General features: G+C 58.7%; 45 protein-coding genes and 1 tRNA gene (1 of these 46 running past the window's edge). 31 read left to right on the top strand and 15 right to left on the bottom strand.

The window, feature by feature from the left end:
• Positions 1 to 605, top strand: the 3' portion of a protein-coding gene (locus HMPREF2787_RS07010) for an Ltp family lipoprotein (RefSeq protein WP_083326671.1). The gene continues 94 nt to the left of window position 1, outside the view; only the last 605 of its 699 coding nucleotides appear in the window; its start codon lies beyond the left edge, outside the window; its stop codon occupies positions 603 to 605.
• Between the two features lie 716 nt (positions 606 to 1,321).
• Here HMPREF2787_RS07010 and HMPREF2787_RS07005 read toward each other — a convergent pair.
• The 3 genes from HMPREF2787_RS07005 to HMPREF2787_RS06995 all read right to left on the bottom strand — a co-directional run bounded on the left by HMPREF2787_RS07005 (position 1,322) and on the right by HMPREF2787_RS06995 (position 3,180).
• Positions 1,322 to 1,395: transfer RNA gene (locus HMPREF2787_RS07005), tRNA-Leu, on the bottom strand.
• A gap of 50 nt (positions 1,396 to 1,445) precedes the next feature.
• Positions 1,446 to 2,423, bottom strand: a complete 978-nt coding sequence (locus HMPREF2787_RS07000) for a DUF368 domain-containing protein (protein WP_070858874.1) — start codon at positions 2,421 to 2,423, stop codon at positions 1,446 to 1,448.
• 166 nt (positions 2,424 to 2,589) lie between these two features.
• Complete coding sequence (locus HMPREF2787_RS06995; protein ID WP_049170343.1) at positions 2,590 to 3,180, bottom strand: TetR/AcrR family transcriptional regulator; 591 nt, start codon at positions 3,178 to 3,180, stop codon at positions 2,590 to 2,592.
• A 446-nt stretch (positions 3,181 to 3,626) separates the two neighbouring features.
• Here HMPREF2787_RS06995 and polA point away from each other — a divergent pair, with 446 nt between their 5' ends.
• The 4 genes from polA (at position 3,627) to coaE (ending at position 10,166) form a co-directional block, all read left to right on the top strand.
• Positions 3,627 to 6,272: a DNA polymerase I gene (gene polA, locus HMPREF2787_RS06990; protein ID WP_070858873.1), complete on the top strand. Its 2,646-nt coding sequence runs from the start codon at positions 3,627 to 3,629 to the stop codon at positions 6,270 to 6,272.
• Positions 6,273 to 6,554: 282 nt separating this feature from the next.
• A complete protein-coding gene (gene rpsA, locus HMPREF2787_RS06985) occupies positions 6,555 to 8,018 on the top strand; it encodes a 30S ribosomal protein S1 (protein WP_070858872.1) in 1,464 nt (487 codons plus the stop codon).
• A gap of 378 nt (positions 8,019 to 8,396) precedes the next feature.
• The gene (locus tag HMPREF2787_RS06980; RefSeq protein WP_231367199.1) at positions 8,397 to 9,488 is read left to right on the top strand and encodes a glutathione S-transferase family protein; all 1,092 of its coding nucleotides are present in this window, start codon (positions 8,397 to 8,399) and stop codon (positions 9,486 to 9,488) included.
• 33 nt (positions 9,489 to 9,521) lie between these two features.
• Positions 9,522 to 10,166: a dephospho-CoA kinase gene (coaE, locus tag HMPREF2787_RS06975; RefSeq protein WP_070603151.1), complete on the top strand. Its 645-nt coding sequence runs from the start codon at positions 9,522 to 9,524 to the stop codon at positions 10,164 to 10,166.
• Here coaE and HMPREF2787_RS06970 read toward each other — a convergent pair.
• Entirely contained in the window at positions 10,096 to 11,310 is a 1,215-nt protein-coding gene (locus HMPREF2787_RS06970) for an aminotransferase class I/II-fold pyridoxal phosphate-dependent enzyme (RefSeq protein ID WP_070603154.1), read from the bottom strand. The two genes, coaE and HMPREF2787_RS06970, sit on opposite strands and share 71 nt — an antisense overlap.
• 193 nt (positions 11,311 to 11,503) lie before the next feature.
• Between HMPREF2787_RS06970 and HMPREF2787_RS06965 the strand changes: the two genes are divergently transcribed.
• Both HMPREF2787_RS06965 and mprF read left to right on the top strand, forming a co-directional pair.
• On the top strand, positions 11,504 to 12,889 hold the full coding sequence (locus HMPREF2787_RS06965) for an alpha/beta hydrolase (RefSeq protein WP_070858871.1): 1,386 nt from the start codon (positions 11,504 to 11,506) through the stop codon (positions 12,887 to 12,889).
• 92 nt (positions 12,890 to 12,981) lie between these two features.
• A complete protein-coding gene (gene mprF / locus HMPREF2787_RS06960; RefSeq protein WP_070603156.1) occupies positions 12,982 to 15,567 on the top strand; it encodes a bifunctional lysylphosphatidylglycerol flippase/synthetase MprF in 2,586 nt (861 codons plus the stop codon).
• Here the strand turns inward: mprF and HMPREF2787_RS06955 are convergent.
• From HMPREF2787_RS06955 to HMPREF2787_RS06930, 6 genes are all read right to left on the bottom strand, one after another.
• Positions 15,560 to 16,267, bottom strand: coding sequence for a hypothetical protein (locus HMPREF2787_RS06955; protein ID WP_016422918.1), 708 nt, complete (start codon positions 16,265 to 16,267; stop codon positions 15,560 to 15,562). The genes mprF and HMPREF2787_RS06955 overlap by 8 nt on opposite strands.
• An 80-nt stretch (positions 16,268 to 16,347) precedes the next feature.
• A complete protein-coding gene (locus HMPREF2787_RS06950; protein ID WP_048732178.1) occupies positions 16,348 to 16,944 on the bottom strand; it encodes a response regulator transcription factor in 597 nt (198 codons plus the stop codon).
• Positions 16,941 to 18,185: a sensor histidine kinase gene (locus HMPREF2787_RS06945; protein ID WP_070858870.1), complete on the bottom strand. Its 1,245-nt coding sequence runs from the start codon at positions 18,183 to 18,185 to the stop codon at positions 16,941 to 16,943. The genes HMPREF2787_RS06950 and HMPREF2787_RS06945 overlap by 4 nt, the downstream gene beginning before the upstream one ends.
• A 117-nt stretch (positions 18,186 to 18,302) precedes the next feature.
• Entirely contained in the window at positions 18,303 to 19,151 is an 849-nt protein-coding gene (locus HMPREF2787_RS06940; protein ID WP_048732182.1) for an ABC transporter permease, read from the bottom strand.
• Positions 19,152 to 19,175: 24 nt separating this feature from the next.
• On the bottom strand, positions 19,176 to 20,144 hold the full coding sequence (locus HMPREF2787_RS06935; RefSeq protein ID WP_005511996.1) for an ABC transporter ATP-binding protein: 969 nt from the start codon (positions 20,142 to 20,144) through the stop codon (positions 19,176 to 19,178).
• A gap of 69 nt (positions 20,145 to 20,213) precedes the next feature.
• Positions 20,214 to 21,095, bottom strand: coding sequence for a type IV toxin-antitoxin system AbiEi family antitoxin domain-containing protein (locus HMPREF2787_RS06930; protein WP_069359792.1), 882 nt, complete (start codon positions 21,093 to 21,095; stop codon positions 20,214 to 20,216).
• Between the two features lie 412 nt (positions 21,096 to 21,507).
• Here HMPREF2787_RS06930 and uvrB point away from each other — a divergent pair, with 412 nt between their 5' ends.
• Positions 21,508 to 23,640, top strand: coding sequence for an excinuclease ABC subunit UvrB (gene uvrB, locus HMPREF2787_RS06925; RefSeq protein WP_016422912.1), 2,133 nt, complete (start codon positions 21,508 to 21,510; stop codon positions 23,638 to 23,640).
• A gap of 132 nt (positions 23,641 to 23,772) precedes the next feature.
• Positions 23,773 to 24,213, top strand: a complete 441-nt coding sequence (locus HMPREF2787_RS06920) for a universal stress protein (RefSeq protein WP_005511992.1) — start codon at positions 23,773 to 23,775, stop codon at positions 24,211 to 24,213.
• Positions 24,214 to 24,280: 67 nt separating this feature from the next.
• On the opposite strand, the gene HMPREF2787_RS06915 is transcribed toward HMPREF2787_RS06920, so the two are convergent.
• From HMPREF2787_RS06915 to HMPREF2787_RS06900, 4 genes are all read right to left on the bottom strand, one after another.
• On the bottom strand, positions 24,281 to 25,375 hold the full coding sequence (locus tag HMPREF2787_RS06915) for a DNA glycosylase AlkZ-like family protein (protein WP_070603162.1): 1,095 nt from the start codon (positions 25,373 to 25,375) through the stop codon (positions 24,281 to 24,283).
• A 34-nt stretch (positions 25,376 to 25,409) separates the two neighbouring features.
• Positions 25,410 to 27,848 (bottom strand): HelD family protein, encoded by a 2,439-nt coding sequence (locus HMPREF2787_RS06910; protein ID WP_070858869.1) that lies wholly within the window; start codon positions 27,846 to 27,848, stop codon positions 25,410 to 25,412.
• A gap of 133 nt (positions 27,849 to 27,981) precedes the next feature.
• Complete coding sequence (locus HMPREF2787_RS06905) at positions 27,982 to 28,851, bottom strand: DoxX family protein (protein WP_070603166.1); 870 nt, start codon at positions 28,849 to 28,851, stop codon at positions 27,982 to 27,984.
• Between the two features lie 166 nt (positions 28,852 to 29,017).
• A complete protein-coding gene (locus HMPREF2787_RS06900) occupies positions 29,018 to 29,725 on the bottom strand; it encodes an MBL fold metallo-hydrolase (RefSeq protein WP_070858868.1) in 708 nt (235 codons plus the stop codon).
• A gap of 139 nt (positions 29,726 to 29,864) precedes the next feature.
• On the opposite strand from HMPREF2787_RS06900, the gene uvrA reads away from it, so the two are divergent.
• On the top strand, positions 29,865 to 32,717 hold the full coding sequence (gene uvrA / locus HMPREF2787_RS06895; RefSeq protein ID WP_070858867.1) for an excinuclease ABC subunit UvrA: 2,853 nt from the start codon (positions 29,865 to 29,867) through the stop codon (positions 32,715 to 32,717).
• Position 32,718: 1 nt separating this feature from the next.
• Here the strand turns inward: uvrA and HMPREF2787_RS06890 are convergent, their stop codons facing one another.
• Positions 32,719 to 35,169, bottom strand: coding sequence for a DUF2339 domain-containing protein (locus HMPREF2787_RS06890; RefSeq protein ID WP_070858866.1), 2,451 nt, complete (start codon positions 35,167 to 35,169; stop codon positions 32,719 to 32,721).
• A gap of 411 nt (positions 35,170 to 35,580) precedes the next feature.
• Between HMPREF2787_RS06890 and infC the strand changes: the two genes are divergently transcribed.
• The 21 genes from infC to tyrS all read left to right on the top strand — a co-directional run bounded on the left by infC (position 35,581) and on the right by tyrS (position 57,298).
• Positions 35,581 to 36,132 (top strand): translation initiation factor IF-3, encoded by a 552-nt coding sequence (gene infC / locus HMPREF2787_RS06885; RefSeq protein WP_005511730.1) that lies wholly within the window; start codon positions 35,581 to 35,583, stop codon positions 36,130 to 36,132.
• Positions 36,133 to 36,208: 76 nt separating this feature from the next.
• Entirely contained in the window at positions 36,209 to 36,403 is a 195-nt protein-coding gene (rpmI, locus tag HMPREF2787_RS06880; protein ID WP_005511726.1) for a 50S ribosomal protein L35, read from the top strand.
• A gap of 77 nt (positions 36,404 to 36,480) precedes the next feature.
• Positions 36,481 to 36,864 carry a 50S ribosomal protein L20 gene (gene rplT / locus HMPREF2787_RS06875; protein WP_070858865.1) on the top strand — a complete coding sequence of 128 codons (384 nt, stop codon included), beginning with the start codon at positions 36,481 to 36,483 and terminating at the stop codon, positions 36,862 to 36,864.
• Between the two features lie 184 nt (positions 36,865 to 37,048).
• The gene (locus tag HMPREF2787_RS06870; protein ID WP_070858864.1) at positions 37,049 to 37,879 is read left to right on the top strand and encodes a TrmH family RNA methyltransferase; all 831 of its coding nucleotides are present in this window, start codon (positions 37,049 to 37,051) and stop codon (positions 37,877 to 37,879) included.
• Positions 37,880 to 37,977: 98 nt separating this feature from the next.
• On the top strand, positions 37,978 to 39,027 hold the full coding sequence (pheS, locus tag HMPREF2787_RS06865) for a phenylalanine--tRNA ligase subunit alpha (RefSeq protein ID WP_070429629.1): 1,050 nt from the start codon (positions 37,978 to 37,980) through the stop codon (positions 39,025 to 39,027).
• A 33-nt stretch (positions 39,028 to 39,060) separates the two neighbouring features.
• Entirely contained in the window at positions 39,061 to 41,553 is a 2,493-nt protein-coding gene (gene pheT, locus HMPREF2787_RS06860) for a phenylalanine--tRNA ligase subunit beta (RefSeq protein WP_070603173.1), read from the top strand.
• Positions 41,554 to 41,580: 27 nt separating this feature from the next.
• Positions 41,581 to 42,417, top strand: a complete 837-nt coding sequence (locus HMPREF2787_RS06855) for a trypsin-like serine protease (RefSeq protein WP_070603176.1) — start codon at positions 41,581 to 41,583, stop codon at positions 42,415 to 42,417.
• Between the two features lie 180 nt (positions 42,418 to 42,597).
• Positions 42,598 to 43,638, top strand: a complete 1,041-nt coding sequence (argC, locus tag HMPREF2787_RS06850) for an N-acetyl-gamma-glutamyl-phosphate reductase (RefSeq protein WP_210401203.1) — start codon at positions 42,598 to 42,600, stop codon at positions 43,636 to 43,638.
• On the top strand, positions 43,635 to 44,843 hold the full coding sequence (gene argJ / locus HMPREF2787_RS06845) for a bifunctional glutamate N-acetyltransferase/amino-acid acetyltransferase ArgJ (protein ID WP_070858862.1): 1,209 nt from the start codon (positions 43,635 to 43,637) through the stop codon (positions 44,841 to 44,843). Before argC ends, argJ begins: the two co-directional genes overlap by 4 nt.
• 21 nt (positions 44,844 to 44,864) lie before the next feature.
• Positions 44,865 to 45,758, top strand: a complete 894-nt coding sequence (gene argB, locus HMPREF2787_RS06840; protein WP_016422897.1) for an acetylglutamate kinase — start codon at positions 44,865 to 44,867, stop codon at positions 45,756 to 45,758.
• 56 nt (positions 45,759 to 45,814) lie between these two features.
• Complete coding sequence (locus tag HMPREF2787_RS11165) at positions 45,815 to 47,020, top strand: acetylornithine transaminase (protein WP_070858861.1); 1,206 nt, start codon at positions 45,815 to 45,817, stop codon at positions 47,018 to 47,020.
• A 6-nt stretch (positions 47,021 to 47,026) separates the two neighbouring features.
• Positions 47,027 to 47,968: an ornithine carbamoyltransferase gene (gene argF / locus HMPREF2787_RS11160; RefSeq protein ID WP_070858860.1), complete on the top strand. Its 942-nt coding sequence runs from the start codon at positions 47,027 to 47,029 to the stop codon at positions 47,966 to 47,968.
• Between the two features lie 4 nt (positions 47,969 to 47,972).
• Complete coding sequence (locus HMPREF2787_RS06825) at positions 47,973 to 48,455, top strand: arginine repressor (RefSeq protein ID WP_005511719.1); 483 nt, start codon at positions 47,973 to 47,975, stop codon at positions 48,453 to 48,455.
• A 49-nt stretch (positions 48,456 to 48,504) separates the two neighbouring features.
• Complete coding sequence (locus HMPREF2787_RS06820; protein ID WP_070652652.1) at positions 48,505 to 49,704, top strand: argininosuccinate synthase; 1,200 nt, start codon at positions 48,505 to 48,507, stop codon at positions 49,702 to 49,704.
• Positions 49,705 to 49,749: 45 nt separating this feature from the next.
• Positions 49,750 to 51,189, top strand: coding sequence for an argininosuccinate lyase (argH, locus tag HMPREF2787_RS06815; RefSeq protein ID WP_049170381.1), 1,440 nt, complete (start codon positions 49,750 to 49,752; stop codon positions 51,187 to 51,189).
• A 527-nt stretch (positions 51,190 to 51,716) separates the two neighbouring features.
• Positions 51,717 to 52,868 (top strand): hypothetical protein, encoded by a 1,152-nt coding sequence (locus HMPREF2787_RS06810; RefSeq protein ID WP_070858859.1) that lies wholly within the window; start codon positions 51,717 to 51,719, stop codon positions 52,866 to 52,868.
• A 6-nt stretch (positions 52,869 to 52,874) separates the two neighbouring features.
• Entirely contained in the window at positions 52,875 to 54,521 is a 1,647-nt protein-coding gene (locus HMPREF2787_RS06805) for a VWA domain-containing protein (RefSeq protein WP_070858858.1), read from the top strand.
• Complete coding sequence (locus HMPREF2787_RS06800; protein WP_070858857.1) at positions 54,508 to 55,167, top strand: hypothetical protein; 660 nt, start codon at positions 54,508 to 54,510, stop codon at positions 55,165 to 55,167. Before HMPREF2787_RS06805 ends, HMPREF2787_RS06800 begins: the two co-directional genes overlap by 14 nt.
• The gene (locus HMPREF2787_RS06795; RefSeq protein WP_016422889.1) at positions 55,157 to 55,330 is read left to right on the top strand and encodes a Trm112 family protein; all 174 of its coding nucleotides are present in this window, start codon (positions 55,157 to 55,159) and stop codon (positions 55,328 to 55,330) included. Before HMPREF2787_RS06800 ends, HMPREF2787_RS06795 begins: the two co-directional genes overlap by 11 nt.
• The gene (locus HMPREF2787_RS06790; protein WP_070858856.1) at positions 55,331 to 55,981 is read left to right on the top strand and encodes a DNA-3-methyladenine glycosylase; all 651 of its coding nucleotides are present in this window, start codon (positions 55,331 to 55,333) and stop codon (positions 55,979 to 55,981) included.
• A gap of 48 nt (positions 55,982 to 56,029) precedes the next feature.
• Positions 56,030 to 57,298, top strand: a complete 1,269-nt coding sequence (tyrS, locus tag HMPREF2787_RS06785) for a tyrosine--tRNA ligase (protein ID WP_210401202.1) — start codon at positions 56,030 to 56,032, stop codon at positions 57,296 to 57,298.
• Positions 57,299 to 57,671 lie beyond the last annotated feature (373 nt).

The raw sequence follows: 57,671 nt of genomic DNA, 5'->3' as shown, positions 1-57,671 counted from the left end.
CGCAGAACCCGTCGGCAGCGGGGCAGGTGCCTCCGGCTCCGAAAGAAAAGAAGAAGGGTGGCTGCTTCAAATGGGGTGGTATCGCCGTGGGCGCTGTCGTGGTCCTAGCTGTGGCGGCCAGCTTGACTGGTGGCGGTGACACTGACTCGGATTCCGATTCTGAAGCTGCGTCTCTCTTTGGCTCGGAGACTGCCGATGCGGCTGATTCTGGGACTGTTGAAAATGCCGATTTCGCTGAGTCTCCCGAGGCTGGCTTGGGGGAACAGCAAAAGCAGGAGACGCAGGAAAAGCAGGATGAGAAGGTCTCGACCGAATACAAGAACGCTCTCCGTAAGGCAGAGATTTACGCGAATCGCATGCATATGTCGAAGGCTGGTATCTATGACCAGCTGACCTCGGAGTATGGCGAGAAGTTCTCACCGGAGGCAGCCCAGTATGCAATGGACAATATCGAAGCGGACTGGAATAAGAACGCACTGGAAAAGGCGAGAATCTACCAGGATTCGATGGCAATGTCCCCGGATGCGGTTTACGAGCAGCTGACGTCGGAATACGGCGAGCAGTTTACTCCGGAGGAAGCTCAGTACGCGGTGGATAACCTGTAGCAGCGGGCTTCGTTTGTTGATGACGCCAATTGGCCAGAGCCCCAGTTGGATGCATGCTGCAAAAGGACGGTTTCCGCTTCACCAGGATGCATTTGCTGCACACTGAACAGCTGCTGGTGAAGCGGAAACCGTCTTGGCTGTTTTAAGGCGTGACCTGGCAGTTGAGCGACTGTCGGCAGCAAAACTTCGGCGCGGTCCAGATCGTGGCGTTTTTTCAACCGTGCCCGCATCGGCGACCGCGGCGGCAAATCAAAAGTAACCGCGCCACTGCGCCGCTACCCAGACGCAGCCACCTATCTTGCAGAAGACATCGCTGAGTTTCGAGTCTCCATCACAGAAGAGCAGCGGCAAGTTTTGTTGAGTGGGATTACCGAGTACGCCGATGGCGATGAAGAAGTTTTCAGAGCGTATGCTCGCCTGTTGAAATCAACGGACTCGTAAGCCATGGAGTAGCCACATTCGCGGGGTGTGAGTCCCCGCCATGGCACGCCCCGTTCACTCAATCGGTGGTGGCGGGGTTTTTTATGCCCGAAAACAGATTCACCCAGGAGTTAACGCAGGACTCAGGGCGTAATACGTGGCTCACTTTTGGCTCATTTTTGGTGCAAAATACCCGTGAAAGTGCGTGAAAAAGAGTGAAAGATAGTGAATACTCAGACAAGCAAAAACCCGCCCCCACCGGGCTAAAAGCCAGGTGAAAGCGGATTTTAAAATCGTGCCCCCGGTGAGACTCGAACTCACACTGGACGGGTTTTGAATCCGTTGCCTCTGCCAATTGGGCTACAGGGGCGCAAAGCCGTCGATAAGCGAAAATGCTCTGTCGAAGCGACTTTTACTAGTTTAGTCCATCGACCCCGAATTAGAAAAACGGCGCTGCGCATAAGCGACGCAGCTGACAATTGCAGCGCCGAGAATGAAGAGTCCGAGGGCGAGTCCCCAGTCGGAGCCGATGCCCTGGAGCTCGTTGTTTTCGGTCTGCCACGGCCAGAGAGCGCGCAGCGAACCGAGCATGAGGCCGGACATGGCGACCAGCGTGAGTGCCTGGTGTGTACTCAGCAGCCATTCGAGGAGGCGGATGAACAGGACGATGCCGATTAGCGCGCCGACGAAGAAAGTGCCGATGTAGGCGAAGTCGCGGTCGTGAATTGCACCCATAGTCGGTGCGTAGAGACCGATGACCAACAGGAAGAAGGAACCGGAAACGCCCGGCAGAACCAGCGCGCACACGGCGATCGAGGCGGCGATGAGTACGAGCCACAGAGGCGGCTGCGTCGGTGCGGCCTGCGGCAGGGAAGTAAGCGCGAACAGGGCGATACTGAAGAACACGAAGACAGCAATGGCCTTGCCGCGCATGCCCGGCTGTCGCAGAGTGCCTGGTTGCAACTCATTCAGCGGCATGGTGATTGAGGCGGCGATCATGCCCATGAACAGGGCGCGGGAAGCGACCGGCTGATTGGTGACGAAATTCTCCATGACGCCAGCCATCGAGAAGACAACAGCAACCATGCCGATAGCCACCGGGATGAGCAGCCACCAGTCAATCCTGCGCAGGTTCTCCTTAAAGGAACCGTCCGAGATTGCCCGCGGTAGGTCTGTGATGCGCTTTGCCGATTCAATCAGGCGTCCGTAGATGCCCGTAATCAGCGCAAGGGTACCGCCGGAGACGCCCGGAATCGTCTCAGCGAGACCAATAAGGCCACCACGCACCGCGTTGGCGATAACGCCCAGCGGGGTCGGCTTCGGGATTTCAGAGTAGGGGCTCGTGGTCGGCAGCGTGGTCGACTCTGCGCCAGGAGCGCTCATATTTTCAGTAGACATCGCAGGCCATTGTATGTCTTCCAACTGAGAAGAAGCATATTATCCGCGTGTGTATAAGCGGCTTCTGACGGCGATTGAGAGCGCAGAATAAAAAGCAGCGCCTGGGTGGGCGCTACTAATTCAGTGAGTTATGCAGGAGTAGGCGGTGGGTGGTGAACCTGCTGCCTTAGCCGTGTTCGATGATCTGCTGCAGGCAGCTGCCCAGGGCCTCCACCGAAATCCTCGGCGCGTTGGCCTCATCGATTAGACCAGTATCAGACAGAACTAGGTATCCGACGCAGAGGGAAATAGCCATCTGGCTGCGGTGCACAGCAGCATCGTGGCTAACGTCTTCCGGTCCGTCCTCTTCGACGCGGCGAATCAAGTCATCTGCAACAGCTTCATTGAACCGCTCGGCGATGACTTTTGCAGTTTCTTCGGAGTCGAGCGATCCGACAATCAGCGGAATCATGGACTGTCCGGCCATTCCTTGACCAGTCAAAATAGCGCTGGCCATCCGCTGGCCAAGTTCATTGAAGGGGGCTCGGCTGAGTGTGCCCTTGAACTGGCTGAAGTTAATCAGTTCGGCCATGAGGCCTTCTTTGGAGCCGAAGTACTTGATGATGAGCGGCGCGCTAACGCCCGCATCGCTGGCAATTTCCTTCAGCGGCACGCTTCGCAAAGGTTTGCGCGCGAAGTGCCGAGCTGCAGCCGCGATAATGCGCTCGCGGGTGGACTGGGCGCTCCGTTGGAAATCGGTCGAATCGAACTCACTCATGCTGAAGAGTCTAAAGCCATGAAAGCGTAACTACGCCAATTGATTTCAGACGCATGCGCAGGACGTGGTGATATGTTTTCGCGGTCACCTCAAAGAGGGGGTAATTTCTAGGTATCTCATTTGAGGTAGGGGCCCATGCATGTTGCTGAATAATCGACGGAAAATATCGAAAAACTCCAGGAAAATAAGGCGAATATTAAAGTTGGATTACAGCATTTCGGAAACTGAAACCAAGTGCCAAGCGACGCTCGGGAGGATCACTCTTGCGAATCACTGTTTAGGTGGGCTAAGGGGGCTGCTGAACCCGTTTCAAAATACAGCCTGATTACCGTAATTATTGTTCACTTAAGCTGACCGGCCAACAGCTCATCCTCCGCAGCTCGCGATTCCCCAACGCTAATCTCAGTTTTCCTACGCTGTTCAATATTTTCCTACACTGGGATGTCATGAAGAAGACCCTCATGCTTATCGACGGTCATTCCATGGCCTTCCGCGCGTTCTTTGCCCTTCCGGTGGATAACTTCTCAACCACCGGTGGGCAGACGACGAATGCGGTGTATGGCTTCCTCTCCATGCTGTCCAATATTCTCAACGAGGAAAAGCCTACGCACGTGGCGGTTGCCTTCGATGTCGCCCGCGAGACCTTCCGCAACGAGATCTTCCCGGAGTATAAGGCCCAGCGTGAGAAGACTCCTGAGGAATTCCGTGGTCAGGTGCCGCTCATTCAGCAGGTGCTGAAAGAGATGGGCATCGTCACGCTGGAGAAGGACAACTACGAGGCCGACGACATTATCGCGACGTTGGCTACTCAGGCCAAGCCTGAGGGCTTCGAAACGTTCATCGTCACCGGTGACCGGGACTCGTTCCAGTTGGTCAACGACACCACGACGGTGCTTTATCCAATGCGCGGAGTCACCACGCTGCATCGCTTTACGCCTGCGGCTATTGAGAAGAAGTACGGGCTAACACCGACTCAGTACCCGGACTTCGCGGCTCTCCGCGGCGACCCTTCCGACAATCTCCCGGGCATTCCGGGGGTCGGAGAAAAGACCGCGACGAAGTGGATCGTTCAGTACGGCACGCTGGCAAACCTCATCGACCACGCTGACGAAATCCGCGGCAAAGTCGGCGATAACTTCCGCGAGCGCGTCGCAAACGTCCAGCTGAACCGCGACATCACCGAAATGGTCAAGGATCTGCCCTTGCCGTACGGTCCGAACGAGCTCGAGCTCCGTCCTGCCGACGCCCAGGGAATCATCGACTTCTTCGACCGCCTCGAATTCGGCGACAACCTTCGCGAGCGCGTGTTCCGCACCCTTTCCATCGAAGGCGCAGGCGTCACCGCCTCCACCAGCGACAGCGCGACAAAGCTCGAGGCTGTTTCGCTTGACGACGGCGCCTTGGCTGCCTGGCTCGGCGAACTGCATGAGCCGGCCGCGTTGCAGGTCGGGGAGCGCACCTTGATGATTGGCTCCGCCGACGAGAAGGGCAAGACCTCCGGTCAGGCTGTTTCTCTCGACCTGGGCGAGCTATCTGCCAAAGATGCCGACGCACTGCGCGAGTGGCTCGCTGGCGACCACCCGAAGCTGGTGCATGACTCTAAATCGGCCATGCATGCGCTCTGGAATTACGGCTTCGAACTGGCAGGGGTTATCCACGACACCTTCTTGGCCGCGTATCTGCTGCGCCCAAGTCAGCGTAGCTACAGCTTGGACAACGTCGTCCAGCGTCACCTGGGCCAGACGCTTTCGCAGGCCGATGGCCAGATGACCCTGCTCGATGGCCCGGCCGAAGACGCTTCCCATGTCGCCGCCGTCATCGACCTGGCTGAGCGATTGGTTGTCGAACTCGACGAGGCCGGGCTCTACAGTGTGTACGCCGACCTGGAAGTCCCGCTCGCTCCAGTGTTGGGCCGGATGGAACGTGCCGGTATCGCTGTCGATGTTGATGCGCTCGAGGAGCTCCGAAAGCAGGCGCAGGCGGCTACCGATGAGGCGGAGAGTGAGGCTCGCAACCTCGTCGATAAGCCTGAGCTGAATCTCGGATCGCCGAAGCAGTTGCAAGAGGTCCTGTTTGACCAGCTGGGAATGCCCAAGACAAAGAAGACGAAGACGGGCTATTCCACGGCGGCGAAGGAAATTGAGGGGCTGGCGAAGGTCAACCCGCATCCGTTCCTGGATTACCTGCTGAAGTTTCGCGAGTCGCAGAAGATGAAGTCGACCGTGGAGGGGCTGATTAAGGCTGTCGCTGATGATGGCCGTATTCATACGACTTTTAATCAGACGGTCGCGGCGACGGGGCGTCTGTCGTCGACGGAGCCGAATCTGCAGAACATCCCGGTGCGCACGGAGTTCGGGCGACGGATTCGTGAGGCGTTCGTGGTCGGCGATGGCTATGAGCAGCTGATCACCGCGGACTACTCGCAGATTGAGATGCGCGTGATGGCGCACCTGTCGCAGGATCCGGGGCTGATTGAGGCCTACCGACAGGGCGAGGACCTGCACAACTACGTTGGTTCGAAGGTTTTCGGTGTCGGCATCGATGAGGTTACGCCCGAGCTGCGTCGTCGTGTGAAGGCGATGAGTTACGGTCTGGCTTATGGTCTGAGTGCTTTTGGTCTGGCGCAGCAGCTCGACATTCCGCAGCGCGAGGCGAAGAAGCTCATGGAGGACTACTTCGAGCGCTTCGGTGGCGTGCGCGATTATCTGCACAAGGTTGTTGAGCAGGCGCGTAAGGACGGCTTTACGGCCACGATGTTCGATCGGCGTCGCTACCTGCCGGAACTCAACGCCGACAACCGCATCGCTCGCGATAACGCGGAACGTGCGGCATTGAACTCGCCGATCCAGGGGTCGGCAGCAGACATTATTAAGATTGCGATGCTCCGGGTCGACGATGCTTTACGACGGGGTGGGCTGCGCTCCCGTGTCCTCCTGCAGGTTCATGACGAACTGGTTGTGGAAGTTGCAGATGGGGAAGAGGGAGCCATCAAGGAGCTGTTGCATCGCGAGATGGACTCGGCAGCTGAATTGTTGGTGCCGTTGGATGTTTCGATCGGTGCTGGTGTGAATTGGGATACTGCTGCGCATTAGTGGTGCGAAGGTCGGGCCGTAGTGCTGGTAGGTGGACTTGTCGCGGGCTTGCCGTGGATGTGTTGCGGACTTGAATGTCGCAGCTCAAATCGGTATTGTTCGCTAGGTATGCATTAGCGTGCCGACTTTGCAGCCTCGAGCTTCATGGACATCGGGTTAACTAATTGCCAATGGTGAGATTCGCCGAAAGCGGATTTGGCCCGGTTGTCCAGGGGTTTCTTTGAGGGGCAAGGCCGAAATTGTCCGTTTTTCGATTTCTATCCGCTTCGGAGCACATCTTATATGTCCACTTCTAACGTCCCTCAGGTTGCCATCAACGACATTGGCACCGCTGAGGATTTCCTGGCCGCTGTCGACTCGACGATGAAGTACTTCAACGATGGTGACATCGTTGAGGGCACCGTCGTTAAGGTTGACCGCGACGAGGTTCTTCTCGACATCGGCTACAAGACTGAAGGTGTCATTCCTTCCCGCGAACTGTCCATCAAGCACGATGTCGACCCTGACGAAGTGGTCGAAGTTGGCGATGAGATCGACGCGCTGGTCCTGACCAAGGAAGACAAGGAAGGCCGCCTCATCCTGTCCAAGAAGCGCGCTCAGTACGAGCGTGCTTGGGGCACCATCGAGCAGCTCAAGGAGAACGACGAGCCGGTTACCGGTACCGTCATCGAGGTCGTCAAGGGCGGCCTGATCCTCGACATCGGCCTGCGCGGCTTCCTGCCGGCTTCCCTCGTCGAGATGCGTCGTGTCCGCGACCTCCAGCCGTACATCGGCCAGGAGATCGAGGCCAAGATCATCGAGCTCGATAAGAACCGCAACAACGTCGTTCTGTCCCGCCGTGCATGGCTCGAGCAGACCCAGTCTGAGGTCCGCTCTGAGTTCCTGCATCAGCTGCAGAAGGGCCAGGTCCGCAAGGGTGTCGTTTCCTCCATCGTCAACTTCGGCGCATTCGTCGATCTCGGCGGTGTTGACGGCCTGGTTCACGTTTCCGAGCTGTCCTGGAAGCACATCGACCACCCGTCCGGGGTTGTCCAGGTTGGCGACGAGGTCACCGTCGAGGTTCTCGAGGTCGACCTGAACCGCGAGCGCGTTTCCCTGTCCCTGAAGGCTACTCAGGAAGATCCGTGGCGCGTCTTCGCCCGCACTCACGCAATCGGCCAGATTGTTCCGGGCAAGGTCACCAAGCTGGTTCCGTTCGGTGCGTTCGTCCGCGTCGAGGAGGGCATCGAGGGCCTGGTTCACATCTCCGAGCTGGCTTCCCGCCACATCGATGTTCCGGACCAGATTGTCTCCGTCGACGAGCAGGTCATGGTCAAGGTCATCGACATCGACCTCGAGCGTCGTCGTATCTCCCTGTCCCTCAAGCAGGCTGACGAGGACTTCACCGAAGAGTTCGACCCGACCAAGTACGGCATGGGCGACTCCTACGACGAGCAGGGCAACTACATCTTCCCGGAGGGCTTCGACCCGGAGACCAACGAGTGGATGGAGGGCTTCGAGACCCAGCGCGCAGAGTGGGAGGCTCGCTACGCAGAGGCAGAGCGTCACCACCAGCTGCACGCTGCCCAGATCGAGCGTCACCGCGCTGCAGCTGCCGAGGCTGCAGAGACCGCTTCGAACTACTCCTCCGAGTCCGGCGAGGCAGCTCCGGCTGCTCCGGCCGCACCGGCTGCAGACAATGCAGGCGGCACCCTGGCTTCCGACGAGCAGCTCGCTGCTCTGCGCGAGAAGCTGGCTGGCAACTAAGCTAGACCGCTAAGGGCTTACACGTCCCTTTGAGAAATTGCCCCGGCGAGGTTTTCCTCGCTGGGGCTTTTTCGTGCCTTCTTTGCTTTACGACGGGCACCTGCTCGGCCTTGTTCTTATAGCGGCGGCTTGGGGGCTTGCTGCATCTTTGGTCCGGGTGATGGAGCTTTGGGCCATGAAGGGGGCACCGCTGTTGCCTAGGGCGGGCTTACGCTTCACCAGAAGTAGTTTGCTGCACAGTAACCGGCTACTGGCGAAGCGCAAGCCGTCCTAATGGCCCTAATGACTCTAATGCCCCGGTGGTCCTGTCGATTTTGGTGGCTCTGGCGGTCTTTACTGCCGTTGACAGCCTATCTTTCTGCCCATATGATTGGTGACATGACAACAAAGAATCAGGCCAATCACGTAGAGGATTCCTCCCACTCCACCGGTGGTGTGTACTCCCAGGAGGGCAAAGACTTTAACCGCGACACCCGCTATATCAATGACCGGATTGTTAAGGATGGTCGCGAAGTAGGCGAGGGGATTAAGACGTGGCCCGTTGAAGCCGGTCGCTACCGCCTCATCGCGGCTCGCGCGTGCCCATGGGCACACCGCACGCTTATTGTTCGCAGGTTGCTCGGCTTGGAAGATGCAATTTCAGTCGGAATTCCAGGGCCAGTGCACGATGCCCGCTCCTGGGCATTCGACAAGGGACCAGGTGGCCGTGACGAAGTACTAGGCTACGAGCGCCTCCAGGAGGCATTCCTCAAGCGTTTCCCGGACTACCAGCGCGGCATTACTGTTCCGGCCATCGTCGAGATCGAGTCGGGCGAGGTCGTGACCAATGACTTTCCCTGGATCACCTTGGACTTCATTACCGAGTGGACCGAGTTCCACCGCGAAGGCGCCCCGGATCTTTACCCGGTGGAGATGCGCGAGGAAATGGATGAGCTTATGCAGTTCATCTACACCGAGATCAACAACGGCGTCTACCGCTGTGGTTTCGCAGGCTCGCAGGACTCCTACGACAAGGCTTACGACCGGCTGTTCAATGCCCTAGACAAGGTTTCTGAGCGCTTGGAGACCCGCCGTTACCTCATGGGCGACCACATCACTGAGGCCGACATTCGCCTTTACACAACCCTCATCCGCTTCGATGCCGTCTACCACGGCCACTTCAAGTGCAACCGGAGCAAGATCTCCGAGATGCCGGTTCTATACAACTACCTGCGTGATCTCTTTCAGACTCCGGGCTTCGGCGACACCACTGACTTCGTCGATATCAAGCGCCACTACTACGAAGTCCATCGCGACCTCAATCCTTTAGGGATTGTCCCGAAGGGGCCGGAGCTCTCTGACCTGCTCCAGCCGCACGGCCGTGAGGCCCTTGGTGGCAGCCCATTCGGTAACGGCACCGCCCCGGCCCCAGTCAACCCAGATCCCGTTGAAGAGGGTCACCGCATCGAGGATCTCGTCGTAAAGCACTAACGTGCGGGGGCGTGTCCACGTACCCTTAGAGACATGCTCAAAGTAGGACTAACCGGTGGCATGGGCAGTGGGAAATCTACGGTCGCCCGTAGGTTTGCCGAGCTCGGTGCCGTCATCATCGACGCTGATCAGATCGCTCGCGATGTCGTCGAACCCGGGGAACCGGCGCTGGCCGAACTCGCCGAAGCTTTCGGCGAGGGCATTTTGCTTGACGACGGCTCCCTCAATCGCGGCGAACTTGCGAAGCGGGCCTTCGTATCAGCGGAGAAGACGGAGCTGCTGAACTCCATTACCCACCCGCGTATTGAGCAGCGCACCGAAGAGCAGTTCAACGCGGCAGGTGACGCCATCATTGTTTTTGACTCTCCGCTGTTGATTGAAATGGGGCAGTCGGAAGCGCAAGACCTCGTCGTGGTTGTGCATACCCCGGTGGAGGTCCGTCTCGACCGTCTGGTGGAAAGCCGCGGTGTAGACCGAGAGGATGCGAAGCAGCGCATCGCTAAGCAAATCAGCGATGATAAGCGCCTGCAGTTCGCCGACGTGGTTCTGGAAAACTCAGGCACCGAGGAGGACCTCGTGCGCCAGGTCGACCGGATTTGGGAGCGGATTATTCAGCCGCTGAATCAGATTCGCCAGCTGCAGGCCGGGCAGCAAGATAATCCCGTAGCCGCGCAATAGCCTCCTCAATCACCTCGGCGCGCTTGCAGAAAGCGAACCGTACCAGGTAGCGGTACTTTTCTGACTCTGGGTCATCCACAAAAGCGGTGACGGGGATGGCTGCGACGCGGCATTCTTTGACCAGCCGGGTGCAGGTCTCCAGGGCGTCGCCAAGCCCCCAGCTCGAGACATCGGCGACGACAAAATACCCCGCCTGCGGCGTGAAGACATCGGCGCCAAGGCCCTCCAAGCCATCGGCGAGGAGCCGCATGTTGCCCTCGAGCTGCCCCGCCAGTTCGTCCACCCACGGTGCGCATTCCTGCAGGCCACGGGCGACGGCTGGCTGAAGGGGAGTGGCACCGACATAGCTCAAGAACTGCTTGGCTTTAACCACGCCATCGAGTAGCTCGGTCGGGGTGAGCGTCCAGCCAATCTTCCAGCCGGTGACGTTGAAGGTTTTTGCGGCACTGGACACGACAATGGTCCGCTCGCGCATGCCGGGCAGAGCGCTGATGGAAGAGTGTGACAATCCGTTGAAGTACAGGCGTTCGTAGACTTCGTCGGCAAGCACGAGTAGATGGTTTGCGATGGCGACATCGGCGATGGCCTGCAAGTCCTCGTCCGCGAGGACGGTGCCGGTGGGGTTGTGCGGCGAATTGATGATGATCATGGCCGTTTTGGCGGTGACGGCATCGGCAAGCGCGCTGCGGTCGAGCGACCAGGAGCGTGCCGTGCCGGAAGCTGCGGGGATGAGCGGCACCGCGGTATATGTGCAGTTAGCCAGTGCGATGGCGGCTTTGTACGAGTCGTAGTACGGCTCGATGACGATGACGTGGCTGCCGGGTTCGAGATGCCCCAAGGCGGTGGCGGCAATCGCCTCCGTGGCGCCGACCGTGACGAGGCATTCGGCGTCGGCGTCGTAGACCTGCCCCGTGCGGCGGGCGCGATCGGCGACGATAGCCTCGCGGAGCACCTTCATGCCGCGGCCGGGGCCGTACTGGTTGTTTCCTCCAGCTATCTGATGTCGCGCCTCCGCGAGCACCTCCGCCGGCCCATCCCAATCGGGGAAGCCCTGCCCAAGATTGATTGCCTCGTGCTCGGTAGCGAGGCGGGACATGGTGGCGAAGATGGTCTCGCCGAAGGGGCGCAAGCGGGAAACAGTCATGGTATTTACTGTAGGTGGAATCTCATGAGTTCGAAGCATGAAGCTGCAGGATGTGATGGTCGTCAGTCCGCGAAGCTGTGTACACCAGCTTTGGCGTGCCATCTCTGAGCGCTACAAATCGAAGCGACAATTCTAGATAAAAGCTTCAGATATTCTGTGCATTCTCTTCCTTTTAAAAAATAATCTTTACCGCATGCAAGATTGGTCATGGTACGCCCTTGAGGCTGCCAAATTGGTACAGCTGCGTGGCAGAGTTCCAGAAATTATCGCAGTTATACTAATGCTGCTGACTCTCGGGTTTCTCCTTTGGCTGGTTGCAAAGGGGAACAGCTCTAGAAAATCGGGACTGATTCAAGTTTGCGCGATTGTAGTGGCTGTCTCTGTGGTGAGCACCATCGGCTGGTATGTGCTTAATAAGGTGTGGCGACCGATCCCGGACTACATCGGTATTGAAGTTTTCGGACCATTCGCATCTGGCTTGTCCGGCATCGTTGCTCTAGTTGTAATTGCGTTTTCCAAGAAGCCTAGGCGCATCATTGCGGGTCTTCTCGTCTGCTCATTATCAGTACTCGGCGCCTATGCCGTTCCCAATATTCACTATGGCACGTATGCAAACTTGGCCCAGGTGCTACGCGGACCAGGCAAAGTGCAGGCTTTTGGCGAGGTAGATGGGCTCGCGCCGGTCGCGGATGTTTATCGTCCCGGTGACAGTGAGTCGGCAAAACAAACATCTTTGGAACAACGGTGGCGGCCACGCCAAGCCGAAAATATAGGTACTGATAGTAGCGTTCTCGTTCAAGCCGATATCCCTGCTACTAACTTCTCTCCGCGCTCCTCCATTATCTATGTTCCAGCTGCCTATTTCGCTCGACCTCGTCCTCTGCTGCCTGTGCTTGTACTGATGCCAGGACAGCCGGGTACGTCGAAGGATTGGCTGGTAAACGGCGACCTGAAAAATACTATGGATCGCTTTGCTGAGCAACACAATGGTTTGGCGCCGATTGTGGCGATAGTTGATCAGCTATCTTCGAGCTTCAAGAATCCGCTCTGCTCCGACACTGAAAATGGGGCGGTCGCAACCTATTTGGAACATGACGTACCGGCGTGGTTGGAGCAACATTTCCAAGTAGATACTCGACCGCAGTCGTGGGCAGTAGGTGGATTGTCCAATGGTGGTACCTGCGCGATGCAAGTTCTCAGCCGTAAGGGAGGCCCGTATCGTACCGTGCTGGACATGTCAGGCGAGGAGTTCCCAAATCTGCACAACCTTGAGACGACAATCGAGAAGGGCTTTGGTGGCGACAAGGCCACGTTTGAGGCAAATAATCCGTTATCGATTTTCGCTTCTGGCGAAGACTTCACAGGTTATTCCGCATTCTGTTCCATAGGCGATGAGGAATCTAAAGATGTCATCGAAGGGCTGTGGAAAGTCTGCCGAGCCGGACGGGAACAGGGAATGGACGTCCAAGAGCGCACCTATTCCGGTACGCACGAATGGAAAGTGTGGGATCGCGCGCTTGACGACGAGCTCCCCTGGCTTGCGGAGAAAATGAATCTTATCCGGGCGCAAAGCCACTAGAACACAAGAACACTATTTTTCTCGATGCGGCCATCAAAAGTATGGCTGTCTGGTTTAGATCATCTGCGAAATTAAAGATCGGAGTTAAAGGTATGACGATGCAATCCTTGTACCAGTGGCTTAAGGCGCACGGAAAAATCTTAAAGATTGTTTTCTATATCGCGATAATCTCCATTATCGTGCTTGTGGCTCGTGGCCAGTTTGCCGCCATTTCAGGAAGCCAACTTCGAGAAATTTTTGCTGATACGTCGATGCACGTAAACGCAATCATCATGGTGTTAGGTCTGATTGCGTTCAGTGCGACGGGACTCTACGACTTGGTCGCCTCCAAATATGCCGGTGTGGAGGTGTCGCCACGCGAAGCATTGAAGATTGGCTGGATTGCGCAGGCCTTTAATAATTTCGCCGGATTCGGTGGGCTCACCGGAGGTACAATCCGTGCGAAATACTATACCTGGGCGGGTGCGGACCGAGGTAAGTCCATTGGTGTTTCGGCAAGTGTGTGGGCTGCCAACCTACTCGGGTTATTCGTAATGTTGGCAATAACGTTGCCGTACGCAGTGCATTTCGATGGCTGGTTAATTGTCGTCGCCATAATCTCATGTTTTTATCTGCCGCTGTTTTTCTTAGCGGATAGATTTAAACTTGGCGTAATTGATTTAAGAAAAACGACTTTTGCGCAGATAGGAAAGCGGGAAAAGTGGTATCTTCTCGGCACCTCAGTCGTTGATTGGGCAGCAGCTGGGCTGTTCTTCTGGGTATGCGTTCGGGTGTTCACACCGGAGTTTTCACTCCCGATTGCTATCTTTATTTTTGCAACCGCCACTCTGGCCGGATTGCTATCTTTCCTGCCTGCAGGAGCTGGTAGCTTCGACCTCACAGTGTTTGCGCTGTGCGCCAAAGTTGGCCTCGACACTAACCATATTCTGCTTGGCCTTGTACTGTACCGCGTTTTCTATTACATCGTTCCGTGGCTGCTGGCGGCGGTCTTTTGGGTCTCCGACAGCGTGAAAGAACTCGAGTCCGATTTTCCGCACCGTGTCATGGCTCGGATACTCGCAGTTATCACCGTTTTCTCTAGTCTTTTGCTCTTTGTTTCGGCGCTGACACCTGAAATTGCTTCACGTATTCGGATTATCGAAGAAGTTTTGCCGAGCACTGTCCGGCGTGCATCGCATTTGACAGTGCTGTTTATCGCCGTCATGTTGCTTATCTTGGCTCGCGGAATTAACCAACGAGTCAGACGCTGCTACCAGCTGGTTTTAGTGCTGCTTGGGGTGGCAGCGGTTGCGTGTCTAGTGCGCGGAATCGACTACGAAGAGGCTATTTATCTTGGGGTCTTTGCACTTGCACTATTCGCGTCTCGCAGTGCGTTTGATCGAGATCCACTCCCATTAAAGTGGAGTAGTTTCGTACCAACGGCAGCTCTGGCGATTGCTATTCCAATCGTTCTTTCGAGTTGGCATGCGCTTCGGGTAAATAAGGTGGTCAATGTACCCGCACCATCCCCGCATGCCAATACTCACTGGCCAATGGTTCTTTTCTACGTAATGCTCGCATGTGCTGTGGCAATTGCAGTATTGTTTTCTCGCTGTCGCGCTCCGGAGTTCGAAGCCCCAAACGAAGAGCAGACACGTCGATTCGAGGCCCTGATTGAAAAATGGGGCGGGAATGCTTTTTCGCATCTGTATTACCTAGGCGATAAGCAGGTTTTCTTTACCGTCGATAAGCGAAATGGTGCGGACCGTGCAGCGTTGCTGTACCGCCCCCATGGCACGACCTTGATTGCACTCGGTGATCCATTCGGCGACCCGGATGCCTTCAATCAACTGTTCGCGGACTTTATTGACTATGCGGATACCTTTCAGTGCTCGGTCGCATTCTATGAAGTGGGCGAAGACCATTTGGCTCGATGTGTAAATGAGGGCATGAGCCTGGTCAAACTCGGTGAAGATGCGACGGTTGATATTTCGGGTTTCACCCGAGTCGGTAATAAGGGCAAGACGTTCCGACGTATGTACAACAAGTTAGAAAGCTCTGGTTGTACTTTTGAAATTGCCGAGGCACCGTACAGCCCAGACCTCATTACGGAATTGCGAGACGCATCGCAGGAGTGGCTCGGAAAACGCACGGAAATGAGCTTCTCGCTCGGTTTCTTTGATGAGAATTATCTGTCACGTGCACCGATTGCAGTTGTTCGATCGGCGGATTCAGACCGTGTCGAAGGATTTGCTTCGATAATGCCGCAAGGGCAAAGGGTTGCGTCAGTGGATTTGATGCGCATTCGACCTGATGCTCCAGATGGAGTGATGGATGGCATTTTCGTGAATCTGATGGAATGGGCAAAAGACCGTGGATATACCGAGTTCAACTTTGGTATGGCACCAATGTCGAATACCGGTGCGCGGCCGCATTCCAGGCTCAGCGAAAAAACCATCTATCTGGTGTACAACTACGGAGGCCGGATTTATAACTTCCGCGGGCTGCGTAATTACAAGGAAAAGTTCAAGCCTGTATGGAAGTCTCGATACTTGACCTACACCGATGTGAAATCGTTGCCTGCCATTACCGCAAGTCTGTCGAAACTGATCAATCGGCCAGGGCAGTATTCAGCAATTGCGCTGTCAACGAGTGAAGACGAAATGCCTGCTCCCGAAATGGCAATCAACGCTAATTGATATAAATCCGTGCGTCGTTTCCGCCGCTGCACGCCACGACACCATCGCCCTGCGTGCCGCAGCTGACATCGTAGGTCTGGCCGGTCGCAGGGCTCGTTGCCTGAATATTCGGCTTCAAATTATCGCGAATGTTATCAGCGGTGGCGTTGAGACCGTCGGTCTGCTGATGGAAGACCTCGGTGGTAAACTCACAGCTGGTATTCGGCCCGGCAACGACCAGATTCGTGCGGTAACCATCGCCATACACGTAAACAGTCATCTCCTCGCCCCCGGTAAACGTGGTCCCCGGCGACGAGTTGCTGTAAATGATGTCCCTCATCGCCTGGCCGATGTCTGCATTTTCGCTTGACGACGAAGACGTGGTTTCGGTATCCCCATTGGTTTGTCCACCATTTTGTGATGGGGCCGTCTCGGAAGAATTTGCATCGTCGGAGGTGTCGTCGGAGTTTCCGGCAGCGCCACCGTTATTGCTGCCGCCAGCATCAGAGTTTGAGCCGGTTGGGTTCGGCCTATTCTCTGAGTTTGCGTTTGATGCGTTGCCGTCAGTCTGAGTCATGGTGGCGGTGTCAGCTGCCGATTGGCTAGTTACTGCGCCGTCGTTTTGAGAGCAGGCGGTGAAGGTCAATGCGGTTGTGGCGAGGATACCGGCGATGAGTGCACGTCGTGAAGCAAAGGTGTGGTGGGTGTTCGTAGGCGTCACGCAGTGGGCAGTAGGGAGTTTTCGCACTATGAAAGTAATAACGATTCGATGAAAATCAGGGCGGTATTTCGACCTGTTTTCTAGAGCCAACCATTGTCGCGAGCAGTTTTCGCGGCCTCGACGCGGTTTGAGGTATTCGTCTTCGTGATAATTGACGACACCTGATTGCGCACCGTGCCCTTGGCAATGAAGAGCTGGCCGGCGATTGTGCCCGTATCAGCGCCTTGGAGAATCAGTCGAGCGATCTCGACTTCGCGGTCGGTCAGGGGAGAGTCGGCCGTGAAAAGTGAGGCCTCGGCCAAGGCCGGATCGATGACTCGGAGGTCGGAGTGGACGCGTCGAATAGCTTCTGCGAGCTGCTCAGGAGGCGTGTCCTTTGCCAGGAATCCGCTGGCACCGGCCTGAAGTGCGCGTTTGAGGTAGCCGGGGCGAGCAAAAGTAGTGACGACGAGGCAGCGGCAGTGGTCAGAAATTTTCGCGATGGTGTCAATGCCGTTGAGGCGCGGCATTTCGATGTCAATAAGCGCGACATCGACGTCCTGCTCGGTGACTTTTTGCGTTGTTTCAATGCCGTCGGCGGCTTCAGCCACGATGTCCAAGTCCGGTTCGGTTTCCAGTAGAGCCTTTAAAGCCCCTCGAACTAGGTGCTGATCATCAGCTATGAGAACGCGAATCATCTATTCTCCCGCGCATATTCGGTGACGGTTGTGTCAGTGAGGTGGTTTTTGGAGCTTGTGGTGGATGAACGGCCCGCGTGGTGGGAGCGGTGCGAGCGCTGCAAGCGTGACTGCGTCATCGTGGCCACAAGGCGAGTGCCGCGACCTGGTGCGGACTCGATAATGAGGTCACCGCCAGCATCCTGGACACGCTGCTTCAGCCCAGCCAATCCACCAGCGGCGACAGTTTGGCCTTCGCCCGTGGTAGCCGCGGAGGAATCGCAGCCTAGGTCGGAAATGTCGAAGCCGATGCCATCGTCGATGATTTCCACGCTGGATGGTGTGAGTTCGATTGAGACATTCTTCGCCTCAGAATGCCGAATGATATTGGTGGTGGCCTCGCGAATCACCCAGGAGAAGAGTTTCGCATTGGTGGTTACACCGCTGGAATCGTCGGGAAGTGAAGCCTCAATGTGTGCGGTGTGGAATGCCCGCGCGGCGGCGGCGAGCTCGCCTGCGAGATCCGGCTGGCGCATGCGTGTGACTGTTGAGCGGACTTCGGCAAGCGATGTGCGCGACAGAGCGGTGATGGCCTCGAGTTCGGCAGCGGCGGCATCGGGGTTGGTGTGGACCAAACGCCGCGCGACTTCAGATTTGAGCGAGATGACCGTCAGCGAATGGCCCAGCACGTCGTGGACATCGCGGGCGATGGAGTCGCGCTGCTGGCTGAGCTCAATTTCCTGGTTGAGCTGGGCTCGTTCCTGGGAGAACCTGCTGAGTTGAACAACGCAGCAGACAACGACGGCCCAAAACAGGGCATCGATGGGTAAGATGAGACCGCTTTCCGGAGCCAAGAAATGACTAATGGTAACGATTGTTGCGCCGAGCACGCCAATGCTGAGGATGGCGGGGATGATGGGCAGCATCCAACTGAGCAATGCTGCGACAAATGGCAGGAATGCGCTGGCGCCGTTTCCCACAAGCGGGATGGAGAGCAGGCCGAACGCTGCGACTATGCACAGGGCAAGTATGTTGCGAGCTCGTTGCAACCAGCCGCGAGGATAGTAGTGAAGTGAGCCCCAGATGAAGATGTACACCAGCGCAAAGCTGACAATCAGCGCAGTTATCTGAGCGACCTTTTCGGCGCCGAAACCGAAGAAGACGAAGGGTAAAACCACAATCCAGATGCCAGCCGACAGTGCGGAGTAGACATGGAATCCCTGGAAAGGATGGCTGAAGCTGCGTCGCAAAGTGGTTGTCATAGATGCCTAGGCGGTCTCGGTCGGTGGCAGAGGGAAGTTGGTCTCGTTAGTCACAGGTTAGATGGAGGCGATGGCTATCGCTTGGGTTTGCTATCTAGCCGTGTTTCGCCGCGTTATTTACAGCCGCGACTTCTCGCGCTTGTTCAGATATATGCAGAAGCCGATTAGCAGGATGCTCCAAACTGCAACATTGACAATGGGCACCCACAGTGGCTCGGTGTAGAGTCCTGCACCAGTATCCGTGCTGGGAGTAAGACCTGCGGTCAGCGGATACCTCGACAGAGTCACAGAACCGAACAGCGGCGTGAAGCGGCTGATTGCCAGCAACGCGCCCTGCATCGGGATAAAGAGGTTGCCGAGGTAAGACAGCACGACAATCGAGCCCGACGCGATACTGAGCGCTGACGGCTTCGGCAGCAGCAGTGCCCAGGCATAGCCGTAGAAACCAAACGGCAGACAGGTTACAACACAGAGAATGAAGCTGACAATCCAGGCCCGTGGCTCCATCTCGGTGCCGATGACGAGGCCGAGAAGATACATTGCCGCAATCGGCAACACTGCGGCGAAGAGCACCAGAATTGCCTGGCTTAGTACAATACGCGACGTCGACATTGGTGTCAGCGCAAGCTGGCGACCCCATCCCGTGGTTTGCTCCATAATCGTTTGTCCGGCGCTGGCCACCGCTGCTGTGACGCCGCCGTAAATAGCCATGCCAATCATCACGTAGGCGGTGACATTGCCGTGAGGGAAGGCATCGCCGCCGCGGTCGAGCGAGGCACCGAACACCAGAAAGAACAAGATGGGCAGGCCGATGGAGAAGAACAGGTTCGACCAGTCGGACAGATAGCGTTTGATCTGAATGGCGATGTATGTCGACAGGCCGTGGGATTCGGTTAGCTTTGTTGCGCTGGTACCAGCAGTCGCGCCGGGTATGTCGGACGAAGTTTCAGTCGCGGTGTACGTCATGGCAATCCTTTCCAGTTATTTCCTTTAGTTCCCAGCAGCCACGGCGACATCGGGCGTGGCATCAGCTGCAACATCTGCGTCACGCTGCATAGAAATGAAAATGTCATCAAGCTTCGCGCGCTGGACCGTGAAGTCGGTCGCATCCGTCTCCGTTACCAAGTGACGAAGCAGTGAGTCCGAATCCCGTGTCCGCAGCCGCACGCGCCTACTGGTCCCGGCCGGTTCCCCAGCAGCGCTACTCAACCAGGTGACCTCATCGACCTCAGTGCGCTCTGAAAGCTCCGGTGCCGCACCCGGAAAATTAGCCTCAACCAGCACTGATTTACTCAGCGCAAGCATGCTCGGCGTATCCAAGTCCGCCATGATACGCCCTTTGTGCAGCATGATGATTCGCTTCGAAAAATCCTCCGCCTCATCCATGTAATGCGTGGTGAACAACACCGTCGTGCCACGCTCCGCCCGGGCATGAATATCCGCCCAAAAATTGCGCCGCGCACTCGGATCCATCCCCGCTGTCGGCTCATCCAACACAATCAACTCCGGATCACCGAGCAGGGCCAACGCAAACTTCAATCGCTGCTGCTCACCGCCCGAGCACTTACCGACTTTCCGCTTCAGCAAGGGTTCCAGCCGCGCTTGCTTTACGACGTCCGCCAACGCCACATGCTCCGAATAGCCACTGGCAATCATCTTGAGTGTGTCCTCGACCGTTACGTCGGGAAGCAAACCGCCCGTCTGCAAGATAGCGCCGACCTGCTGAGCATTGACCGCGTTCCTGGATGATTGGCCGTTGACTTCGATGCGGCCGGCGGTGGGTGTGGTCAGGCCGAGGATGAGATCGATAAGTGTGGTTTTGCCTGCGCCGTTTTCACCGAGGATGGCGACGACCTCACCGCGGCGGACGGTGGCGCTGACATCATCGAGTGCGGTTACCTGGCCTTTGCTGAATTGCTTGGTGATATTGGAGAACTCGAGAATTACGTCCGGATTCATAGTTCCAAGTTCAGCGCGGATTAGAGGTATGGACGTATAGGTGGTGTCACGAATTGCCCATGACAGGTGTCATTGCTTGTTGGCGTAGCCAACCGTTGGATTCCACTCCCAGACTTTCTGGCAGGCAGGCCATCCTGGTTTATAGTCCACGCGGGGACGGCGCTTTTGTACCCATCGGATTGCCTGCTCGATTTCGTCGAGGACGCTGTCGAGATTCCAATTGATGCATGAGTCTGTGAACCTTAGGATTATCCAGCCGTGCAGCGTGCCGGAGTTGGTCTTCCAGCGATCTGTGATGAACGAGTCCTCGTTGGCGTGGTACTTCTCTGAGTCAACTTCGATGGCTATTTTCCACTGGTCAAGCAGGATGTCGAAGCAGTAGGGGCCGATGTACTGGTTCATTCGGATGCGGTACCCGCGCTTGATTAGTGGACGGGCCAGCTTGCGCTCGAGTTCGCTGCATGAGCCAATCGGCGTGGTGGTGATGGTTTCACGCAGCCATGCGGGGACTTTCCGCATCCGGCTGAGGTCGTGGTTGAGTCGCTTCTCGCCGCCCCGGCCGGCGTAGTGTGTTTCCAGGATTCTGCGTGCATAGTCTTTTGAAGCTCGTGCTGCCCAGAGTGCTTCGACAACTGGGAGGCCATTGATGTCGGTGTAGGCCGGCAGACGACTGTGCCTAATGGAGAAGGTCTCGGCCTGAACTGATCCCGCGCCCTCTGCCTGGATAGGAAGTGTCAGGGGAAGTCTCAAGTGGATTTGAGCTGCGCTTTTACCGCTTAGCGCAATGCTTTTGTAATGCCCCGTGATTGCTCGGGCGACTGAGGCGGGAGAGTGGTCGTCAATGTAGAGGCCTCGTACCAATTTAGTTAGCCTGCCTTGTTGTAGGAGGGCTCTGGTCTTTTTCTCTCCGATGCCGAGTGCACGCAACTCGGCCGTGGTGAAACTTCCCATGGTCGGGACTCTAAGCTTTTGCGGCCCAGGGGATTTTCTGTGAGAGAGGCTCCGTGTCCAATCTGTGGACAACTTTCAGGGTGTGGATAACCCAGGCCTCCCGCAGCCTCGCAGCCTTGCAGCCTCGCAGCCTCGCAGCCGTGGACCATCGATAAGACGGCTTGCGCTTCACCACGAGCCAGCCGCTGCGCACTAAGGGCCAGCTGGTGAAGCGGAACCCGCCTTTGCTGGCCTGGCACCGACTTTATGCCAGCCTTGTCCAAATCTGTGCCGATTTTAATGTTGGTCCGGAACTCGACAGCCGCTCCTAGGCTCTGGACCCCAGCCCTGGGCCCCAGCCCTGGATAGCCCAAAGCCCCAGGAAGTAACGTAACCAGCCGCTTTCAAGACAGCCTTCGCTACGCTGGGAACTATGGCATTTGCAGCAGAGCAACCCGTCCTCGCACACTCGGAGTTCCGGCCCGTCGGTGAAGTCGAGCGCGCTGAGGGAAACTTCGAGGTCATCAGTGAATTCGAACCGTCGGGCGACCAGCCGCAGGCAATCGCGGAACTGTCGGAGCGCCTAGATAGAGGCGAGCGCGAGGTCGTTCTGATGGGTGCCACGGGTACCGGTAAGTCAGCCACCGCAGCGTGGTTGATCGAAAAGGTGCAGCGGCCAACCCTCGTCATGGCACCGAACAAGACGCTGGCGGCCCAGCTGGCCAATGAGCTCCGCAGCCTGCTGCCAAACAACGCGGTCGAGTACTTCGTTTCGTACTACGACTACTACCAACCCGAGGCCTATATCGCGCAGACCGATACCTATATTGAAAAGGATTCCTCCATCAACGAGGACGTGGAGCGACTGCGCCACTCGGCTACTTCAGCGCTGCTGTCGCGTCGCGACGTAGTCGTCGTCAGCTCTGTTTCGTGCATCTATGGCCTGGGTACCCCGCAGTCCTACCTCGACCGTTCGGTGTGGCTGAAGGAGGGAGAGGAAGTCGACCGCGACCAGTTCCTGCGCCTTTTGGTGGACATTCAGTATGCCCGCAATGACATTGCCTTTACCCGCGGCACCTTCCGAGTAAAAGGTGACGTGGTCGACATCATCCCGGCCTACGAAGAAAAGGCCGTGCGGGTGGAGTTCTTCGGCGACGAGATTGATTCGCTGTACTACCTCAATCCAGTCACGGGCGACGTCATCGACCAAGTCCCGGAGCTGCGCATTTTCCCTGCTACGCACTACGTCGCCGGCCCGGAGCGCATGGAACGGGCCGTCGCGGACATCAAGGCCGAACTCGCCGAACGCCTGGCGGATCTGGAAAACCGGGGCAAGTTGCTGGAAGCACAGCGTCTGCGCATGCGCACGGAGTACGACCTCGAAATGATTGAACAGGTCGGCTTCTGCTCCGGCATTGAGAACTACTCGCGCCACATCGATGGTCGCGCGCCGGGCTCGGCCCCCGCGACGCTCATTGACTATTTCCCGGAGGACTTCCTCACCATCATCGATGAGTCGCACGTCACCGTGCCACAGATTGGCGGCATGTTCGAGGGCGACGCTTCCCGTAAGCGCAACCTCGTCGACTTCGGTTTCCGCCTCCCATCGGCGCTGGATAACCGCCCGCTGACGTTCGACGAATTCGATGCCCGCGTGGGCCAGGTCGTGTTCATGTCCGCAACGCCGGGTGACTATGAGCTCGAAAAGACCGGTGGAGAGTATGTGGAGCAGGTCATTCGTCCGACTGGGCTGGTGGACCCCAAGATCGTCGTTAAGCCTACTGAGGGGCAGATTGATGATCTGATCGGCGAGATCCGAAAGCGCACCGAGCGTGACGAGCGCGTTCTCGTGACCACCCTGACGAAGAAGATGGCGGAGGACCTGACCGACTACCTGCTCGAAAATGGTGTGCAGGTGCGGTACATGCACTCGGATGTGGATACGCTCAAGCGCGTTGAGCTGCTGCGACAGTTGCGGCTCGGCGAGTACGACGTGCTGGTCGGCATTAACCTGCTGCGCGAGGGCCTCGACCTGCCCGAGGTTTCGCTGGTGGCAATCCTCGACGCCGATAAGGAGGGGTTCCTGCGTTCGGAGCGCTCGTTGATTCAGACGATTGGTCGTGCCGCGCGAAACGTCTCCGGCGAGGTGCACATGTACGCCGACAAGATCACCGATTCCATGCGGTTCGCCATCGACGAGACGGAGCGCCGCCGCGAAAAGCAGATTGCGTACAACACCGAGCATGGCATCGATCCGCAGCCGCTGCGCAAGAAGATCGCGGACATTCTGGATCAGGTCTACGACAACGCTGACACCGATTACGAAGGCAAGACCGGTGCGGCCGCTGATGCGCTGCTCTCGCGTGCCGACGGCTCGGGCGCGGCCGATGGTGCCAGCGGTAAGCAGATGCCGAGGGCTGAGCTCGAGGCGCTTATCGCGGACCTGTCGGAGCAGATGGCCGCGGCTGCGCGAGAGTTGAAGTTCGAGCTCGCGGGGCGCTTGCGCGATGAGATTTTCGACCTCAAGAAGGAACTTAAGGGGATGATTGAGGCCGGTGTCGAGTAGTTTTTTGCTACTGTTGTGGGAAGTAAAACAGTGTATTCGCGAAAGTGGCTCTGGCCAGTGGGTTCGGGGCAACGACGGCGTTACGCACGATGAACTGTTTTAATGCAACTTCCACAGTGAGGGATAGTTTTCATGAGTGATTACAAGACCATTGTTGTCGGCACGGATGGTTCTAAGTCGTCGCTGCTCGCAGTAGAGCGCGCTGCCTCGATTGCTGCTGCTTTCGATGCCACCCTGGTTATCGGCTGCGCTTACTACGAGACTGCAGAGGATGCGTCCAAGACCCTGCGCCAGGATTCGGTTCAGGTCCTCGGTGATGATCCGGCTCAGAAGAACCTGGCTGCTGCTAAGGAGGCCGCAGAGGCCGTCGGCGCTACCAAGGTTGAGACCGAGGTTCGTTCCGGCTCCCCGGTTGAGGCTCTGATGTCTCTGGTCACTGACCGTCGCGCTGACCTGCTGGTGGTTGGTAACCGCGGCATTAACTCGCTGACTGGTCGTCTGCTGGGCTCTGTGCCGGCTGATGTTGCTCGTCAGTCGGACTGTGACGTCATGATCGTTCACACTGTGAGCTAACAAAACGGTGAGCTAATAATCTAGCTTTCGTTTAAACCGGCATCCCTGAGTTGAGGTGCCGGTTTTTCTATTGCCGGCCGGTGATAATCCCTTCTTCAACTACAAAAGGCCAACTAATTCCGTTTCTGGTTAAGACCTGGTTGCGAAGGGATTCAGGAAGAACTTCGGTGCGGCTGCCGTAGCCCATGAGGTACTCGTCAAAAGCGGGCAGTCGAAGCGTCAGTGAAAGCGCGGCTTCAAGCTCGGCCTCAGTTACGTTCTGCTGCCATGTCGGGATGAAGTACTCATTTTGTGCGAGTTCTTCGCCGGTGAATTCTGTGTCAGTTGGCGCGTGCGGAGAGGCAGAGGAATCGAGGGAGAAAGGAACTATTAAGTGGTCGATAAGCTTAAGGGCCTTTTTCGCTTGAGTTTTCGTCAGCCCCAGCCACCACGCGAAGTCAGCTACACAGATAGGTCCGCGGGAATTAACATAGCGCCAGGCAATGTCGGCCAGCGTGGATTCAGCTGAGTGTTCTGTGCTGGAGCCGTCTGTGGTATTTCCTGAGAGGCCGCCTTTGAAAGTTACGTCGGCAAGCAGGACGAAGGTATCTTCGGATCCTTTTCGTGGCCCTTGGACGACAGCACCTTCGCCGCCGAATGTGCGCAGTAGGTGAGGACCTCTTTGCTCCGTGGGGTCTATTCCATGATCTGCGAAAACCTCATAGGCTTCAGTCCGAGTAAGCGGGTCGGACAGACCACGTGAGTGCAATTCGGAATGAAATGCTGCCCGTGCGGTCTGCACATCATCTTGAGAAAGACCGAGTGTCGTACGACGTCTTGCTGCTGCCTTTTCGATGCGCGGATTCGTCAACCTCATAATTGCTCCCGCGTCTTGCGCTGAAACAAAGTGCAGGGTGCCTCGTTGCGACCAACAGCGAACGATGTCGTAAGAAGAAATGGCTGCTAAAACATCGTCGGTGGTGCTGCCACTGCGCAAGGCGATGGCATCAACACCGTTCGAATAATTCTGTCCTTGCAGAGCAACCATGCCATGCGTTGCTGATAATGCAGGCGACTTGAGGTTTGTATTCCAATCGCTGCGTGCTTGACTTGCAGCTAACCCCTGGGCAATGAGACGGCGTGCGCGAAGTTCAGCTAGCTGAGGTAGATAGTTTTGGGACATTATGTCTCACTCATTCTGTACGGCACTATCCTCGTCATTCTAACCACTGCAGCTCCGGCAAAACGCCTGACTGCTGAGGCGCCACAACAATTAGCCCCTGGGTCGCACGAGTCAGAGCAACATACAGGTCCTGTAGCCCCTGCGGAGACTGTGCCACAATCTGGTCGGGCGCAACGACGATGACCTCGTCGAATTCCAGGCCTTTTGAGGTCGTAATGTCGTAGACCGCGCAGTTGGTGAGCTTGCTGCCACCAGCTCCACCACCGAGGAACTCCCGCACCTCCGCGCGCGTGGCTTCGAGCAACTCGGCGGGCGCGATTACAGCGACCAGGCGGTCTGGCTGCGCAACCTGCTCCACATGCGCCAGAGCCTCCGTCACGGTGCGAGCCTGAACAGGCTTGCGGCCGGTCGCGCGGATCGACTGCGGCGCCTCCAGCTCCGGATCAATCTGAGCCAGGACGCTGGCGGCAACCTCCATCACCTCAGCTGGGGTGCGGTAGTTGACGGTCAGCTCGTGGAGATGCCACCTCGCGCCGATGATGGGTTCCAGCACATCGTCCCAGGTCGCGGCACCTGCGGGGGAGCCCGTCTGGGCCACGTCACCGACGAGAGTCATCCAGCCGTTGGGGCTGCGGCGGCGCAGCATTCGCCAGGCCATCGCGGAGAGTTCCTGAGCCTCGTCGACGATGACATGGCCGTAGGCCCACAGGCGATCCGCCGCCGCCCGCTCGGCGGTGGATCGCAGGTCGCGCTCACGGTGGCGTTCGGCCAGTGCCTCGGCATCGATGACGTCATACGCTGACAAAATCTCGGCCTCGAAGCCGTCGTCAAGATCCTGGGATGCAGAACTGGACAGGGTATCCAACGCGCCCTGCGCCTCCTCGACGCGGGCCTGCCAATCCTCTTCATCGGCCTCCGATTCACCAACCGGGCCGAGGAGTTCCGCCAGCTCGTCGAGAAGCGGGGCGTCGGAAGGCATCCAGTCGGTGCCTTCCGGCCGGTAGAGAGCCTCGCGCGTCAGCTCGTCGTAATCGCTGGCGGCGTAGTCGATGGCCTCGCGGGAACTCAGGAGTTCCGACAGCACCCGCTCGGGTGTGAGTGCGGGCCACAGCTCGTCGAGGATGTCGGCGACTGCTCCGGATTCGTCGATTTCGTCGCGCAGGTCGGCAACGTCGGTCACGGACAGCAGGTTCTCGCCGCCCAGCGGGTCGGCGCCGATGACCTCGGCCATCTGCGCGGCCAGGAGCTCCACCACGTGATCGCGGAAAATCGGCCGGGCCAGATTGTGGGGTTTCCGAGTCCGCCGCGCACGCGTGCGTGCAGCTTTCACCATGTCAGGTGTGATCGTCAGGGTGATGTTGTCGTTCCGGACTTCAAGAGGTTCCGCGGGGAGCTCCTGGTAGGCCCGCACGGCTTCGCGCAGGATAGTGAGCATCTCAATCGAGCCCTTAACTTCCTGCGCAACCAGGGGTTCGGGGTTGTGTCCGTCGATAAGCGCGTTGGAACCGCGCACGCCGGGGTAGAGATCGGCAATGGTGGTCAGTACCACGCCCGTTTCGCCGAGGCTCGGCAGCACGCGCGAGATGTAGTCGAGGAAGGTTGTGTTCGGGCCGATGATGAGGACACCGGTTTTCGCCAGTTGATCGCGGTAGGTATAGAGAAGCCATGCGACGCGATGCAGCGCCACTGCCGTCTTGCCTGTGCCGGGACCGCCCTGGACGACCAGGGTGCCGCGGGTGGAGTCGCGGATGATGAGGTCCTGCTCGCGCTGAATGGTCTCCACAATGCCGCGCATATGGCCGGTGCGCGCTTGATTCATGACCTCCCGCAGCACCGATTCGCCACCGACGCCCGCTTCAGCTTCGGTCTCGTGTGCGCTGTCGGCTTCCTCGCCGGAGAGCCATTCGTCGTCAATGCTGCGGACCTTCCGGCCGTGAGTGCGCAGGTGTCGACGCAGACTGACTCCCTCGGGATGCGCGGTCGTGGCCAGGTAAAACGGGCGCGCGCCGTCGGCACGCCAATCCATGATGACCGTGCGGTAGTCGTCGTCTTCATCGGACAGGCCGATTCGCCCGATGTATCGCTTATCGACGGTCGCCCCCGGCCCTTCCTCTGACAAAGGATTGTCGGGGTCTGTGTCATCGATATCGATTCGACCAAAGACCAGGCCAATCTCGGCTGAGCGGTAGCGGTCCAGATTAGCCTGTAGTCGGTGGTATTCCACCTCGCGTTCAACGCGGGCTTGCGGGTCTGGGTCGTCGATGAGCATGACCTGGCGCAGGTACTCTTGGTCGCGCTCGCGTGCCCGGTCGAGGAAGCTGAACGCACGGTCGACGTAGGCCTGTTCGGCAGCGAGGATGCTTTCTTCTTCTCGCTGTGGTGCTGAACTTGCCTGGTCCGGCAGACCTGCCTGGCCAGTGTGGCCAATGCGGCCTGTCTGGTCCTGCCCGGGCTCGGATGCGCGCGACGCCAACCTGGTCTCCTCAACGAATCGCAAAATTAGTGCTAACTGATGTGCTGAATGAATATAAAAATATGAAAACGCCCCCGCACGCGTAGTGGCGTGGGGAGCGTTTAAGTATACCGCCTTAACTGCGGCAGCAAACTTACTGCAGGCGCTTCTGCGCCTTCTTTGCGGACTTCTTGGCCTCCTTGGAAGCCTTGGCTGCGCGCTTGCGCAGTTCCTTGCGCTGCTTGCGGGTGTCCTTCTTGAGGTCCTTGCCCAGGTCCTCGGCGTAGTCGCGCGCGTCCTCAGCGAGCTCGGTGGCCTTGGCAATCCAGTCGTCCTTGTTGTCCTCGACGTAGCTCTTAGCGGTGTCGAAGGCGTCGGTGAGCTGCTCGCGCCAGCCGTCCTTGTTGTCCTCGACGTATTCACGAGCCTCATCGGTAGCCTCAGATGCGCGGTCGCGGAGCAGCCCGGCCTTTTCGCGGACGTTCTCGCCGGCGGAAGCGAAGGCTGCGCTGATTTCCTCAGTGCGCTGCTCGGTTTCAGACTTGGTCGGCAGGGCAGCCTGAACCTTCTTGTTCAGCTGCTTGCCAGCCTTCTCAGCGCGCCAAGCGACACCCGGCTTACCGTCGGTGTCAGCAGTAGCCAGGAAGAGGCCACCCAGCAGACCGATGTCGGTCAGGAAACCAGTGCGGCGAGCTGCCTTCTCCTTCGAATCCTGGGTCTCCCAGAATGCGTGGCGAGCCAGCATCGTCGGAACTTGTGCAGCGACCAGAGCGGTGGCGGACAGGCGTGGGGCCTTACCCAGAGCGTAGAGGGAACCCGCAGCAACCTTGGTGCCAGCGACGACCTGGACAACCAGCTTCTCGCTATTTGGCACGTACTTGTTGTACTGGTTCGGGGTTACGGAGCGGACGCGGGCAATCAGGTCGCGTGCGCCCTCTTCATGATCCTTCTGGTTCATCAGCGTGTCGACACCGTCGGCAACGAAAACCGAGGCCAGCATTGGTCGGGCAAACTTGCGAATCATCTAAATTCCATCTCCTTTGTCGTCCAGGTGAAACCGTGTTTTTGGCCATCTGGTCGCTGTAATTCACTATTAATCCTACGCAGCCTGGCCTATTTATGTCGCGGGAATGACCAGTTTTTCAGACGCTGCGACTGCATCCAGCGCTACCAACCACGCTCATCCAGCGCTACCAACCACGCTGGCGCCAGCTCTCGACCTCGGGGCTCTCGACACCAACTGTGGTGTCTTTGCCGTGGCCGGGGTGAATCACCGAGTCGGCGGGGTAGACGTGGAAGACGCGGCTCTCGACATCGTCGATAAGCTGCGTGAAATCCTCGGGCGAGTACGTTTTGCCGACACCGCCTGGGAAGATGCTGTCACCGACGAAGAGGTGGTGTGACGGGGTGTCGTCGGAAAGCGCGCCGGCTTCTTTGGCGGACAGGTCGAGGCAGAGACCGCCTTTGGTGTGTCCGCGCAGGATGAACGTGGGCAGCGTGATGTCCTCGCCGAACGTGATGGTCTCGCCGCCGTCGAGCTGCTGGTCGGCGGGCTCGGGAATGTCGGCAGCGTCGAGGCTGGACGTGATGTGGCGGGCCGGGAATGACTGCAGGAGCTCGCCGAGCGCCTGAACGTGATCGCCGTGGGAGTGCGTGGTGACAATCGTGCGGACCTGCGCGCCGACGTGCTCAACCAGGCGGATTAGGTGGTCGGCGTCGGTGGCGGCGTCGATAAGTAGGGAATTGTCGGGCTCGCGAGAGTCGACCAAAAGGTAGACGTTGTTGTCCATCGGTCCGACGGAGGTCTTATAAGTCGTGACATTGCCGTAGTCAATGCGCTCAACGCCGCGCGTGCTCGGCGAATTGGAGTAGGGGCTGATTGTAATGTCGTCGTTCATGCGCCCCAGGGTAATGAGGTGTCTGTCGGCGCGCTAGGAACGCAACGTAACCGCGAATCTCTGAACACATGTGCGAAAAATTGGTTATGGACTGTAGACTAGTCGGCAGTGAATCGTCGACGAATTGAGGTTTCCCACTGTGGCTGAACGTCTAGTGGTCAGAGGCGCCCGCGAGCATAACCTGCAGGGTGTTGACATCGATTTGCCCAGAGACAAGATGGTGGTTTTCACCGGTCTGTCGGGGTCGGGTAAATCGTCACTGGCATTTGACACAATTTTCGCCGAGGGCCAGCGCCGTTACGTGGAGTCGCTGAGCTCCTATGCGCGCATGTTCCTGGGGCAGATGGAAAAGCCCGATGTAGAGATGATTGAGGGGCTCTCGCCGGCGGTGTCGATCGACCAGAAGTCGACGAACCGCAACCCGCGCTCGACCGTCGGAACCATCACTGAAGTGTATGACTACCTGCGTCTGCTCTACGCGCGCACCGGTACTCCGCACTGTCCGACCTGTGGGGAAGTAATCTCCTCACAGACTCCACAGCAGATCGTCGATCAGGTCATGGAAATGCCGGAGGGCACCAAATTCCAGGTCCTCGCACCCGTCGTGCGCACGCGCAAGGGTGAATTCGTCGACCTGTTTGAACGCCTCGCATCCGAGGGCTACGCGCGTGTCATCGTCGATGGTGAACTGCACCGTCTGACGGATCCGCCGAAGCTGAAGAAGCAGGTCAAGCACGACATTGACGTGGTCATTGACCGTCTCCAGGTGAAGGAGTCGCAGCAGCGCAGGCTCACCGATTCCGTCGAAACGGCGCTTCTGCTTGCCGACGGCGTCGTGGTCATCGACGCCGTCGGGCTAGAGGCGGACGACCCGCGTCGAACCCAGCGGTTCTCGGAGAAGATGGCCTGCCCGAATGGGCACCGTATTGCTATCGATGAGTTGGAGCCACGGTCGTTTTCCTTTAACTCGCCGTATGGTGCGTGCCCGGAGTGTGACGGTATCGGTACCAAGCTGGAGGTGGACACGGACCTGGTGATTCCAGATCCGTCGCTGCCGACGATTGAGGCGATTGCGCCGTGGCGGCAGACGCTGAACAAGAAGTACTTTGAAAAACTGGTCGAGGGCCTCGCCACCGAGATGAGCTTCGACCCGACCACGCCTTTTGAGGAACTTACAGCGCCGCAGCGCAAGGCCCTGCTGCATGGTTCCAGCCATAAGGTCACGGTGCGTTACCGCAATCGGTATGGCCGCACTCGCCAGTACACCGCACCTTTCGAAGGCGTGATGCCGTACCTACACCGCAAGCTGTCACAGGCGGAGAGCGACTCTCAGAAGGAGCGTTTCCAGGGGTACATGCGTGAGGTGCCGTGCCCGGCATGTAGCGGTACTCGTTTGCGTCCGGAGATTCTTTCGGTGACGTTGGATTCGGCGGAGTTCGGGCAGAAGAATATTGCCGAGCTGACAGAGCTATCGGTTCACGATGGCTCGGCATTCCTGAATTCGCTGACTCTGGGCAAGCGCGAGGAAATGATTGCCGGGCGTGTTCTGCGTGAGGTGCAGGCTCGTCTGAAGTTCCTGCTTGACGTTGGCCTGGATTATCTGTCCCTGTCTCGTTCGGCAGGCACGCTGTCCGGTGGTGAAGCGCAGCGAATTCGTCTGGCCACTCAGATCGGCTCGGGGCTCGCAGGCGTGCTCTACGTCTTGGATGAGCCCTCGATTGGTCTTCACCAGCGTGATAACAACCGTCTAATCAAGACTCTGAAAAACCTGCGCGACCTGGGCAATACCTTGATTGTGGTCGAGCATGATGAGGACACGATTCGCGAGGCTGATTGGCTGGTCGACATTGGGCCAAAGGCCGGTGAATACGGTGGACAAATCGTTTACCAGGGTGAACCGTCTGGCATCGTTGACTGCGAGGAATCACTGACAGGTGCGTATCTCTCGGGTCGTCGGGTGTTGGCGGTGCCGGAGAACCGTCGTGCGATCGATAAGTCGCGCATGGTGACGGTCAAGGGCGCTCGCGAAAACAACCTGAAGAAGATCGACGTGAAGTTCCCCCTCGGCGTGTTGACCTGCGTTACGGGTGTTTCCGGGTCCGGCAAGTCCACCTTGGTCAACGAAATCCTGGCCAAGGTGATGAGCAACGAGCTCAACGGTGCTCGTCAGGTGCCGGGTCGACACAGCCGCGTGGAGGGGTTGGATCAGCTGGACAAGCTGGTGCAAGTTGATCAGTCGCCGATTGGTCGCACCCCGCGTTCCAACCCAGCGACGTACACCGGTGTGTTCGACAAGATCCGCAATCTCTTCGCCGAGACACAAGAGGCCAAGGTTCGTGGCTATAAGCCCGGTCGATTCAGCTTCAACGTCAAGGGCGGCCGCTGTGAGGCGTGTAAGGGCGACGGCACCATCAAGATTGAGATGAACTTCCTGCCGGACGTCTATGTGCCTTGCGAGGTTTGCCACGGCGCGCGCTACAACCGCGAAACGCTGGAGGTTCGTTACAAGGGCAAGACCATCGCTGAGGTTCTGGACATGCCCATCTCCGAGGCAGCGGAGTTCTTCGAGCCGATTCAGTCGATTGCGCGTTATCTCAATACGCTTGTCGACGTCGGCCTGGGCTATGTCCGTCTCGGGCAGGCGGCAACCACGCTCTCGGGTGGTGAGGCTCAGCGCGTGAAGTTGGCCAGTGAGCTGCAGAAGCGCTCCAATGGCCGGACGGTCTACATCTTGGATGAGCCGACCACGGGGCTGCATTTTGAGGACATCCGCAAGCTCATGTTGGTGTTGCAGGGCCTGGTGGACAAGGGCAACACCGTCATTGTCATTGAGCACAATTTGGATGTCATCAAGTCTGCGGATTGGATCATCGACATGGGGCCGGAAGGCGGCTCCGGCGGTGGCACCGTGGTTGTAGAGGGCACGCCGGAGGATGTCGCGAACTGTTCCGGCTCCCACACCGGGCAGTACCTGAAGCCGCTGCTTAAGTAGCTTAGGTAGTCGGCTCGTTTCCGTCGGAAATTCCAGGACCGCCGGTGCGGGTGAAGCCTTCCAGTCTGTCAGCAGCGGGGTTGGCATTGGCAGCGTCGGCAGCGTCGGCAGCGTCAGAATCGCTAGCGGTGGCGTCACGGTCCGGTGCCGCCGGCTCCTCGGCACTCTTCTGCTTCGCCCCGGAGACCGCCATGGCCAGCAGAATCAGACCACAGCCGAGGAACGCCAAGGCGCGGATAACGCCATCGAGCGTTGCCATGTCGTAGAAGATCAGCTTGACGATAGACAGCGCCGCAATCGTCAAACCCGCTGCCAGTCGCGCCGGAATGTGGTGGAACCTCTTCGATAGCACCAGCATGCCGGCAATCGTGGCCCAGAAAATACTCAGCAACATGTGTGCGGCGTTGAAGCTCACGCCAATAGTCGTGAGCAGCACGATAAATGGCATACCCAGTGCAGCCAGGCCAATCAGTGCAAAAGCTGGCGGTAGCTGCGACCTCGCTGCCGTCACGGCCAGGCCGACGTCGGCGCACAGCAGGAACAACAGCGAAAGCATTTCTGCCCACGTTGCCGAGTAATCAGCTGCAGCACCGGCATTCAACGCTGCGGGCAGGATGTAGAGGTGTACTACCGTTGCGCCGAGCAGCCAGGTCAGTGCCGCAATCTTTGTATATGGTGCCACGGCATCCCGGGTTGGTTCAGGAGCCTGTAGTCGTGCGCCAATCGCGCCGTGCTTCGGTGCTGTGGCCAGCGCCCAGACAAAGAGCGCGGCACCGATGGAGATTGGGATGAGACCCCAAGTGTGGGGTCCAGTATCGGCTCCTGAGCTCCTTTCCGGGCCCGCCACCGCGAGCGCTAGCCAGGGCAGAATTGCCGTGGCCAAGGCCAATGGGGCGAGATAGCGGAAGATGGCACGGTTCCAAAGGAATACTGCAGCAATTGCGATGAACAGCACGAATCCGCCGTAGAACAGCAACCAGAGGCTGGAGGTGGACTGTGTGGCGTTGACCGTTGGGACTGCAGCTACAACCGGAGTCGAGAAGGCAACTACTGACGTGATGGTGACCAGATCGTCTTCCCAGGTGCTGGTTTCCGAAGGCTCGTCGTCAAGCTCGGGAGTGAGTTGGCGAGCCATCGCCAGCGGGCCGAACTGGGCAAACGCGAAAAGGGCAATGGTGAGTGCGGCGATTGCGGGCATCACCAGTGCATTGTTGGTCGTGATTACGCCGATGAGAACGTTTGCGCCGAGCAGGAATGCGACTACGTACTTCCGGAAGGGGACGTTCAGGAGGCAGACGATAGCGGCGATGACCATCAGTTGAAGGGTGATTTGCGCGAGCGAGGAGCTCAGCGGGCGGGCGTGGAAGTTGAGGCCGATCGTCGCCCACAGCATTAATCCGGTGTTGATTGTGATTGTCCACGCCGCGGTTGCACTCGACTTCGTCCACCGCGCGCCGTATAGACCGACTACGGCGAAAGGCAGCATGATGACCAGCGTCGCCGCCACCGGAATCCAGTCGAGGAGGTAGGACATCGACATCGTTGTCAGGTGCGCAGCGGCTAGTGATGTCGCAATCAACGCCGTCACGCCAGCAGGCGGTGCTTGACGACGGTGCGCTCGCACAGCTGCGACCGCGAGCACGGCGGCCAACAAGTAAGCCAGGACCACACGACCGGCCGGTCCGATCAGGCCGGATTGGATTGCGACCGCGACGAAAAATGCGATACCGGCAGCGGTGATGAGACCACCGAAGATGGCGATGATTCTGATGATTGCCTTCTCGTTGCGCCACCAGGGCTCGCGAGGTTCACGCGGTGCCTCTGGCAGCTTCGGTGGCGGGGTGGAGTCTGTGGGAGAAGACTGTGGCGAGGGAGAAGACTGTGGCGACTTCGAATCCCGCCGCCATTGGTGGGCAGAGGGGAAGCCAAACATCGGCTGCGCAGCTGCGTCGCTCTGTGGCAGGGGAGCTGGTTGATTCCGCCAGTCCGCTTGTGTTGGCGGTGGTGGCACCTGTATCTGCTGAGACTGCTGGGGATACTGCGGTGTGGCGAGCGTCTGCTCAGCCTGCGGTTCCCAACGGGGAGGAGGTGCCTGCTCTAGTGGCGGACTGGGCGCTGGCGGCGGTTGCGGATTGTGTTGATGTGCCCCTTGAGGTGCAGCATGGGGCGGCGCTTGAGGTACCGGCGCAGATTCCGCTCCCGTAGTGTGAGGCGCGTGCGGTCCAGTCGGCGCTTGCCCGCTTGCCTGAGAAAGGCGCACCTGCCAAGTACGGGTGAGCTGAGCCAGCCGAAGCGAGCTGGCCTCCAAATCTGCCAGAGCATGGGAAAGCTCTGAGACGGAGTCGCCGGTCAGGACAAAATCGCCGGTCGGTGGCTTGTCGTATCGGGCGGAATGCTGATTAGGATCGGTGTTCTCGGCTTTAGGGCCAAAGCCGTTGGAGCCAGTATTCATGGTGACGACTTTAATCGTGTTTGGCCTAAAAACTATGGAGAGAATCTACCAATCTGATTACAATTCGGATTGCACTTTTTTGACGCTTGGTATCGCGTCGGGTGCCGATGGTGAATAACCCGGAGTGAGAGCCGGTTTTGGTATGCGAGAACAGCTGTGTTAACATCTCGTCTACGACCGCCAGAATGCGATGCTTGCTGCCTTCGGGGAGCATTTAGTTGCATTCGGCAGCGAAGAGGATTTAAGTCCCACCCTAGGTGCGCCAAAGAATTACGGTAGCGCCGGGGTCCACCCTAATCGGTGATGTCACATCGCACGATTGGAAGGCGTCCTTATACAGTGTGTAGTAATCCGCTGTAGACGCGTGGCTTTTCTTCCTTTCCCGCTTGCTATCGCGGTTTGAAACGAAGATTGTTCAGGTTCAACCTAGGAGGCCACATCAGCGCTGAAGCTCGTATTAACGAGGATATTCGAGTACCGGAAGTCCGCCTTGTAGGACCGAATGGTGAGCAGGTGGGCGTTGTCCGCACCGGTGACGCACTCAAGCTCGCTTACGAAGCAGACCTTGACCTGGTTGAGGTTGCTCCGCGAGCAAAGCCGCCGGTCGCCAAGATTATGGACTACGGCAAGTTCAAGTACGAACAAGCCCAGAAGGCACGCGAGGCTCGAAAGAACCAGCAGCAGACTGTGGTCAAGGAGCAGAAGTTCCGTCCGAAGATTGATGACCACGACTACGAAACCAAGAAGAACAACGTTGTTCGTTTCTTGGAGAAGGGTTCGAAGGTCAAGGTCACGATTATGTTCCGTGGCCGTGAACAGTCTCGTCCAGAACTGGGATTCCGCCTGTTGGAGCGTCTGGCCGCCGATGTCGAAGAGTACGGCACCGTCGAGTCTCGCCCGAAGCAGGACGGTCGCAACATGACTATGGTCCTGGGGCCGGTTCGGAATAAGGGTAAGAAGTAACCGACCTGACCAGAAATGGTTGTAAACGAGATTTTTGCGCCACGAGCGTCAAAGATCGGTAGGGGAGAGTTTTAACATGAAGCAGAAGACCCACAAGGGCACCGCAAAGCGCATCAAGGTTACCGGTTCCGGCAAGCTGCGCCGCGAGCAGGCTAATCGCCGCCACCTCCTGGAGGGCAAGCCGTCCACTCGTACCCGTCGCCTGAAGGGCACCACGGACGTTGCTAAGTCGGACGTCAAGCGCGTCAAGCGTCTGCTGGGCAAGGCTTAGTTTTTCAAGCCTCGTCCCAGGGCAATCGCCCTCTTAATTTCACTAGTTCTTAAAGACAACGAAAAGGAAGTATCACCGTGGCACGTGTGAAGCGGTCTGTTAACGCTAAGAAGAAGCGTCGCGAAGTTCTCGATTCCGCAAAGGGCTACCGTGGTCAGCGCTCCCGCCTGTACCGCAAGGCCAAGGAGCAGATGCTCCACTCCAAGACCTACGAGTTCCGCGATCGCCGCCACCGTAAGGGTCAGTTCCGTCGTCTGTGGATTCAGCGCATCAACGCTGCTGCCCGCGCTAACGACATCACCTACAACCGCTTCGTCCAGGGCCTAAACCTGGCTGGCGTTGAGGTTGACCGTAAGAACCTGGCTGAGATGGCTGTCAACGACCCGCAGGCATTCGCTGCTCTGGTCAAGGTCGCTAAGGACGCTCTGCCGGAGGACGTCAACACTCCTGCTGCTAAGTAAAGCAGCTACGAGGTAACTCGTACGTAGCGTCGGCAAGCGCCTGCTTACTGGCAGTGTGCCTGCCAACATCTTTGAAAAACCACCGTCGATTGGGTTAACGAATAACCTCGGCGGTGGTTTTTCGTATCCGCACTGGCTTGCTGGCGGTTATGAATCCCGAGCCGCATCACTAGGATTAATCACTATGAACTCTGCGCTGTACTTCAACGACGAGCCGTTTACTCCTCGCACTCCGCGAGTCTCGGCGGCTATTCAGCTCCACCGTGCGGCCAAGCGGAAGAAGGCCGGTCGCTTCCTCATTGAGGGCTTCAATTCCGTCGATGCAGCTATCCGCGCAGAGGCTGTCGTGGAAATCTTCGTCACCGCTGCCGCCGCCGAGCAGTTCCGAGAGCTGCTGACGGGGTATCTCGAATCTGGGACGCAGCGTAAGTCTGTTTCGCTTATCGACGACTCCGCCGCCCGCTCTTTGAGCGAAACTGTCACCACCACCGGACTCTTCGCCGTCTGCGACACCAATGCGGTGTCCACTTCGTTGGAAGAGGCCATTGAGGTTGGAAAGCAGTCCGGCTGTTTGGTGATTCCGGTGGAGTGCAATGACCCGGGTAATGTCGGCACGATTGTGCGTATGACTGATGCTCTCGGAGCTGGTGCGGTTATCCTTGCTGGCGATTCGGTCGATCCTTTGAACTCTAAGGCTGTGCGTTCCTCGGCAGGTTCTGTTTTTCATACCCCTGTCGCACGCGAGCGCGATATTGATGTCGTTATGGAGAAAGTCAGGGAAGCGGGCTTTACCACCCTCGCCACGGCGATGGATGGCGCTCTCACTCTCGGCGTTGATGCGCTTCCCGACGGTCCCGTCGCCTGGCTTTTCGGCAACGAAGCACATGGCCTGTCGGAGGAGATTACGGCCTCGGCGGGGGCAAGTGTGTCCATCCCTATTAAGGGCGAGGCGGAGTCGTTGAACCTCGCCACCGCAGCGGCCATGTGCCTGTGGGAGACGGTCCGGGGTAAGTAGGAAACCTCGATGGTGAGGTGCGTGCACGTGTGCAGTTATCCTCGACTATGATTGTTCCATCACAAGAACTGATAGTCCTATATAGAAGTGGTTGACACGTGAGCGATTCGCCAAATCCTATCGATCTTTCCGAGGACGCCCTCCAGGCGGCTGCGCAGAAGGCCACGGATGCCTTTGATGCTGCCGGCAATCTGGATGAGCTTTCTGCCGCCCGCCGTGAGCACTTGGGGGATGAAGGGTACATTCCACAGGCTCGCCGCGCGCTGGGCTCCATTCCGAAGGCTGAGCGCAAGGATGCTGGTCGTCGCGTAAATGTTGTTCGCGGAGCCGTCGAAAAGCACTATGCTGAGCGACTTGCGGTGCTGGAGGAAGAGGAAAACGCGCGTCGTCTGGTCGCGGAGCGTATCGACGTGTCGGTGGACACCACGCGGGGCCAGCGCGGCGGCATGCACCCAATTACCATTCTGTCCGAGCAGATCGGTGACATCTTTGTGGGCATGGGCTGGGAAGTCGCCGAGGGCCCAGAGGTCGAAGCCGAGTACTTCAACTTTGACGCACTGAACTTCCTGCCGGATCACCCGGCTCGTACTCTGCAGGATACTTTTCACATTGCGCCGGAAGGATCCAAGCAGGTGCTGCGTACGCACACCTCGCCGGTTCAGGTTCGTACTCTGCAGTCGCGTGACCTGCCGATTTACGTTATCTGCCCGGGCCGTACCTTCCGTACCGATGAGCTCGACGCCACCCACACGCCAGTCTTCCACCAGGTGGAGGGACTGGCCGTGGACAAGGGGCTGACCATGGGGCACCTGCGCGGCACGCTGGATCACATGGCAAAGGCGCTGTTCGGTCCGGAGACCAAGACCCGCATGCGCACTAACTACTTCCCGTTCACGGAGCCGTCCGCTGAGGTCGACGTCTGGTTCCCGAACAAGAAGGGCGGTGCCGGCTGGATCGAGTGGGGCGGCTGCGGCATGGTCAACCCGAACGTGCTGCGGGCCTCTGGCATTGACCCGGAGGTGTACTCGGGCTTCGCGTTCGGCATGGGCCTGGAGCGCACCCTGCAGTTCCGCAATGGCCTGACCGACATGCGCGACATGGTCGAAGGCGACGTCCGTTTCACGCAGCCGTTCGGTATCCGCGGCTAATTCACTGACCTACAGATTAGGAGTTTTACTTACATGTTCATTCCACAGTCGTGGGTCACTGAAATCGTTCGCGGCCCAGAGAACACCATCAACCCGGACTGGTCCGTCACCCCGGACGAGCTGGATGAGGGCTTTGTCCGCGTTGGTTTTGAAACCGAGGGGCACGAGCCGCTGGAGAAGGTCGAGGGGCCGCTGGTTTTCGGCCGCGTCGACCACATTGAGGAGCTCGAGGGCTTCAAGAAGCCAATTCGCTTCTGTCAGGTCAATGTCGGTGATGCCAATGGCACCGGCGAGCTGCAGGAGATTATCTGTGGTGCCCGCAACTTCGAAGAGGGCTCCATTGTTATCGTCGCGCTGCCGGGCTGCGTGCTGCCGGGTGGGTTCGAGATTTCCGCACGGAAGACTTACGGCAAGGTTTCCAACGGCATGCTCTGCTCCGAAGCTGAGCTGGGTATGACCGATTCCTCCGCCGGTATTCTGACGCTGCCGTCGGCCCCAGCTGAGCTGGGTTCGTGCGCCAAGGAATTCATCGGTCTCGATGACGAGAAGTTCGAGGTCAACATCACCCCGGACCGCGGTTACGCGCTGTCGGCCCGCGGTCTGGGCCGCGAGATCTGCTCCGCCTTCAACCTCGACTTCGCCGATCCAGCCAAGGTCAACGAGCTGCCGGTCGAAGGTGAGGTCCTGAACGTCACTATCGACGAGGACACCGACACCCGCCGCTTTGGTCTGCGCCGAGTCACCGGCATCGACCCGAACGCCGAGACCCCGTGGTGGATGCGTCGCCGCCTGCTGCTGGCTGGTCAGCGTCCGGTCAACGTGGCCACGGACGTCACCAACTATGTGATGCTACTGCTCGGTCAGCCGATGCACGCTTTCGACGGTTCCAAGATCGCTGGTGGCCTGCACATCCGCAACGCTAAGGCCGGCGAGACTCTGACCACCCTCGACCACGTGGACCGCAAGCTCGACCCGGCAGACGTTGTCATCTGCGACGACAATGGTATTCAGTCGCTGGCCGGCATCATGGGTGGTCTCACCTCCGAGATCGCCGACGACACCACCGATGTGGTCTTCGAGGCCGCCAACTGGTCGCCGCTGCATGTCTTCCGCAGTGGTCGCCGCCACAAGCTGAGCTCCGAGGCTTCACGACGTTTCGAGCGCGGCGTGGACACCGCTCTGGTCGAGCCGGCTCTGAATCTGGCCTGCCAGCTGCTCGCTGACATCGCCGGCGGCACTATCGACACTGGTCGCACCCTGCTCGGTGAGGTTGCCACCATGCCGACTATTGACTTTGCCGTCAACCGCGCCAGCGAAGTTGCGGGCGTTGATTACCCGCGTGAGACCGTCATTGGACGCCTGCGCGAGGTCGGCTGCGAGGTCGTCGACAACGGTGACCGCCTGGCTGTCACTCCGCCGACCTGGCGCTCCGACCTGACCATGTCCGCTGACCTGGTTGAGGAAATCCTGCGACTGGAGGGCCTGGAAGACATTCCGGTTATCCTCCCAATCGCCCCGGCCGGTCGCGGTCTGACCGAGCGTCAGCTGCGTCGTCGCTTCGTCGGCCACGCGCTGGCTCACAATGGCTACCTGGAGATTCTGCCGACACCGTTCATTGCCAACGATGTCTTCGACGTCTGGGGCCTGGACGCTGATGACCCGCGTCGTAACACCGTCAAGGTCATCAACCCGTTGGAGTCCGACCACGCTCAGCTGGGCACGACTCTGCTGCCGTCCATGCTTGAATCGCTGAAGCGCAATGTTGCTCGCGGCCAGGTCGACCTGTCGCTCTACGGTGTGGAACAGGTATCCATCGAGCGCGGTAACGGTGTCTCGCCGATGCCATCTACCGCGGGTCTGCCGAGCGAGGCCGAGCGCGCCGAGCTGCTGAAGTCGCTGCCGGAGCAGCCGCTGCACGTCGCCACTGTCGCCTGCGGTCGTATCCGCCTGGATAGCCCGTGGGGTGACGAGGCCGCGTACACCGTCGCCGACGCCATCGAAGCCGCGCGCATTGTTGCCCGCGCTGCCAACGTCGAGCTGGAGATCCGTAACGCTGAGGTGCTGCCGTGGCACCCGGGCCGCTGCGCTGAGCTGCTTGTCGACGGCGAGGTCGTCGGCCACGCCGGTGAGCTGCACCCGAAGGTGTGCAAGGACGCTGGTCTGCCGGAGCGCACCTGCGCGATGGAGATTAATCTCGATGCACTGCCAGTGACGGAGCACCTGCCGGCGCCGGTACTCAGCCCGTTCCCGGCTGTCCACCAGGACGTCGCGCTTGTTGTCAGCGATGAGGTCTCCGCCGCAGAGGTGGAGAAGACTCTGGTGGAAGGTGCCGGTGAGCTCCTCGAATCCATTCGTATCTTCGATGTTTACCGTTCCGAGCAGATGGGCGAAGGCGTTCGCTCACTGGCGTACTCCCTGCGTTTCCGCGCACCGGACCGTACGCTGAAGGAAGAGGAAGCTTCCGCGGCTCGCGAGGCGGCCATTGAGCTGGCCACTACCCGTCACGGCGCTCAGCTGCGTGGCTAAAAGGGGAGACCACAGGGAGAGATACCCATGATTGGCATCTTGCGGCACCGCGGCAACAGGCTGAATAGCGCAGAGGCACGAGAGCAGCGCGTTGGAGCGCGCGCGGTGAGCAGCGCGAAGCCTCCGGCGACTGTGGCTGCAGCTGCTGTCACGGCAGGTCTGTTGCTCACCGGCGCGCCGAGTGCGGCTGCGCTGGTTGGCGGGGAGGCTGCTGCGCCTAGTGTGGCGGCGGACTCCGTGGTGTCAATCATGGTCCAGACCAGTCCCCATACCGGAAACTTTTGCACGGGAACTGCAATCGCCCCGCAGTGGGTAATGACCGCCGCCCACTGCGTGCGTGATGTCCCGCAGCAGGCTGGGGAAGTAGAGGTCGGTTTCGGTCAGGATTCCCACCGTGTTCCTATCGATAGCTGGGAAATTGCACATACCGGTGACGTAGCGCTTGTTCACCTTGCGGGCGACGCAGCTCTTCCGGGGTATCCCGCAATGGAACGTCGTCAAGCGTTTTCGGAGCAAGAAACGACAGGCACGGTCTATGGGCGATCGCTGCTCGGCGATGTTGCGGATGGCTCGCTGCCGTCGGCGACCGTCACCGCTTCGATGTGTCCGGTGAAGTATCAACAGTGCGTGCGGGAAGACTCGGTGTTGGCGCGCATGGAGCGACCCGCGGCGTTGCAGGTAGGCGATTCGGGCGGACCGCTCTTTATCGACGGCCAGCTAGCGGCGGTGTTCTCGGGCGCGGTGGCTTTTGATGGCAGCGTGGCACCGGAGGAGTCGGGTTACTATCTCTACACCACGACGTCATCGGTGGCGCAGTGGGCAGATGGCGTGATGAGGCAGGAGCCAAGCGTCGTAGTTGAATAGTCCGGCGTTGAGTAATCCGGCGTGCTGATTGAATGACCGGCTCGGCGAACGAGATGTATGTACCGACGACGGAGTTATATTCATAATTCACTCACGTCACATAGGTATAATTCCAGCACTTTGACAACGAATTCTATGAATATCTTGCAACGCAGTGAATAAAAGTGTTGAATGTTTGGCATGAGTATTTCCGTTGCCATTGCTGGTGCGACCGGTTACGCAGGAGGAGAGATCCTCCGCCTCCTGTTGTCGCACCCGGCGTATCTTTCCGGCGAACTGACCATCGGCGCACTAACGGGAGCATCCAACGCGGGTGCCCGTGTGGGCGACATTATGCCTCATGTGGCACCTTTGGCTGACCGTCGTATTGAGCCGACTAATGGTGACACACTTGCCGGGCATGACGTGGTGTTCCTCGGCCTGCCCCACGGTCATTCGGCTGCGATTGCAGAGCAGTTGGGCGATGACACGGTGATTATTGACTGCGGCGCGGATTTCCGCCTGCAGGATGCCGATGAGTGGGAGCACTACTACGGCTCGGAGCACGCCGGTACCTGGACTTACGGTATTCCGGAGCTGCCGGGCAACAGGGAAGTAGTGGCTGCTTCCAAGCGTATTGCTGTGCCGGGTTGTTTCCCCACTGGCGGTACCATTACGGCACTGCCGGCAGTTGCAAAGGGTCTGGTCAAGCCGGATCTGTCCGTTGTTTCCGTCACCGGTACCTCCGGTGCGGGCAAGAAGGCAGCTGTGTCCCTGCTCGGGTCCGAGGTTATGGGCAATCTCCGTGCCTACAACACTGCGGGCAAGCACCGCCACACCGCAGAATTCCTACAAAACCTCAAGCCGTACGCAGAGGATCTCACCGTCAGCTTCACGCCGGTGCTCGCCCCAACGTCACGCGGCATTCTCACCACCATTACCGCCCCGCTTGTCGACGGGGTGACGGAGGCAGCCGCACGGGAGGCCTACCTCGAGTTCTACAAGGATGAGCCGTTTGTGCAGGTGTTGGCCGAAGGGCTGCAGCCGCAGACGCAGTCGGTAATTGGCTCTAACTTGGTTCAGATTCAGGTTGAGGTAGATGAACGCGCCAAGCGTCTGGTGCTGACCTCGGCGATCGACAATCTGACAAAGGGCACCGGTGGTGCCGCAGTTCAGTGCATGAATTTGGTTACTGGACAGAATGAAACTGCAGGACTTCCATTGGTAGGAGTTGCCCCATGATGAAGGAAGAAAAAGAAGGTCTCGTCAACGTCGCTGGTGACGAAGGCGGCGTATGTGCACCTCAGGGGTTCGTGGCCAGTGGTGTCATTGCAGGCATCAAGGTCAGCGGAAACCCGGACATGGCGCTCATCGTAAACCAGGGGCCGGAGAAGACTGCCGCGGCTGTCTTTACTACCAACCGTGTCCAGGCTGCGCCGGTGACGGTATCCAAGAAGCACATCGCTGACGGCAAGCTGTCCGCTGTGGTGCTGAACTCGGGCAACGCCAATGCCTGCAATGGTCAGCCGGGTATTGCCGACGCCCTCGAAGTCTGCCAGAAGGTCGCAGATGAGCTCGGCGTCGATGTTACCGAGATTGGTACCTGCTCCACCGGCTTGATTGGTGACCGGCTTCCGATGGACATTGTTCTGGCAGGTGTGCCGAAGCTTTGTGAGAATCTGGGCAGCGATGCCGCCGCAGGTACGGCTGCAGCAGAAGCCATCTTGACCACTGACTTGGTGGCAAAGCAGGCCGTTGCGCATGGTGACGGATTCACTGTCGGTGCCATGGGCAAGGGTGTTGGCATGATTAGCCCGTCGATGGCCACGATGCTCGGTGTGATTACGACGGATGCGTCGGTAAGCGCAGAAATGGCGCACGAGGCTATTGTCAAAGCTAGCGAGGTTACGTTTAACCGCCTAGATATTGATGGCTCCACATCCACCAATGACACCGTCATCATTTTGGCCAACGGTGCCTCTGGTGTGAAGCCCTCGCAGGAGGAGCTCGACCAGGCAGTGCTCAGTGTGTGTGATTCCATCGCACGCCAGATGCAGTCGGACGCCGAAGGCGTGACCAAGCGTGTGTCCGTGACCGTGCGTGGCACCGGTGGCGCGGAAGATGCCCTGGTAGCTGCTCGAATTATCGGCCGCGACAACCTCTTCAAGTGTGCGATGTTCGGTTCGGACCCGAACTGGGGTCGTGTGCTGGCGGCTGTCGGCACTGCGCCGGTGGATATGGATCCGGAGCACATCACGGTTTCCTTCAATGGTCACGTAGTCTGTCGCGATACCGGTGGCACGCCAGATGCACGTGAAGTGGATCTCTCCGGCAAGGACATTGCCGTTGAGGTTGACCTCGGTACTGGTAATCCGGAAGAGGCCACGATTCGTACGACTGACCTTTCCCACGACTACGTTCACATCAACTCGGCTTATTCGTCGTAAAGGTTTTGAGGAGACTCTGCAATGGTTCACCAGTTGACCGAAGGGCTGTCCTTCGAGCAGCGGGCACATGTGCTGGCGGAAGCACTGCCGTGGCTGCAGCACCACCGCGACAAGATTGTGGTGGTCAAGTACGGCGGTAACGCGATGACCGACCTGAAACTGAAGAAAGCCTTCGCGCAGGACATGGTTTTCCTGCGCACCGTGGGTGTCAAGCCGGTGGTTGTCCACGGTGGCGGCCCCCAAATTTCGTCGATGCTCAAGCGCCTGGGGCTGGAAGGAGAGTTCCGAGGCGGTTTCCGCGTCACGACTCCGGAGGTCATGGAAATTGTCCGCATGGTGCTCTTCGGGCAGGTCGGCCGCGAACTGGTGAACCTCATCAACGCCTACGGCCCCTATGCAGTGGGTACCTCTGGTGAGGACGGTGGCCTGTTCACCGGTACTCGACGCACGGTAAATGTCGGTGGCAAGGAGACAGATATCGGGCTGGTTGGCAATATCACCGAGGTGCACTCGGAAACGCTGTTGGACCTGATTGATGCAGGACGTATCCCGGTGGTCTCCACGATTGCGCCGTCCGCTGACGGCAAAGAGGTTTACAACATCAACGCCGACACGGCAGCAGGTGCACTGGCATCGGCAATTAACGCGAACCGTTTGGTGATTCTGACTAATGTCGAGGGTCTCTACACGGATTGGCCGAACCGCGATTCGCTGGTGTCAAGGATTTCCACTTCTCATCTGCGAGAAATCCTTCCGACGCTGGATTCCGGAATGATTCCGAAGATGGAGTCCTGCCTGAACGCAGTGGATCAGGGAGTGCCTGCGGCCCACGTTATCGACGGCCGCCAGCCGCACTCGGTGCTGCTGGAGCTGATGACTTCCGGCGGTATCGGCACAATGGTAGAGCCCGGATAAGGCAGAAAAGACTGACAAGAATTTAGCTACACACGTTAGGCAGGTCGAAAGACGACATGAGCGACTTCAAGCAGCAGTGGCAACACACGATGATGAACAATTACGGCACACCGCGCATTGAGCTTGTGCAGGGTAAGGGCGCTATTGTCACGGATTCCGAGGGCAAGGAATACCTGGACCTGCTCGCCGGTATTGCAGTCAACGCGTTGGGTCACGCACATCCGGCCATCGTGGAAGCTGTGTCCAAGCAGATTTCCACGATGGGGCATGTGTCCAACATCTTCGCCTCTGAGCCGCCGCTGGCACTGGGCGAGAAGCTCATTGAGCTCACTGGCTGGGACACTGATGACACCCGAGTTATGTTCTGCAACTCCGGCACCGAGGCCAATGAGGCCGCGTTCAAGCTGGCGCGGTTGACGGGACGCAACCGCATTATCGCGACCCATCACGGGTTCCATGGGCGCACCATGGGCGCACTTGCCATGACCGGTCAGCCGGACAAGCGCACTCCGTTCGAACCGATGCCGGGTGGAGTCGAGTTCGTTCCCTACGGTGACATTGACTTCCTCACCAAGACCATCGAATCCGATCCGTTGGGTGTCGCTGCGGTGATTATGGAACCAATTCAGGGTGAGACCGGTGTGGTCGCACCGCCAGAGGGGTACCTCGCTGCCGTCCGCGAACTGACCAAGCGCTTCGACGTCCTCTTGATTGTCGACGAAGTACAGACCGGCATTGGCCGTACCGGCCAGTGGTTTGCCCACCAGCACGATGGCATCGTGCCGGATGTCATGACGCTGGCCAAGGGCCTCGGCGGCGGCCTGCCGCTCGGTGCTGTCATCGCCAACGGCCGCGCAGCGGAACTGTTCACTCCTGGTGCACACGGCACCACCTTTGGTGGCAATCCGGTCTGTGCTGCTGCCGGCCTGGCCGTCATCGAGACACTTGAAGAAGAAAAGCTGCTCGACCGAGTCACCGAAAAGGGCAAGGTTCTGGCTCGCAAGCTTGCGTCGTTAAGCCATGTCGATCACGTGCGTGGTCGCGGTTTCATGCTTGGACTGGTGCTGTGCGAGAACCTGGCGAAGGAAGCGGTTAACGCCGGTTATGAGCGTGGTGTCATTCTGAACGCTCCGCAGGCGAATGTGCTGCGTATTGTGCCTCCGTTGAACCTCAGTGATGAGGAAGTCAACCGCGCCGTCGAGTTGATTGATGCCTGCCTGAACGACGCCGCCGAGGCTGTCGCTAACAAAGGAAGGAATTAGGAACTGATGCTCCGTCATTTTCTCGCCGATGATGACCTGACTCCACAGGAGCAGGCTGAGGTGCTGCAGTTGGCTGCAGAGCTGAAGGCAGCGCCGTACTCCCGCCGTCCGTTTGAAGGGCCACAGTCGGTTGCGGTGCTGTTCGACAAGACATCGACTCGTACACGTTTCTCCTTCGACGCTGGTATTGCGGCTCTGGGCGGCAACGCGATTGTGGTCGAAACCGGAAACTCCCAGATGGGCAAGGGCGAAACCTACCAGGACACCGCTGCTGTGCTCAGCCGCTTTGTCTCGGCAATTGTCTGGCGCACCTACGCACAGTCAGGGCTGGAGGCCATGTCTGAGACCGCGACGGTGCCGATTGTCAACGCGCTTTCCGACGAGTTCCACCCGTGCCAGATTCTCGCTGACTTGCAGACCATCATCGAGCACAAGTGCCCGGAAGAAGGCCAGACGGGATTGCGTGGCAAGAAGGCTGTGTACTTCGGCGATGGTGCCAATAACATGGCCAACTCCTACCTCGTGGGCTTCGCCACCGCAGGTCTGGACGTCACCATCTGTGCACCAGAGGACTTCCAGCCGGAGCAGGTCTACGTCGACCGCGCCAAGAAGGTCGCGGAACAGACCGGTGCGGCCGTGTCCGTGACCGCGGACGTCGATGAGGCCATTGCCGGTGCCGACGTTGTCATCACTGACACCTGGGTCAGCATGGGGCAGGAGAACGACGGCCTGGATCGTCGTACTCCGTTTCTGCCGTACCAGGTCAACGCTGAGCTGATGACGAAGGCAAATGAGGATGCCATCTTCCTGCACTGCTTGCCGGCATACCGCGGCAACGAAGTTACCTCCGAGGTCATCGATGGCCCGCAGTCGGTAGTCTTCGACGAGGCGGAAAACCGCATGCACGCTCAGAAGGCGTTGCTGACCTGGCTGGTGGAGAGGCAGTAAGGTCATGACCGCAGCACAACCAGGTTCTCGAACAGCTCGGCAGACGCGCATCGCTGACCTGCTGGCGCAGCATCACGTGTCCAGTCAGGTTCAGCTCGTCGAGCTGCTTGCCGACGAAGGCATTGAGATTGCGCAGGCGACGTTGTCCAGAGACCTCGATGAGCTGGGCGCCCGAAAGATTCGCGATGGAGCCAACGGTTCGCGTTATTCCATCGTCGAAGATGCACTCGCTGTCTCCAGCGGGGCAGTGGCCAGGATGCGGCGCGTTTTAGACGAGCTGCTGGTCTCTATTGATCATTCGGGCACCATCGCGGTTGTGCGTACACCACCGGGAGCCGCACAGTATCTAGCCAGTGTGATTGACCGTGCGGGACTCAAAGAAATCGTTGGCACAATCGCGGGAGATGACACCGTAATGTGCCTGGCTAGAGAACCACTTTCCGGCGCTGACCTAGCCCAGCGTCTAGCCGCCGGAACGAACCAGTAAACTATTCCACGAAATGCTTTAAAGCACCGATTAAAGGAGCGCTTACCCTATGACCAACCGGGTTATTCTTGCTTACTCTGGTGGCCTCGACACCACCGTTGCTATTCCGTACCTCAAGGAAATGACTGACGGCGAGGTCGTCGCAGTTTCCATCGATGTCGGACAGGGCGGCGAGGACATGGAGTCCGTGCGTCAGCGCGCTCTGGACGCCGGCGCTGTCGAAGCTGTCGTTGTCGACGCTAAGGACGAGTTCGCCGAGGAGTACTGCCTGCCGACCATTAAGGCCAATGGTCTCTACATGAAGCAGTACCCGCTGGTTTCCGCACTGTCGCGCCCGCTGATTGTTAAGCACATGGCGAAGGCTGCAGAGGAGTTCGGTGGCACTCACGTCGCACACGGCTGCACCGGAAAGGGCAATGACCAGGTCCGTTTCGAGGTTGGTTTTGCCAACACCGCCCCGGATCTGAAGATCATCGCACCGGCTCGTGACTTCGCTTGGACCCGCGACAAGGCTATTGCCTTCGCTGAGGAAAAGGGTCTGCCAATTGAGCAGTCCAAGTCCTCTCCGTTCTCCATTGACCAGAACCTCTTCGGTCGTGCCATTGAGACCGGCTACCTGGAGGACCTGTGGAACGCACCAACCAAGGATGTCTACGCGTACACCGAGGATCCGACCCTGAACTTCAGCTCCCCGGACGAGGTCATCATCTCCTTCGAGGACGGTAAGCCGACTGCCATCGACGGCAAGAAGGTTTCCGTGCTTGAGGCCATCGAAGAGATGAACCGCCGCGCTGGTGCTCAGGGCATCGGTCGTCTGGACATGGTTGAAGACCGCCTGGTCGGCATTAAGTCCCGCGAGATTTACGAGGCTCCGGGCGCAGTTGCCATCATGACCGCACACGCAGCGCTCGAGGACGTCACCGTTGAGCGTGAGCTGGCCCGTTACAAGCGTCAGGTCGAGGGCGAGTGGGCCAACCTGGTCTACGACGGCCTGTGGTTCTCGCCGCTGAAGCGCGCGCTGGATGCCTTCATCGAGGAGTCCCAGAAGGGCGTTTCCGGTGACATCCGCATGGTCATGCACGCAGGTCACTGCAACGTCAACGGTCGTCGTTCGAACACCTCGCTGTACGACTTCAACCTGGCTACCTACGACGAGGGCGACACCTTCGACCAGACCCTGGCTCGCGGTTTTGTCGAGCTGCACGGCCTGTCCTCGAAGATGGCCGCAAAGCGCGACTTCAAACTGTAAAGATTCTCCAGAGCGACTAGAGCGAAAGGCCTATTGGAAAAGACAATGGTCGAAAAGCACGGTACCAACGAAGGCTCCCTGTGGGGCGGCCGCTTTGCCGGTGGCCCGTCCGAGGCGATGGCCGCATTGAGCAAGTCCACCCATTTTGACTGGGTGCTCGCGCCTTACGACGTTCTTGCGTCCAAGGCCCACGCCCGAGTGCTGCATGCCCGTGGGCTGCTCAGCGATGCCGACTTTGACACCATGATCGAAGGCCTTGATCAGCTCGGTCGCGACGTTGCCTCCGGCGAATTTGGTCCAGAGCCGACAGATGAGGACGTCCACGGTGCCATGGAGCGCGGTCTGATTGATCGCGTCGGCCCGGAGGTCGGCGGTCGCCTGCGCGCTGGTCGTTCCCGCAATGACCAGGTGGCAACTCTGTTCCGCATGTGGCTGCGCGATGCCGTGCGCGGCGTTGCACTGGATGTCACTGACCTGGTTGCCGCCCTGGTGGCTCAGTCCAAGGCACATCCGGATGCCATCATGCCGGGCAAGACCCACTCCCAGGCAGCGCAGCCGGTATTGCTGGCCCACCAGTTGCTGGCTCACGCGCATCCGCTGCTGCGCGATCTGGACCGCATCCGCGATCTCGACCGTCGACTGGCTGTGTCCCCGTACGGTTCCGGTGCGCTCGCGGGATCTTCGCTGCACCTGGATCCGGAGGCCATCGCGGAGGAGCTCGGCTTCGACTCTGCCACGGACAACTCCATTGACGGCACTTCTTCGCGTGACTTCGCCTCTGAGGCGGCTTTTGTCTTCGCCCAGATTGCTGTGGACATGTCTCGCCTGGCAGAGGAAATCATCTACTGGGCCACCCCGGAGTACGGCTACGTCACTCTGGCTGATGCCTGGTCGACTGGATCCTCCATCATGCCGCAGAAGAAGAACCCGGACGTGGCAGAGCTGACCCGCGGTAAGACCGGTCGCCTGATCGGTAACCTCGCTGGTCTTATGGCCACGCTGAAAGCGCAGCCGCTGGCCTACAACCGTGACCTCCAGGAGGACAAGGAGCCTTTGGTGGACTCGGTTGAGCAGCTAACCTTGCTGCTGCCGGCCCTGACCGGCCTGGTGGCAACGCTGACCTTCCACGAAGACCGTCTGCGCGAGCTCGCTCCGGCGGGCTACACCCTGGCCACGGACTTGGCTGAGTGGCTGGTCCGCGAGGGCGTACCGTTCCGCGACGCTCACGAGGCATCCGGCCAGTGTGTCCGCATCGCAGAGTCCAAGGGCGGTATCGGTCTGGACGAGCTTTCCGACGAGGACCTCGCCGGTATCCACCCGGCACTGACTCCGAAGGTCCGTGAAGTGCTTACTATTGACGGCGCTGTCGCTTCCCGCGATACTCGCGGCGGCACTGCGGGTGTCCGTGTTGCAGAGCAGCTCGCTCGCGTTGACGAGAAGAATACCGAGCTGAAGCAGTGGGCTGAAAAGCCGGTTCGCGGCTAAAGCTGCTAGAGCTAGCAAACCTGCTAGCCCAGCTAACGCAGCTAATTGATCGGTGTGCGGTCAATCGACCGCACGCCGATTTTTTACAGCCCGGGGGGGGAGTAGAAAAACCAGCAACCCGACAACTGATGACCCGGTAACTATCAACCCGATAACTGGCCACCCGAAAAATTACGGGCTCCACGTGCGAATACGGGCTGCAAATGTGAAACTGTGTAAGTTTATGACACTTTCAGGCCATTTTTCGGGCCATTTTTGTCATAAACGTAGTCAGTAACTCGGCTCGACCCGCCGCCGCCAGTCATAAACGCAGTCAGTAACTCGGATCGATCCGACGCCACCAGTAACCTTGTAATGCCAGGGTGCCCCCCCCGAAGTGACGCAGATTACTGATTATTTCTATATCTGTTGCCAGGTTTGGCCGGGTCTCTTACCATAATTTCATGGCGGAAAGTACGCGGTCGAGCGGTGGAAATCGCAGCTCACGAGATAAAAATAAAAATCAGAGTGGTAGCAAGAAAGGGTGCATGGGCCCGGGGGCAATTCTTGCAGTCATTTTGATTGTCATCGCGGCTGTTGCAGTCTATGTCGGTCGCGGCGGTAGTATTCCAGGTTTTTCTGGTGGCAGCTCCGGAGGAAACCGTGATTTCTTCGGTGGTGAAAAGACCGTCGTCAAGGCGATTGTTGGCTCTGAGAAGAAGCCCTTCTTCGAAGACGAAGAGGTCCAGAAGGCTCTTGCCTCTCACGGCTATACGGTGGAAGTAAAGACGGCGGGTTCGCGTCGGATGGCCACGGATGTGGATCTGGATTCCTTCGACTTGGCATTCCCGTCGTCGGCACCGGCAGCGGAGAAAATTGCCGAGAAAATGAGCGGCGCTGAGCGGTACGACGTCTTCTACACACCGATGGCGATCGCTACTTTCGACAACATCTTGCAGGCATTGGCGCGGGAAAATGTTGCTCGCCAACAGGGCACTACGTGGCAGGTAGATATGGCAGCCCTGGCCACGATGCAGCACGACAATGTCCGCTGGCGTGACTTCGCGGAGAACGATTATCCGTCGCCACGCACGGTGCAGATGTCCACGACTGACATTCGTTCGTCGAACTCGGCCGCAATGTACTTATCGCTCATGTCTTGGATTACCAATGAAGGCCGGATTGTGTCCGACAATGGGCAGGTCAATGCGGTCTTGCCAGAGCTCACCCCGCTGTTCACCGGCCAGGGGTACACGGAATCCTCATCTGCTGGACCATTTTCGGACTACCTCTCGCAGGGTGTCGGCTCAAAGCCAATGGTGATGGTCTACGAGTCGCAGTTCCTGGGGGAGAACAGTGCCCCGAACAGCCGGTTGAAGCCGGAAATGCGCCTGGCGTATCCATCGCCGACGATTCTGAGTACTCACGTGGCGCTGGGCTTTAACGACAATGGCGCTGCGGTCGCGCGGCTCCTCGCGGAAGACCCTGAGCTTCAGAAGCTGGCGGCCAAGCACGGTTACCGATCCAGCCATCCTGAGGCGATGGAGGACTTCCAGACGCAGTTGAAGACGGGCCAGGAGGTTTCCACCGATTTTGTGGATTCCATTGATCCGCCGAGTTTCGACATCCTCGAGCAGCTTATTGAGGGTGTTTCCCGTGGATACCAGAGCCCTCCGAGGCCAGAAACGGAAGAGGGGTAAAGCCGAATGAACATGGATCGAATGAACATGGATAAGGCACTAACTGCCCTCCGCAAAATGCTTCTTGGCCTCGTCGGTGTGCTCGGCATCTTCGCTGTCGCGGCCTGTTCCGACGGTGGCCTGAACCTGCCGCTGGGCTCAGACGATGACAAGACGAATAAGATCAACGTCGATTCTGATCTCAAGGGCTCGACTATGCGCATCGCCGGGGCCACGGAGCTCGCAGCACTCCAGCCGCTGATGCAAAAGGCCTCCGACGACCTCGGTTTTACTATTAACCTTGAGCTTCTCGACGGCACCGTGAAGAACAGCCACGCGCTTGTCGCAGGCGAATTCGACAACCAATTTGATGCCACTTGGTTTGCTACCAACCGGTACGTTGATCTGCTCGGTGGGGCTGACAAGCTGGGCGAAGCCAAGAAAGTCGCCACCTCGCCGGTAGCCTTTGGTATCCATTCGGCGAAGGCTCGGGAGCTCGGTTGGGATACCAAGCAGCCGACGTGGGCTGAGATCGCGGAGGCTGCGTCGTCAGGCAAATTGACCTACGGCATGACCAACCCCGCGGAATCGAACTCGGGCTTTTCCGGTGTGGTGTCGGTTGCGACCGCGTTCGCCGACACCGGATCGGCGCTGACTACGGGGGATATCAACCGCACCACGCCTGAACTGCAGAAGTTCTTCGAGGGGCAGAAGATGACCTCGGGTTCGTCGGGGTGGCTGCGTGACAAGTTCCTGGATGAGTCGGACTCCGTCGATGCGCTCATCAACTATGAAGCTGTGTTGCAGCAGATGAATAAAGAGGGCGCTGACCTGGAAGTTGTTGTTCCGAGCGACGGTGTCATCAGTGCGGATTACCCGCTGACGCCACTAGCACAGCCCGCTAATGATCTCGCCGCGCGGCAGACGGAGGCACTCGGACAGTGGCTGGAAGCAAACTCGCAGGTTCTCGCCGACCACTTCCTGCGCCCGGTCTCCGATGACGCCAACCTGCCGGAAAGCATGACCAACAGCGTGATCATCGAGCTGCCTTTCCCGGGTGATCGCGCAGTCACGGACCGCCTCATTGAGGCTTACAACAATGACCTGCGCGTGCCCGGAGAGTCGGTCTTCGTTCTCGACACCTCCGGTTCAATGTTCGGTGAGCGCATCGCTGATCTACAGGCGACAATGCGCGCAATCGTCGACGGCAGTGCACGCACCGAAACGGGAAGCGTGGGATTGCGAAACCGCGAGATCGCGACGATCCTGCCGTTCAGTACGAGCGTCGGCGAGCCCACGACCACGACAATCGACGGTCCGGAATCGCGCGCGCAGCTCACCGCCGCCGTCGATGGTCTGTACGCAGAGGGCGAGACGGCGCTTTACGACGCACTGATTCAGGCCTTCGACCTTCTCGGCAGCTCGGATAAGAACTCCATCCCGTCCATCGTGGTGTTGACCGATGGTCAGGTAACGTCGGGCAAAAGCTTTGCGGAATTCCGCGATTTCTACCAGTCCAAGGGCGGGAATCTGCCGCCGGTATTCGTCATTCGCTATGGCGAGGCGGATCCGGGAGAAATGCAGGAACTTGCGAATCTGACCGGTGGTAAGGTTTTTGAATCCCGTGAGACCGAGCTTGCTGATGTGTTCAAGGAGATTCGTGGCTACCAGTAAATCCTCCGGCACTTCCTCCGGCACTTCTTCTGGCGGTGGCTTTCTCAACAGTCCCGCTAACATTGTCGGGCTCATCCTTGCCATCGCCGTCGTGCTGCTGCACCTGACCGTGGGGCTTGGTTTCCTGTGGCCGGTTGTTGCGATTGCCGCCTGGGGCGCGTCGGTTGCGCTGTTGCCGAGGCAGAGCAAAGGGGCGCAGAAGTCCGTTAGTTCGGCGCCGAAGCCTGAGGTCCCACAGCGTCGCCCGCTCAGTCCATCTGAGCTGCGTAGGAATCTTCACCGGACATTGGGCAGGCTTTTCGATGCCCAGCCTGGCGAAGCTCTTGGCAACGCCGCAAATGACCTGGGTGCGACGCTGGAATCCGTCCTGAGCGAGTGGAAGTACCTCAAAGATTATCCCGAGCAGAAGGTGGTCATCGGCGGCATTATCCAGGAGTACTTGCCGCAGACAGTCAACTCCTACCTCGCGGTCCCGGAGCGATTGCGTCACAAGGCCGAGAATCCGGCTCGGGAGTCCATCGACCTGTTGCATTCCGCGGTGCAGAAGATCCAGGATGCAATCGGTCAGGACAACCTGATTGCTTTGGAAGGTCAGCGTGACACCCTGGCAATTCAGTTCGGTAAGGTAGTGGACTATGAGCCTTGATCCGAAACTCCTTGAAATCCTCGCTTGCCCGCGTGACAAGGGGCCGCTTGAATACCTCGAAGACGAGCAGGTGCTGGTCAATCCCCGCCTGAAGATCGCCTACCGCATCGACGAAGGCATTCCGGTCATGCTTTCCGACGAAGCTATCGCCTGGGACAAGTAATTGCCTTTCCCGCTTCCCGACGGCTACCGCGCCCTCGACCGCACTGTGCTGTCGGGAGCTCCGATTGAGGCTGCGAAGACGCTGCTCGGCTGCGTAATTGTCATCCCCGCTGAGCATGTTATCGCCACCATCACGGAGGTCGAGGCCTATGGTGGCCCAGTTGACCAGCGCTATCCTGACCCGGCCGCGCACTGCTTCATGGGTCCAACCGCACGCAATCGCGCCATGTTTGGCCCGGCGGGACATTGGTATATCTACCGCTCCTACGGCATCCACTTTTGTGCCAATATCACCAGCGCTACGGACGGCACGGGCGGGGGAGTATTGGTCCGTTCCGTACGCATTGAGCAGGGCCTGGATGCGGTGCGCCGTCGCCGCGGTGAAAAACCTGCTGTTGCGGGTCTCGGACGTGGTCCGGGCAATGTTGGTCAGGCGCTTGGCCTTGACTTAAATGACTATGGGGTAGATGCGCTGGATCCGTCGTCACGCGTGTTCGTGGCGCAGCCAGAGAGCATCAACCCGGATAAAGACATCCACGCGGGCCCGCGTGTGGGCGTTCGGCGAGCGGCGAATCGGCCTTGGCGGCTGTGGCTTCCGGACGATTCCGTCTCAGCCTATCGGCGCCACAAGAAGGCCGTTGAGGAGTTCTAGGTCACCCTCGCGGTGAACGTCGGCAAGCGAGACGTTACGATAGGGGACGTGACTGAACAGAACATTATCGACGAACTACAGTGGCGTGGCCTGATTAATCAGTCCACCGATGTTGACGCGCTGCGTGAGGCGTGCGAAAACCCCATTACTCTGTATTGCGGTTTTGACCCAACTGGCGATTCGCTGCACGCGGGCCACCTGGTTCCGATGATTATGCTGCGTCGTTTCCAGCTGGCCGGTCACCACCCAATTGCGCTGGCCGGTGGTGCTACGGGCTTCATCGGCGATCCGCGTGATGTCGGTGAGCGTTCGATGCTCAGCCAGGATGCCATTGAGCACAACCTGGAGGCCATCAAGGACCAGCTACGTCGTTTTATTGACTTTGAGGGCGAGGCCCCGGCGACGATGGTCAATAATGCGGACTGGACTATGAACATGTCCGTCATTGACTTCCTTCGCGATGTCGGCAAGAACTTCTCCCTCAACACCATGCTCGACCGCGACACTGTGAAGCGTCGCCTCGAGTCTGACGGCATCTCCTACACCGAGTTTTCCTACATGCTGCTGCAGTCCAACGACTACGTGCAGCTGCGCCGCAACTACGATTGCGTGCTGCAGATTGGCGGCGGTGATCAGTGGGGCAACATCGTCTCTGGTGTCGATTTGAACAGGCGTATCGACGGCGCCAAGGTGCACGGCCTGACCGTGCCGCTGGTGACCGATGCGCAGGGTCAGAAGTTCGGTAAGTCCACCGGTGGCGGCAAGCTGTGGCTGGACGCTGAAAAGACCTCGCCGTACTCCTGGTACCAGTACTTCCTCAACGCGGGTGACTCGGTGGTTATTGACTACCTGCGTTGGTTCACCTTCCTGTCTCAGGAGGAAATCGCGGAGTACGAGGTTGCTGTTGCGGAGCGTCCGTTCAAGCGTGAGGCGCAGCGTCGTCTGGCGCAGGAGATGACCAACCTGGTCCACGGCGAAGAGGCCACCAAGGCTGTTGAGCTGGCAGCGCAGGCCCTGTTTGGCCGCGCTGAGCTGACCGAGCTGGACGAGGCCACCCTGGCGGGCGCCGTCTCCGAGACTGAGGTTGCGGAGATCGCTGAGGGCGAGCCGCGAACTGTTGTCGACCTTCTCGTCGCTGCGGGTCTTGCCAAGTCGAAGGGCGAGGCACGCCGCACCATTAAGGAAGGCGGCGCGTACGCCAATAACCAGCGCATCGAGGACGAAGCGTGGGAGCCTTCTGCTGAGGACCTGCTGCATGGCAAGTGGATTGTACTGCGCCGCGGCAAGAAGAACTTTGCTGGTGTGAAGTTCGTGTAAGTGCTGGTTGGTCTTTGTGTAGGCGCGCTGCTGATCTCTCGATTAATTGGTGTTTATGCAGCTTGATTCTTTTTAGGTAGCTGGGCTAAGGCTCCGGGCAGGCTAGGGGATTGATGATTTCAGAATCATTGACTCTTGGTCAGTCCGGAGCTTTGGTTGTTTTAAAGGGAGCATAGAAGCCGAAACAAAGGTGGTAGCGATGAGCGAAAGCTCCCGGCTTTCGTCACGGTGTGGGGACTGTCGGTCCTAATGAATCGTTCTACTCCACAGGCAAAACGCTAGTTCATATCCATCTACCTGGGGTTTTGTGTCTTTGGTGGGGTGTGTGTAATGTATTCGGGGGTCAGCGCGGCCAGGCAGTTTATGTGTTTGG

Origin of the sequence: Corynebacterium sp. HMSC061H03, from assembly GCF_001838215.1 — a bacterium.
In the GTDB taxonomy this organism is placed as follows: domain Bacteria; phylum Actinomycetota; class Actinomycetes; order Mycobacteriales; family Mycobacteriaceae; genus Corynebacterium; species Corynebacterium jeikeium_D.
Note: the sequence above shows the minus strand (reverse complement) of the source record. Positions and strands in the feature narration are given on the sequence as shown.

What these genes read in the sequence shown, in the direction of transcription:
- HMPREF2787_RS07000 (WP_070858874.1), bottom strand. Translation starts at nt 2,423, where the DNA reads ATGTCTACTGAAAATATGAGCGCTCCTGGCGCAGAGTCGACCACGCTG.
- HMPREF2787_RS06995 (WP_049170343.1), bottom strand. Translation starts at nt 3,180, where the DNA reads ATGAGTGAGTTCGATTCGACCGATTTCCAACGGAGCGCCCAGTCCACC.
- polA (WP_070858873.1), top strand. Translation starts at nt 3,627, where the DNA reads ATGAAGAAGACCCTCATGCTTATCGACGGTCATTCCATGGCCTTCCGC.
- rpsA (WP_070858872.1), top strand. Translation starts at nt 6,555, where the DNA reads ATGTCCACTTCTAACGTCCCTCAGGTTGCCATCAACGACATTGGCACC.
- HMPREF2787_RS06980 (WP_231367199.1), top strand. Translation starts at nt 8,397, where the DNA reads ATGACAACAAAGAATCAGGCCAATCACGTAGAGGATTCCTCCCACTCC.
- coaE (WP_070603151.1), top strand. Translation starts at nt 9,522, where the DNA reads ATGCTCAAAGTAGGACTAACCGGTGGCATGGGCAGTGGGAAATCTACG.
- HMPREF2787_RS06970 (WP_070603154.1), bottom strand. Translation starts at nt 11,310, where the DNA reads ATGACTGTTTCCCGCTTGCGCCCCTTCGGCGAGACCATCTTCGCCACC.
- HMPREF2787_RS06965 (WP_070858871.1), top strand. Translation starts at nt 11,504, where the DNA reads ATGCAAGATTGGTCATGGTACGCCCTTGAGGCTGCCAAATTGGTACAG.
- mprF (WP_070603156.1), top strand. Translation starts at nt 12,982, where the DNA reads ATGACGATGCAATCCTTGTACCAGTGGCTTAAGGCGCACGGAAAAATC.
- HMPREF2787_RS06950 (WP_048732178.1), bottom strand. Translation starts at nt 16,944, where the DNA reads ATGATTCGCGTTCTCATAGCTGATGATCAGCACCTAGTTCGAGGGGCT.
- HMPREF2787_RS06945 (WP_070858870.1), bottom strand. Translation starts at nt 18,185, where the DNA reads ATGACAACCACTTTGCGACGCAGCTTCAGCCATCCTTTCCAGGGATTC.
- HMPREF2787_RS06940 (WP_048732182.1), bottom strand. Translation starts at nt 19,151, where the DNA reads ATGACGTACACCGCGACTGAAACTTCGTCCGACATACCCGGCGCGACT.
- HMPREF2787_RS06935 (WP_005511996.1), bottom strand. Translation starts at nt 20,144, where the DNA reads ATGAATCCGGACGTAATTCTCGAGTTCTCCAATATCACCAAGCAATTC.
- HMPREF2787_RS06930 (WP_069359792.1), bottom strand. Translation starts at nt 21,095, where the DNA reads ATGGGAAGTTTCACCACGGCCGAGTTGCGTGCACTCGGCATCGGAGAG.
- uvrB (WP_016422912.1), top strand. Translation starts at nt 21,508, where the DNA reads ATGGCATTTGCAGCAGAGCAACCCGTCCTCGCACACTCGGAGTTCCGG.
- HMPREF2787_RS06920 (WP_005511992.1), top strand. Translation starts at nt 23,773, where the DNA reads ATGAGTGATTACAAGACCATTGTTGTCGGCACGGATGGTTCTAAGTCG.
- HMPREF2787_RS06915 (WP_070603162.1), bottom strand. Translation starts at nt 25,375, where the DNA reads ATGTCCCAAAACTATCTACCTCAGCTAGCTGAACTTCGCGCACGCCGT.
- HMPREF2787_RS06905 (WP_070603166.1), bottom strand. Translation starts at nt 28,851, where the DNA reads ATGATTCGCAAGTTTGCCCGACCAATGCTGGCCTCGGTTTTCGTTGCC.
- HMPREF2787_RS06900 (WP_070858868.1), bottom strand. Translation starts at nt 29,725, where the DNA reads ATGAACGACGACATTACAATCAGCCCCTACTCCAATTCGCCGAGCACG.
- HMPREF2787_RS06890 (WP_070858866.1), bottom strand. Translation starts at nt 35,169, where the DNA reads ATGAATACTGGCTCCAACGGCTTTGGCCCTAAAGCCGAGAACACCGAT.
- rpmI (WP_005511726.1), top strand. Translation starts at nt 36,209, where the DNA reads ATGAAGCAGAAGACCCACAAGGGCACCGCAAAGCGCATCAAGGTTACC.
- HMPREF2787_RS06870 (WP_070858864.1), top strand. Translation starts at nt 37,049, where the DNA reads ATGAACTCTGCGCTGTACTTCAACGACGAGCCGTTTACTCCTCGCACT.
- pheT (WP_070603173.1), top strand. Translation starts at nt 39,061, where the DNA reads ATGTTCATTCCACAGTCGTGGGTCACTGAAATCGTTCGCGGCCCAGAG.
- HMPREF2787_RS06855 (WP_070603176.1), top strand. Translation starts at nt 41,581, where the DNA reads ATGATTGGCATCTTGCGGCACCGCGGCAACAGGCTGAATAGCGCAGAG.
- argC (WP_210401203.1), top strand. Translation starts at nt 42,598, where the DNA reads ATGAGTATTTCCGTTGCCATTGCTGGTGCGACCGGTTACGCAGGAGGA.
- argJ (WP_070858862.1), top strand. Translation starts at nt 43,635, where the DNA reads ATGATGAAGGAAGAAAAAGAAGGTCTCGTCAACGTCGCTGGTGACGAA.
- argB (WP_016422897.1), top strand. Translation starts at nt 44,865, where the DNA reads ATGGTTCACCAGTTGACCGAAGGGCTGTCCTTCGAGCAGCGGGCACAT.
- HMPREF2787_RS11165 (WP_070858861.1), top strand. Translation starts at nt 45,815, where the DNA reads ATGAGCGACTTCAAGCAGCAGTGGCAACACACGATGATGAACAATTAC.
- argF (WP_070858860.1), top strand. Translation starts at nt 47,027, where the DNA reads ATGCTCCGTCATTTTCTCGCCGATGATGACCTGACTCCACAGGAGCAG.
- HMPREF2787_RS06825 (WP_005511719.1), top strand. Translation starts at nt 47,973, where the DNA reads ATGACCGCAGCACAACCAGGTTCTCGAACAGCTCGGCAGACGCGCATC.
- HMPREF2787_RS06820 (WP_070652652.1), top strand. Translation starts at nt 48,505, where the DNA reads ATGACCAACCGGGTTATTCTTGCTTACTCTGGTGGCCTCGACACCACC.
- argH (WP_049170381.1), top strand. Translation starts at nt 49,750, where the DNA reads ATGGTCGAAAAGCACGGTACCAACGAAGGCTCCCTGTGGGGCGGCCGC.
- HMPREF2787_RS06810 (WP_070858859.1), top strand. Translation starts at nt 51,717, where the DNA reads ATGGGCCCGGGGGCAATTCTTGCAGTCATTTTGATTGTCATCGCGGCT.
- HMPREF2787_RS06805 (WP_070858858.1), top strand. Translation starts at nt 52,875, where the DNA reads ATGAACATGGATCGAATGAACATGGATAAGGCACTAACTGCCCTCCGC.
- HMPREF2787_RS06795 (WP_016422889.1), top strand. Translation starts at nt 55,157, where the DNA reads ATGAGCCTTGATCCGAAACTCCTTGAAATCCTCGCTTGCCCGCGTGAC.